The organism is Flavobacterium sp. 21.1 (assembly GCF_057801535.1).
On the sequence record NZ_JBYNXA010000002.1, the window covers coordinates 1 to 57,671 of the forward strand.

Genomic DNA, 57,671 nt, shown 5'->3' on the forward strand with positions numbered 1-57,671 from the left:
GAACCAAAAGTACAGTGCGATCAGTGTACTGATGAAGAACATGCTAAAAACAGACGTTCTGAATTCATGATCGTGAAGAAGTAAGCACTGCTTCTTAAAATACGTTATAACTAAAAAGCACTCCGAAATAGAGTGCTTTTTTATTGTTCTTTATGATTAGTTGTCCGAATGATACCATTCAGCAAAAGACGATTCGGTTTCCTGGAGCTTCAGTGAATGCAGACGAATGTCATCCGGAAGCCGTCTTTTTATTTTATCGGCAAAATCAATTACCATATTTTCGCTGGTTGGCTGATAGTCCACTAAAATAACATGATGACCTCGATTTTTAAGTTCGTTAGCCAATTCGATATGTGGGGTGTTTCTGTTGAAAACGGTAGCATGATCGAATAAGTCGACAATTTCCTCCTTTACAATTTTTTTCAGATCACCAAAATCAATTACCATTCCGTATTTCACGTTTGATTTGTCGGTTATGGGCTTTCCGATTACAGTAACCGAAAGTTTGTAACTGTGACCGTGAACGTTTTTACATTTCCCATCATACCCATATAAAGCGTGACCGGTTTCGAAAGAAAATTGTTTTGTGATTCTGATGTTGCTCATCGTATTTTGTTTAGAGCACAAATTTAATAAATAAATTCGACTGGGCATTTTGAGTTTTTCATCTTATCTTTGAAAGTATAAATAGCAACCTATGTCCGATTTTGAAATCAATCCGAAGTATGAGCAGATTATTGATGATCTGATGCATCAGAAATTCAGTATCTCTGATAATTTTTTTACACCTGAGGAGGTAGCTTTTCTTCGGAAGAACCTTTTGAGAAAATTTGAGGAAAACAACTTCAAAAAATCGGCTATCGGTAATCTGACCAAAGAACAGATCGTGGATGCAGTACGCGGCGATTTTATTCTTTGGCTTGATGAAGAAAATGCGGATGAAGCTGAAACATTATATTTTAACCGAATCCATGACTTTGTAAATTATCTCAACCGAACCTGTTTTTTGGGAATTCAGGATATGGAATTCCACTATGCCTTGTATCCGGAAGGGACTTTTTACAGACGCCATTTGGATACTTTTCAGAATGACAGCCGCAGGAAACTTTCCATGGTGTGTTATTTAAATGAAGAGCACTGGCAGATGGATTTTGGCGGTGAACTGACCATATACCAGGGAGCAGTAGATAATGAAACGGAATTGAATATTGTACCGGTTCAGGGAAGAATGGTGATCTTTGAAAGTCAGGTGCTGGAACACGAAGTCAAACCGGTGAGACAACCACGATTAAGTATCACGGGCTGGTTAAAAACCAGATAATTTTTTTAAAAGCATTTTTTGATATTAAAAAAAATAAAGGGACAGTTTTAAAGCTGTCCCTTATAAGTTTATCGTCATCGGACGGACTTTTATCTTTTTAAGGCAAAATGACTTCTGAATTCGTTTTGCGCGTTGTTTTGGGTGTATTCTATTTTGAACCAATAATCGTCAGCAGGGAGTGCGATTCCGTTGAAAGTGCCGTCCCAGCCTGCGCCATTCGGATTTATCTCTTTTAAAAGTTTTCCAAATCGGTCGAAAATCTGAATTTTAGCATCGAAAGCTGCAGGCAGATTTTCAATTCTCCATGTATCGTTATATCCGTCGGAATTTGGCGTGAAGAAATTAGGATAGGTAAGGGTGTGAACGGTGTTGGTCGCCATTTCCGGTCCGCATAAGGCACTGTCCCGTACTAAAATAGTGTAACTTCCGTTGGCGAGGCCTGAAAAAGTAGTATTGGTTTGCCAATGAATGCCGTCAATGCTGTATTCGTAAGTGCCATAACCTCCTTGTGCAGTAGCCTGAATAACAGCCAGTCCACCGGAAAATAATGGGGTAATAAGTACAGCGGAAACACTAAGCGGATGTGATGACTGATCAACTGTAATGGAATCGGTATTTATACAGCCGGTAATGTTGTCGGTTACTATTACAGTATAAGTTCCGGATTGGGTTACATTGAAAACGGCACTTTGATTTCCGCTGCCGTCAACCGCCGGATTTCTCGGAGTCCACGTGTAATGGAAGTTTCCTGGGTTGGCTGGTGTGGCATCAATATTCTGAGAGCCTAAACCGGTGGAAGGATCCAAACAAAGGGTGAAATCAGTACCTAATTCTGTTTTCGGAATCGGATTTACAATCAGATTTAAATAGGGGCCTAATCCAACGCAAGAATTGTTCAGGGAACTGTCTACTCTAATATAGATCGTTTGGTTGTTCGCAACTGTGTTTCTGTACGGATTCGCTGCGGTGCCGGTAATCGCGTTGACTTCAGCAAGAGCATCAGCCAAATTTTCATAATAGGTGACTGTAAGATTCTGGTTGTTGGTGAAGGAATTTAAAATGTTGGTACTTGCTGTGGCAAAGTCGAAATAAGCATAACCGTCATTAGCCAAATCAGTAGCGTTGATATAAATATCGCACTCTTCCATCGTCTGTGTCATGGATGCATTTATTTGCGTAGCCGATACAACCAACGTTGTTTCTGCTATTTTAAAACATCCGTTCGGACTGCTTACTCTCGTCCAGATAATTTCTCCGGCAGATGTATAACTGGTAAAATTGGTGATTGGATTTAAATTCGCTTGGGCATTTGCATTTGTAGTAAAGTAAGTGAATTGGAAATTCGGATCTGTACTGATCATTGAATTTACTTCCGTTAAATTAAAATTCGTAACCGCATCCTGATCGTCATCACATTGTTTAAGGACAACATTGCTATTTATTGACGGAATGGGCTGTACTATTAAGTTAAACGACGAAGTAACGAAACAGTTTGTCAACGGCTGTGTTAGACGTACATAAATGATACGATTGTTAGTGTACAATGTGCTTTGCGGATTTGTTCCACTGTCAGCGTCATTCTGATTTAAATGATAAGTAACTTGTATGCCGGTCTGCCCGTTTAAGATTTCGTTTGTTTTTAAACCAAAGTTAAAAATGGCATATCCGTTTGCATCATTCCCATCAAGATTGTCATCACATATTTTATAATCTGTAATTGCGGCAATCACCGGTGCAGGGTTGACAGTAACCGTTATTGTAGCAGAAACTTCTGTGCAGGCATTGTCAGGCGCAAGCGTATAAGTGTAAACGCCTGAGCGGTCGACTGCAGGATTGAAAATGGAAGTGGCGCTTGCTAATGCAGGTGACCAGGTTCCGCCTAAACTTGCTCCGGGACCTAATAATGGGAACAAATCAAAAGTGGGTTCATTATTGCAGACTGTTTTTTGGGTATTGGTTCCCGGATTCAGTGCTTGTTGAATGGTAACAGTTACCTGAACGTTCACGATTTCACAAAGCCCTGTAAAGTTATAATTGTATACTCCTGCCGGATCAACCGCCGGGTTAAAAACGCCCGTGCCACTTGCTAAGGCAGGTGTCCATGTTCCTCCCGGGTCCGGATTTCCTTCAATTTTTGTAAATAAATCAGTGGTTGCGCTTGAGCAGACTGTAACGTCAGTATCTCGAGGCTCCGATCCAAATCCGGAATAATATGCTGCGAAACCAACCGCTCCGCTTGAACCGAATAACCCTACTGCCAGCGGGCCGGTAGATTCGATCTTTACATTTCCGGAATAACCCGGAAGTCGGTAAGTGACCCATTGACTGTTTCCTAAAACAGGTTGCGGCAGTGCGGAAACTGTATTCCCGTTTATTCTAAGGGTTGAACCAGCGTAGGTTATCGCTATGATTTCACTGGTGTAGGTTACCGGTCCGATCGAATTGATGCTCGGAATCAAATCCACTGTTTTTTGGAAAAAACAACTGAGCGGCGGGATGAAATTTAAGCCGGAAGTAGCATCGGACGGTGAGCCCCCTAAAATCTGATACATATAAATCGGCTTGGATGTCGTAACATACATGTTCTGATTGTTTGCCCCCTGATACAAGGAAGTCGGAATCAACATGTAATCGCCTGCATTAATAGTAGCGAAAGGCGTTGCGGAACCGTTTACGAAGATATCGGTGTTGTCTTGGGTTGCAATTATTAAAGGATGTTCTACATTGTCACTTCCGTTTCCTTTTACGACTATGTATTCGGTGCCAACTTCCTCTAAAGGTACGATTTGATCAAAAGTAAAATCCTGTCCTTCTTCGGGACCGGACATTCCTGCCAGCGCATTTCCTGTATTTACTGCGATAGGTTTGTCCGACGTAACCAATGCGCCGATAAAGCCTGTCAGGTTCGCAAGGGTATTGGCATAGCCTGAAACGGTAACGGTTTCGCCACTATTGATGGAGAAGGTTTGCGTATCCGGTGAAATGGTGAGACCATTCATTGCAAATTCAACAGAAGTGTCGTAATCTGAGATGGTTATGGTAGTATTGTCTTCGGTGGCCATAAAGCTGGCGAAAAAATTTCTCAGGTCTCCGTATTCGTTTTGGGGCAAACTGCCAAGGCGGAATTGCGTTCCGATTCCCTGATATCCTTTGGCAACTAAAATTTCAGCATGATTTGCGGCCCGAACCTTAAATGTGGCATAAAATTCCTTGCTGCCTTCCAGTATAAGTCCTTTGTTTTGTCTTACAATGTTCAGATCGTTATTGGCCAGAAACATTACGGATGGCTGTCCGTTTCCTATAGAAACCTGAGCGGGATTTCCGCTTGAAATGGTAAAAGGCGAACCAGCGATTGGTGTTCCGTTTCCTGTCGTTATGGTAACCTGAAATGGAACCGGTTCCGGAGTAGAGAGGTAAATATAGTGTCCTGAAACGAAGTTTTCGCCGCCGCGCGCATGAATTGGCGGTATCCAGTGTTTTTTGCTTAACTGCGCATTAACCAGGTTAAAACCAAGTAGTAACGCAAGTAATAATAGTCTCATTTTGTGGTGGGCTTATTTTTAAAAGGCCAAAAGTATATCAATATTGTTATATTTTTTTGAGTTTGATTGAAATTAACATAAAATAACTATGTTTGTTGAAAATAACTAGTACAATATTTATGAAAAGAATTACAGTTTTAGCATTCTTGTTCGCCTCTACATTTATGATGGCACAAGATATGGAAGTGACAAAAGGCGATTTCAGCTTCCTTAAGGATCAGAAAGAAGTTAATGTAGAATTCACTTACCAGGATTTGAAATTAATGAAAGAAAACCTGACAGATGAGCAATATGTGAAAGAAAGAGTTGCTGATTTGGAGCAAAAAGGTAAAGGTGTTGGAGAGTCTTGGAAGAAAAAATGGTATTCAAGCCGTGATTTGTTATTCGAGCCAAAATTTATCGAATTGATCAACATTGTAAATGGTAAAGAGAAAAAAGATATTTCTTTCCAGGAAGATTTAAAACAGGCAAAATATACTTTAGTTGTTGATGCTGTTTGGATTTACCCGGGTTACAATGTGGTAATGGCGAAAAAAGGAGCAAAAGTAAGTCTTAACCTTAAATTCGTTGAAACGGCTAACAGAAACAATGTTGTGCTTGAAATCAAAAGTGACGAAGCTCCTGGAGATGTATTCGGAGGTTCATTCAGCAACGAAGACAGAATCGGTGAAGGTTATGCTAAAACTGGTAAATCCCTTGCTAAATTCTTAATGAAGAAAAAAGCATACTAATATTAGATCATGCTATATATGAAAAAGCCCCGATATTTCGGGGCTTTTTTTATGCTTGTTTCAATCCAATTTCATTGATTTCTTCCGTTTGTGCATAAATGTATTTTGCATCTCCGAAAGCCAGCATCGGATAGAAAATAAAAGGCAGGAAGATTAACCCTACCGTAAATCCTGAGCTTTTACCGAATGCTTTTGATAATCCGTTAAGCGCCGTGATCGCAAAGTAAATGTTTACTAGTGGGATGAAGAAAAGAAAAATCCACCAAGTTGGTTTTCTTACGATTTCAAGCATAACGATTCCGCTGTAGATCGGAATTAAACAAGCCCATCCCGGTTTCCCTGCTTTTGTGAAGATTTTCCACTGACAGGCAATTAAGAATAGCATTAAGGCCGAAAAAATCAACAAGAATGTAAGTAATAGTCCTAACATAATTTAAAAGGTTTTTGGTTTTTGTTTATAATTGGTTAGATATTCTCTCCTTTTTCTGCAAGCTTTCGTTCCAGTTCCGCCTGAAATTCTTCAATAACTGGTTTCATGGTGCTTTCCGGGATGTCGGCTATTCGAATGTACATTAATCCGTCAACTGCATTGTTGAACAGAGGGTCGACATTAAACGCAACTACACGGGCATTTTGCTTGATGTATTTCTTAATCAGCACCGGCAAACGCAAACTTCCCGGTTCCAGTTCGTCAATTATTTTATCGAACTTGTTCAGGTCGTGCTCCGCTTCATCAAAAATAAAATCTTTGTCGGCATCTTTTAATTTTACCTTGTATTCTTTTTTCGGATGTACGTATTGCGCAATGTAAGGATCATAATAATTGGACTTCATGAACTCAATCATCAGCGATTTCGAGAATTCCGAGAACTGGTTACTGATACTTACGCCGCCGATAAGGAATTTATGCTCCGGATAGTGTAAAGTCGTGTGTACGATACCTTTCCAAAGTAGAAATAACGGCATTGGTTTTTGTTGGTATTCTTTGATGATGAAAGCACGTCCCATTTCAATGGATTTACTCATCATGTCAAACAATTCGGGTTCAAAACGGAATAATTCCTGAAGGTAAAAACCGTTGATGCCATATTTGGCAAAAATTTGCGCCCCTAGTCCCATACGATAAGCGCCGGCGATTTGCTGGGTATCGTCGTCCCATAAGAACATATGGTGGTAGTAGTTGTCGTACTGGTCTAAATCGATGGCTTCATTGGTGCCTTCTCCCACTTCACGGAAGGTGATTTCGCGCAAACGGCCTATCTCATGAAGGATATTCGGGATTTTGTCTGCTGTGACAAAGAAAACTTCATAATTTTTACTTTGCAGAAAACGATAGTCGCCTTTTCTAAGTTCGGTTATTTCCTGAATGATCTGGTCCTGGTTGGCAGGTGTAACGATCTGCTTCGGGCTTTTTGGTAATTTTAAACTTGGTGCCGAAAGTAATTTGCTTTCTGTCTCAAACGGATTGGCCAGCATATACGTCTTTTTTCGTAAAAAATCGGCATAGGCGTCAAGGTTTTCATATTCGTTCTGCTCTGCAACTGAAATCGGTTTCCCGATTCGAACCTTGATCACACGATCCTTTTGCGTTAGTAACTCCGATGGAAGTTTGGCTGTGCGCAAAGTGTCATTTATTTTGGAAAGCATGTAAAACAATCGGCTGTTTTTGGCATGGAAATAAATCGGTACTACCGGAACCTGCGCTTTTCGGATTACTTTGATAGCGCCTTCTTCCCAAGGTTTGTCAACAACCAATTGTCCGTCTTTGTAGGTGGAAACCTCTCCGGCAGGAAACATTCCCAAGGGCTTACCATCGCTCAAGTGGCGTAGGGTTTCTTTGATTCCGATAACGCTTGATTTGGCATCCTTGTGATTCTCGAACGGATTCACCGGCATGATATAAGGCTTCATCGGTTCGATGCGGTGCAACAGGAAGTTTGCTATGATTTTGAAGTTGGGCTCTCTTTCCAGCATTAATTTCAAAAGCAAAATGCCGTCAATTCCACCCAGCGGATGGTTTGAGACTGTAATATAAGCACCATCCTTAGGTAATCGTTTTAAATCTTCCTCGGGGATTTCAAATTTGATCTGAAATTCATCCAATATGGCATTCAGGAACTCAACATCTTTCAAGTGTTTGTTCCTGTTGTATATTTTGTTAAGTGTGGAAATCTTAAGAGCCTTCATCAGTAACCAGCCTGAAAAGGTTCCCAGAAAGCCGTATTTATCAGCATTTATAGCTTTTGCTACTTCTTTAGCGTTAACTAAACCCATTTAGTTTTGGTTTTTGAGCGAAAAACAAAGGTAGCAATAATAGTCTAATCGTTAAAATGTTTAAGGGTTATAAATGTAAAATCTGACGACTTTCTTGTTATTTCTTTCAACAGCTTGATGGCTATCTTGTTGTTATTTAGTTGTTTATAAGTAATTGAAAATAGTGTTTCAAATATGATTGTTTTTTCTATACATTTGGGAAAAAGATTATCCGAAAATGAAGATTATATCCTATAATGTCAATGGAATCAGGGCTGCAATTACCAAAGGCTTTATTGAATGGCTGAAAAGTGCTGATCCTGACGTGATTTGTCTGCAGGAAATTAAAGCTATGCCCGAACAGATTCCGACGCTGGATTTTGAACTTTCAGGCTATCCGTACCATTATTGGTTTCCGGCCGAAAAAAAAGGGTATAGTGGTGTGGCGATTCTTTCGAAAGTGAAGCCTAAGAATGTGGTTTTTGGAACCGGGATCGATTACATGGACAAAGAAGGTCGTAACCTTAGAATTGATTTTGAGGATTTTTCGGTAATGAGTCTGTATCTTCCTTCGGGAACCAATATCGACCGTCTGGATCATAAATTCCAGTACATGGACGATTTTCAGGCTTACATCAACAATCTGAAGAAAGAAATTCCGAACCTGATCATCGGCGGTGATTATAATATCTGTCACGAAGCGATCGATATTCATGATCCGATCCGAAATGCCCGAGTGTCTGGATTTTTACCCGAAGAACGCGCCTGGCTGGACAATTTCATGAAAAGTGGTTTTGTTGACAGCTTCCGTCATTTTAATAAAGAACCTAACAATTACAGTTGGTGGAGTTATCGTGCCAATGCCCGAAACAATAACAAAGGCTGGAGGATCGATTACAATCTGGTCAGCGAACCGATGAAAAACAGATTAAAACGAGCGGTGATTTTACCGGAAGCGAAACATTCCGATCATTGCCCGGTAGTAGTAGAAATTGAGTAATAATAATAAATACCACGAGACTATGATAAAACAAGTATCTGCAGGAATTTTGGCGTTAGCATTAACAACTTCTTGCGTTTCTAAAAAGATGTATACCGATTTAGAAACCAAATTCGCCGATTTAAAAAAAGAAAACCGTCAGCTTGCTGATGACAATACGGCCTTGTCAACGGCAAAAAGCCAATTGGAAAACGAAAAATCAACGTTGCAGTCGGAATTGGACAAATTGAAAGCCGAAAGAGACAAACTGGCTTCGGATTATGCTGCGGCAAGCAATAATTTGAAAACGCTGCAATCTTCTTACAATGCTTTGGAAAAAAACAGTGACGAAGCACTTAAGTCCAACATGGATAAAAACCGCGATCTGTTAGCACAACTGGAAGCAAAAGAAAAAGCACTGGCTGCCGAGAGAACGCGTTTGGATAAATTAAACAAAGACCTGAAAGATCGTTCCGACCGTGTAAACGAATTGGAAAGCATGATCGCTGCTAAAGAAGCGGCTATGAACAAGCTGAAAGAAACGTTGTCAAAATCGCTACGCGCATTTGAAGGAAAAGGATTGACTGTACAGCAAAAAGACGGAAAAGTATATGTTTCCATGGAAAATAAATTGCTTTTCGAATCCGGAAGCTGGGTAGTGAACCCTGAAGGTAAAAAAGCGGTAGACTTAGTTGGAAAAGTTCTTGGCGACAATCCGGACATTTCTGTATTGATCGAAGGACATACTGATAACGATAAAATTACCGGGACCATCGGTGGCGGTGTGGAAAACAACTGGGATCTTTCCACAAAACGTGCTACGGCGATCGTGAATATCCTTACATCAAACGCTTTGGTAAGAAAGGAAAATTTAACTGCTGCCGGACGTGGGGAGTATTCGCCTTTGATGAGCAACGAAACTGCTGAAGGTAAAGCAAAAAACCGTCGTATCGAGATCATTTTGACTCCGAAATTGGATGAAATCACTAAGATGTTGAACGATATTTAAGATAAGTTTCAAAGTGACAAAGTAGCAAAGGTTCAGAGTTTATTTCTGAGCCTTTTTTATTTAGATAGATTCAGCAACTTTGTATCTTTGCAACTTTGCAACTCAAAAATATGAACTACATCACTTTACCGAATACCGATTTAAAAGTCAGTGAAATATGTCTTGGAACGATGACCTTCGGGAATCAAAACACCGAAGCCGAAGCGCATTCGCAATTGGATTATGCTATTGGGCGTGGAATTAATTTCATCGATACAGCTGAAATGTATCCGATCGGCGGAAACGAACATATTTTTGGAAGCACCGAACGTTTTATCGGAACCTGGGTTAACAAAATAGGAAAATCGGAAAGGGAAAAACTGGTTGTAGCCACCAAAATAGCAGGTCCGAACCGCGGTATGGCCTATATCCGTAAACCACTTGATTTTTCGAAGAAAAGTCTGCATGAAGCGGTTGAGTTGAGTCTGAAAAACCTGCAGACGGATTACATCGATTTATATCAAATGCACTGGCCGGAACGTGTGATGAACATGTTCGGGAAAAGAGGTGTTGCCAAGATTGATAACCAGTGGGAAGACAATATGTTAGAAGTGCTGACGGTGTTTGACGGTCTGATCAAAGAAGGAAAGTTAAAACACATTGGCGTTTCTAATGAAAATCCGTGGGGTGTGATGAAGTTTTTAAACGAAAGTGAGAAACACGGCCTTCCGAGAATTGCCACAATCCAGAATCCGTATTCACTATTGAACCGTTTGTTTGAAGTAGGTTTATCTGAAATCTGCATGAGAGAAAATGTTGGGTTGTTAGCATATTCTCCTTTAGGATTTGGGTTTTTGACTGGAAAACACTTAAACGGTATTGTGCCGAATTCGCGTTTGGGCTTATTCCCGCAGTTTACGCGTTATACCAATGAAAACTGCTACAAAGCGACTAAATTGTACCAGGATTTGGCGCATGACAATGACCTGACTTTAACCGAAATGGCTATGGCTTTCGTGCACCAGCAGGATTTTGTGACATCAACCATAATCGGAGCGACAACTTTAAGCCAATTGGAAGAAAATATCAATGCTTTTGATGTGATTTTAAGCGATGCGGTTTTAAACGAAATTGATAAAATCCAGGAAAAAGTTCCTAATCCAGCACCTTAAATTTTTAATACAATTGATCTAATTTACCGATTTCTTTTTTAAGACGCTCGAAGGTCACCGGTTCAAAAGCGACAGCAGTGAAATCCTGCACTGATGTGTAAGTTTCTTTGACCGCCAGATAAGGTTTGTTGTCAAAGTATTTGATGGCGATGATGGTCACTTTTTCTCCGGAAGGGACTTTGTTAAATCGGAAGTTGCCATCTTCGGAAGATTGCGTTAAAATGGATTTGTAACGATGGAAAACGACGTTCACGGAAGTTTCGTCGGTAGTGTTCAGATTCAGGGCAAAGTCGATTTTAGGTGACTTAGTGTTCAAAAACCGGTCGCAATTGATCATTCCTAATTTTGTGCTGTTCAGCAGATAATAGTTGATTCGATTTACTCCGGCCTGCTCCAGATTGTTCTCGTCGTATTTTTTTTCAAACTCCCGCGCTGCCGTTTTTTTGGAATACTTTTGACTGTTTGAATCCGTGTTGTCAATCTCGTCATTTAGGGTAATGGTAAGAGGTAAGGTAAATGAGGTAGCCACAGCGGTCCCGTTTATTTTACCAGGCTCGAATTTTTCTGCTTTTTTCAAAGCCTGCAGTACCGCCTTATCCGCTTCGGGACTGATTCCTCGAATTACTTTTTCTTTCGTAATATTTCCTTCTCTATCCACAACAAAATGAACGAGGATTTTGCCCGATTTTTCAACAGATTCAGGAACGATGATATTGCGGTTTAAAAATTGGAACAGCCGTGCATTTCCACCCGGATACCGCGCCATGACCTCCGCTTTGGTGAAAATTTGATTTAAATCGACGGAGTTTTTGTCCAAGATCCAATTGATTTGGTTTTGGGCATTCCATTGCCCCATGAAAAGCTGCATTCCTTCTTTTTCGGTTTTTCTGGGGAATCCGATCTCGATGGATTTGCCTTTTTTTAGTTCGCATTCTTCATCACCGGAGCGTGCAGCGATTTGGAGCATTCCCCCGGTTTCAAGCATCTGGCCGTTAGCGGTGGTGGAGAGTTTTGCCAGAAGAATGTCGGACATCGAGTAATATTCTTTGACCGATAATTGAATCCTGCCAGTTATTTCCTTGTCGGTCTTTACGGAAACAAAACTGTTCGCTTTTATTCTGATGGTCGTTTTTTCAGCGCAGATAATCAGGGTGTCTTTGCTGGTGTTAATCAAGAAGTACTGTGGCTTTTTGCTCATCCGCTCGTAAAACGCCATGAGATTTCCTTTCGTTGCGATGCCTGTCGAAATGGAAGCAGCGTTTTGGTCCGGATTGTTATTCAGGCTGTCTTGTGAAACCGTTTTGCTGTAGGAATCTTTATTTTGATTTTCAGATGAAGTGCTGCTGCCATTTTTTTTGTTTTCGTTACAGGAAAAAAGGAAGGGAACCAGCAGTAAAGAAAGTATAAGCCTGATTTTTGCCATGATGGTAAGATTGTTCTTTTAGGAACGTCTTACAAAGTTATTTATTGTCTGAATTAATACAATGATAAAAGAACTGCAAATTAATTTTTTGAATGTCTTAATAGCTTTCTATTTTATCATCGTCAAATTAAAAGCACCACTGCCCAAAGCGCCATATATACGTAGCCATAACAGTAAATAGCCTTCGGTTCCTCTGGCGGCAGAAATGTCACCAAGATCGAGGATGTTGTCTTTTTTCCAGCCCATTTCGGTAAGTAGGCTAATTACTTTTGATTTTGCTTCGGCATCGTTGCCGGAGATGTAATTGATATGATCACCGGTCCCGATCAGATTAGGATTCACCATCAGGCCGTTCCACATCGTATTGAGTGTTTTGACCACTTTCGATTCCGGAAAAGCTTTTTGGATTTCCTCCCCCAAAGAAGTGGAATTGCTCAAAGAAGGAATCAATCTTGGCGGCATTCCCTGACTGAAATCCAAAGGGTTTGACAGATCGATAATGATTTTTCCGTTGAGACTGTTGACGGCTGATTGCAATGCCTCCAATGAATGTTCGCCTTTGGTGCAGTTGAAAATAATTTCAGCAAAAGCGGCTGCTTCCGCAAAGGTGCCTTCAGTAACATTACCGGAAGTTTTGTTTACAAACTCAATAGCTTTTTCGTTGCCTTTTGTCCGGCTGCCCATCATGATGCTGTGTCCAAGTTCAGCTAGTTTTGAAGCAATGGTGTTGCCAACCACGCCGGTTCCCAATACTGCTATATTCATAATTTAAAATTTATTGATGACCATAATTTTCTGCGTATAGATCTGCCCGAGATTGCTTTTTATTTCCAAAACGTACCATCCCGAAGCAAAGTTTCCCGTGTTTACGGAATTTATAGGCTCGTTATCCGTTTTTTCCGAAAGTATTTTTTTACCCGTACTGTCAAATAGAGTAATGGCAGTCGCGAAAACGCCTTCATCGTCGGTTTGAATAAAAAATTCTGATTTTACCGGGTTTGGATAAACTTTAATTTTTTTTTTACTTGATTTCACAACGCCCAGGGAACTGTCTACCAATTTGTAAATGATTCCGTTACCGATGGATCCGACGTACATTTCGCCATTCTTGTCTTCCCCAAAAGTCACAAAACTATTGCCAGAAAAGGTTTGTGAAAAAGTAACATTCCCAGCGGTGTCCACCATTCCGATTTTAGCCAGACAATAATCGGAAAAGAAATACTTACCCTTGAAATTAGGAAAAGCAGATCCGCGGTAAACATAGCCACCGGTTATCGAACAGGCTCCTGAGGTATGGTTCGTAACTACCAACGGCATTTTCATGGAGCTCTGCGCAGGACAACCGGAAATGTTGTAAGTCGTATTGCCTTCGTAGCAACGCCACCCATAGTTCAGACCGGCCTGCGTAGCACCTGCGCGGTTGATTTCTTCGTATTTGTTCTGTCCCACATCGGCGATCCAAAGATCTCCGTTTTGTCGGTCGAAACTGAACTTCCACGGATTTCGCAAACCTATCGCCCAGATTTCATCCCTTCCGGCCACACCCACATAAGGATTGCCTGCGGGAATTCCATAAGGGGAACCCGAGTTGACATCGATGCGGAGCATTTTTCCCAGCAGTTCGTTGATGTTTTGCGCCCGATTTTCCGGATCACCGGCGCTACCGCCATCTCCCATGCCGATGTATAAGTAACCGTCAGGGCCAAATTTTAAAGTACCACCGTTGTGATTAGCATAGGGTTGCGCTATAGTTAAAAGAATGGTTCCGGAGGGATTAGCAACATTGGGATTTCCCGAACTGACTGAAAAGCGGGCAATAACCGTATTCCCGTTAAGATTGGTATAGTTGATGTAAAAATAACCGTTCGAAGCATAATTGGGATGAAAGGCCAATCCGAGCAAGCCTTGTTCGCCACTGGCATTTGTCAGCGATGTTACATTTAGAAAAGGAGTGGCATTCACCGTGCCATTAGCATTCAGGATCTTGATCAGACCATCCTGTTCAACTACAAAAAGCCTATCGTCCCCGCAATGTGTAATTTCCAAGGGAAGCGAAAATCCGGTAGCGAAACTTTGCAGACCGATTGTGGCCGGCGGAGTTTGGGAATGCTGAGTACATTGAACTAAAATCAAAGTAATGAAAAGGAATAACTTTTTCATAACGTAATTATTTGATAACCATAAATTTATAAAAAAATCCCGACACTTGGCCGGGATTTTGTTTTTATAAGTTCTCTATTGTTTTGTCTTTCGGATATTTCACCACGTAGCTCAATCGTATTTTTTTGGTTTCGTTGGGTTTCAAATTGAGGTCCCAAGTCAGCAGACCGGTTTCGGAATTGATCTTGGCCCCGTCTTTGTCTTTTACTTCGATTTCGATTTCTTTATCGGTACTCAGCGGAATCTGATCTTCCATTTTCATCGAAACGCTTTCTTTTTTATTGTTTCGGATGATAATGTCATAGGTGAAAGTCTGTTCTTTTTTAGACGATAAGAATTTCGTTCCCGATTTATCCACCACTTTTTCACGTTTGATGGAAACTTTCTTGTCGCGTCCCATGCTTAAATTCAAAGTATCGGAGGTTTGCCCCGGATTTACCAAGGTTTTGCCCACGTACATCCCTTCAAAAATAATATTCGCTTCACCTTTCAATAGGTTGTATTTTCCGTAATCGGTAATTTCAGCCAAAAGAAACGCTTCCTTGTCAAGTTTTGGTGCTGCATAATATTTGTAAGAAGCCGGTAATTTGATTTCTTTCAACGCCACACTATGTTTTTTTCCGTTGGACAAGATGTCGTAAGGTATATCGATATCAAACGAAATGTTTAACTGGTTTTCATTAATGGTGGTGTATGCTGATACGGAACTGGACTGCGCGGATCCGTCTTGTCTTTTTTTGATGCCCATGCTAGTTACTGCCACTTCTTGTGAAGCCGGAGCATCTTTGTCGGCCTGACTGTAATAACCATATGCGTTTAAATTCTGGTACCTCAGAAACCATGGATTCATTGTTGGGGCCTGGTTGTGCTGATTGGGTACGCCGCTTGATAAAGTCAGTTTTACTTTTTTCCAGTCCACTCCTGTATTTTGCACGACCTGTGCCTTGTACATCATATTGATTGGAGTAGTAACATTATCAGCTCTTAAATCGTAGAACGGTGTCCAGCCTGCATTATTGGTCAGATAAGTTATTTCCAACGGAATATTTCCGGCCACGGTATTCATTACCTGTAAAACCAGTTTTCCGCTGGATGTTTTCTCTTCTTTTTCCGTATTGAGTTCCAGTTTACTTTTCAGTCTCGCCAGGGTTTCGTTCAGTTTCTTTTCTTTCTCGGTCAGGTTATTAATGGTATTACTGATTTCCGTGCGTTTGGTTTTATAATATTCGACCATCTTCATCAGTTCGGCTACGTTTAAACCTGAATTTTCACCAAAAACCTGCTGGTTGTTATCCAGTAATTCCACGGTTTTGATTTCCGAATTCTTGGTATTGATGAGTTTATTCAACTCTTTTTGAACCAATGTGATGCTGTCTTTTACTTTTTTAATCGCCGGGGAATTCTCATCCACATCATACTCGGAAATATAATCGTTGGTAAATTGTACGGAAAGGACTGTTATGGTAGCTGGAGCACCAATCTGTACCGAACTTTCGTTTAGATAATTGGCCACGTTCTTAATTACAACTTCGCTGGTTCCCGCCGGAAGGTTTGCATTTGCCGTTTGCGAAATTTCAGCAGCGTTGAAATAAACCGTTGCCGACTTTACCTTGGCGTTCGTAAAAATTGGTTTTTGAGCTAAAAGCATGCCGGAAACCAAAAGCAACATTGCCGAAAAATAGTGTTTCATAGAAATGGATTTTGTGTGGCTAAAAGTAAGAATTTGCAATTATTTTACGACTGTATAACCTTTCATTTTCGCAAAATCAAGTACAGAAATGTTAATGGCATTTCCCAGATCGTCCTGTGATTTCGATTTTTTAGCTTCGGTGTCGATGTAAGCCTGACGTTTTTTTGCCAATTCACCAATTTCCTTCTGAATGGCTTCTCTTTCTCTGGCTTTTTTATCCACGTAAACTTTAATTTCTGCCGCTGATTTATTTTGGAGTTCCTTCGGCAATTCTTCTTTTTTGAGTTTGTCGATTGCCTTTTCATCGTCTTTTACTTTATCCACCAAATCCCAACTGTCGTTTTTGTAAGCGGCTTTCGATTTACTCACAGCTCGTTCGGTATAGTTTGCTGCGGAAACTCCTTGTGCATTGCTGTCCTGCATTTCCTGATTTCTCTTTTTTTCAGCGCCTTTATGACCATAACTGATATAGGTTTCGTTGATCCTTGTGTTGCATTCGGAAATTCGAACATCATAGGGCGTCGCGATATACATAACAGCGCGGTTGGAATCGATGTTGAAGTATTTGCCTTTTCCGGCATCGGCGCCGTCTTTCCAGAAGGTGCGGATTCCTTCTTCCTGATTGCCACAAAAAATCGTATTTACATAAATGTCACTGTGCAACGCATCGCTGATGGCTTCCCTGTAATTGACACCGCCTTGGTTGAAGGGCTCGTTTCCGGCGATGTAGATCAGTTTCATGTCGGATCGGTCCTTGCCCCAATTCAGTTGTTTGGTCGCATCGGAAATCACGGCACCACAATATTCGGAGCCTCCGTTGGTACGAAGCGAAAACAGTTTTTCTGAAATCAAATCTAAATCAGTGGTCAAAGGTGCGACCTGACGGATGTAATTCGATTGAGGAGATAATCCGTCGTTGCCGTATTCGTATAATCCGATTTCGATATCCGGAGTTTTGCCGTGGTATTTCAAGGTCGTTAAGGTGTTGACGATATTCCACAAACGTGATTTTGCCTGTTCAATCAAACCGTCCATGCTGTTGGAAGTGTCCAGTAAAATGGCTACCTGAATTTTAGTATTCTCCTTTTTGACCGGTTTCGCAACTTCGTATGATGCTGAAATATTGCCATTTTTAGAGTAGCTGTTGGCATTGGTGCAATTTGCAAAAGTTAAGGCGGTTGCAAAAAGGGCGGAAGTTATAAGTGTAGTTTTCATGGTATTTGTGTTTTTTCGGTTATTGTTGTAATGCTTTGATATCGTTTTCGATGGTAAGGATCAAAAGGCAGGTTGCGGTACAGAATACCGGACTGGTGATACAGTGATGTCCGTTCCAGCTGCCGTTCTCGTTTTGGATTTTGATTATTTTTCCACTTACGTTGTCATACCAGTGTTTCCAGTCGTTGTCTTTTTTAACTACTAGGGATTCCCCGGTTTGCAGAAAGCTCATGAATTCCTCACCGCCATTGTTTCCGAAGCCGTTCATCACATTGTTGTCCATGGCCTGAACTTTTGCGGCTTTGTAGACTTTAGTAGCCACATCATAAGAAGCTGCTTTTTCCTTAGTTACACCGATTTTTTCCAAATTTTCGCGGTTCATTTCAGCTCTTTGACTGATTTTTCCATCGGCTTTAGCTTTTTCGAAAAGTTCTTCAGCTTCTTTTGCTTCACCGGCACTACCGCGTACTGAACTACTCACGGCATAGAGCATGACGCCAGCGCCGTCTTCCGTTTTGGCCGTTTTGGTATCCGCATCGTAATTTCCTTTTTGGTAGTTTCGTGCAGCTGCGATTTTGGCTTTGTCTACTTTAATGTTCTTGTTTTTGGAAGCCTGCTCCAGTCCGGCATTGGCAAAAGAGGATTGCAACACACCTGCCCAACCGGCTCCGGAAACTTTTCCGCTGGCGTCATACGATTTCTCCACTTTGTCCACACAAATCTGAATTGCGCTTTCGACTCTTTTTTTCAGATTTCCGTTCGATAAAGTCGGGACGACTTGATTTAGGAATTGTAAAGTCAGCGCCGCATCAATATTTTGTCCGAGTTTGGTCTGGATTTGGGTGCCGCGGACCTGAGTGATGAAGTCGTTATTTTTATTTTTTTCCACTTCGGATAATAAAAACTCCAAAGCGTCTTTAAGCTGTTGTCTGTATTTTCCTTTTTCGATCGAATAGCCCATACGGTACAATGCCATGGAAGCCATTGCCGTAGTGGCAGGATCCGAACTTACCGCGTGAGGATTCATCTCGCCCTGATTGCTGTGCGAACCGGCACCCCAACCGCCATCTTTGTTTTGGGCGTCTGCCAACCATTTCTCTCCTTTGTCGATGGTGGAACTGGTTTTGGAATCATTTTTGTACTTCGCATAATCGGTTACAGATTGTTCACCCATCACCGACATGAAGACGCATGGTTTTTCCTCGACAACTGGTTTTTTAATTTCGATAGGCTTTTCGTATCGTGCCACAGGTTGGTCTTCGGTAGCTAATTTGGAACTGAGAGCAGCTCCGGTAATCAATACTGAAGCACTCAAGACTGCGATTAAATTTTCCGTTTTCATGATTTTTGGTTTATGATTCTATGCCAAAATTATCCTGAGAAAGTGCACGTTTTTTGCAGAATGGGTGAAACCGGGTTTTGACTTGGTGAAACACCTTGCGGAACCGTTTTTAAAATATTTACTTTACATTTACATAGAAACCAATAGAAATGTCACGGAAAACGGCCTTTTTTACTTTACTTTTTTTACTGCTGAACTTCACTTTTGAGGCTTCTGCACAGGATACTATTCAGCCTCCGGCTACGAAAAGTAAAAAAGCGGCTTCTTATAAAATCAGCAAAGCGGCGGATGATCTGAAAGAATCGCTGGATGCCAACGATGAGGTGAAAATTGCCAAAAATTATGAAAAACTGGCCGACGGATTCATGGAAAAAGGCGACAATGCCAAAGCGGAGGAATACCTTAAAAAAGCGTTGTCCACTTATACCAAGCTTAATCGTACAAGTGATAAGACACGTGTAACGCGAAACCTGGCTAAAGTACAGGAATCCCAAAACAAGATCAGTTCGGCGATTCAAAGTTATGAAGCGGCAGGGGCGGCAGCACCGGATAAAAGCTACGAACAGGTTAATATGAATGATGCGAACCGACTTCGTAACGCAAATAATCCGGCGGCTCAGATGAACTATTCCAGATCGAATGTTCAATTGTTGGAAAAAAAAGCTGATAAACAAGAAGAAGTAGCTGATGCTTATGTGCAACAGGCGGAAGCGAGTCTGCAGCAAAAAAATAAGGAAGTTGCAATCGAAAGCTATGAAAAAGCGATTTCGTATTCTAAGGACAAACCGGAAGAAGTCGTAAAACTGAAAACTGAAATTGCGAAAGTCTATGCCTCCGACAATCAATTTGACAAAGCCATTGCCATCAATGAGAAATTGTTGACCGAAGCGCAAAACCAATCCGATTTTGATACGCAGATCAGGCAATTACAGGAATTGGCGACGATCTATTTCAAGAAAAATGAACCGGAAAAAGCCATTGCTTCATTACAAAAAGCCTATCAATTAGCCTTGCAACAAGGGAAGACGGATGAGGTAAAAACGAGTTTACTTCAGTTGCTCCAATATTATAAAAAGAACGGAAAAGACAAAGAAAGCATTGCTTTATATGATGATTTCTTTCAGAATTTTGATAAACTGATTAGAAACGACAGCTCTTTGATCGATGAGAAAACGTTTCAGGTGACTGAAGAAAAAATCCGTCAGCTGGAAAAAGAAAAAGCCCTGAAAGACGAGTTGCTATCCAAGAAAAATACGTTCAATTATGTATTGATGGGTTCGGTTTTGTTGTTGCTTTTACTGGTGGGACTAATTGTAAAGACGTTGTATTCCATCAAAACGAAGAATAAGAAAATTGCCCTGCAGTCGTTGCGTCGGGAGATGAATCCACATTTTATTTTCAACAGTCTGAACAGTGTGAACCAGTTTATTTCACAGAACAAAGAACTGGAAGCCAATAAATACCTGACTTCCTATTCGCATCTGATGCGGAACATGATGGAGAATTCCAACAAGGATTTTATCAGTTTGGGCAACGAAATTGAGCAGTTGAAAAAGTATCTTGATTTGGAACACTTGCGTTTTCAGGATAAATTCGACTATCAGATTGTGGTTGATGATGCACTCGATACTGAAACAACATTGGTGCCGAACATGATTATTCAGCCTCATCTGGAAAATGCGATTTGGCATGGCTTGCGTTACCGGGAAACCAAAGGTTTGTTGTTGCTGAAATTCGAACTCAACCGAGGTAAAGTTTCGGTAATCGTGGATGACAACGGTATTGGCCTGACCGAAAGCGCCGCACTCAAAACCCGTAATCAGAAAGTGCATCAGTCGCGGGGAGTTACAAATACCAAAGAGCGCATCAGTCTGTTGAACGAATTGTATAAAACAAGTATCGATTTTTCCATCACCGAAAAAAACAGCGGCACTACCGGAACTATGGTGACGCTGACTTTCCCTTTGCTAGATAAAATATGATGACGATTTCTAAAATAAAAGCCGTAATTGTAGAAGACGAATCCGCCGCGCGTGAAGTGCTCAAAAATTATCTGAGCAAATATTGCCCGCAAATAGAAGTCATAGGTGAAGCGCAAAACATTAAAGAAGCCGTGCCGCTGTTGCATGAAGTAACTCCGCAGTTAGTGTTTCTGGATGTGGAAATGCCTTTTGGAAACGCCTTTGATGTTTTGGAAGCCTGCAAGGATCTGCAGTTCGAAACGATTTTCGTAACCGCTTTTTCGGAATATTCGCTGAAAGCTTTAAATCAAAGTGCGGCGTATTATCTGCTGAAACCCATCAGTATTGAAGAATTAATTGTGGCAGTGAACAAAGTACAACAGCATATACTGAACAATGAGCTTTTCAATCGGAACAAAATCATCGTAGAGAATTTCCGTGAAACGCAACCGGAGAAAAAACAGGTTATTTTACCAACGTTGGAAGGTTTCGAAGTGGTGAAAATGGAAGACATCGTCCGATTGCGCGGTAATGGTAATTTTACCGATTTGCATCTGGCGGATGGCAGTAAAAAAATGGTATGTCGTTTCCTGAAACACTTTTCGGAGATTTTGCCTTTTCCTTTTTTACGGGTACACAAGTCGCATATCATCAATATTAACTTTGTGAAATCCTATAACAAAGGAGGTTACATCATGCTTAATGATGGCGCGGAAATCGAAATATCACCGACATACAAAGATGAGTTTCTGCGAAATTTTAAATAAAAAAATACCCGTTGGCCATTTCAACGGGTATTTATATTTTTAATTGCGAATAATCGTCATTGTTTTTATTTCGGAAGCTGAAATTATTTTTACGATATAAGTCCCTTTTTCAAGTTGGGACATGTTAATTCGATTTTCGCTCGATTTTACATTTCCGCTGCTCACTTGTTGTCCGATAAGATTATAAATTTCAAAACTGAAAGCAGAATCAATACCGTTTATGTTCAATACATCTTTTACAGGATTAGGGTAGTAGGAGAAGGAACGGATTGTAGCTTCACTGTTTCCAAGGGAGGCAGGGGTGTAAGTGCTTCGATATGATCTATCACCGGCGCTGAAACTTATTGTATATTCAACCACGATAACCCCTGTGGTCGGATTGTACGTACTTGCGGAAAATTGTGCAGGTGTTTGGTATATGTTATTACCGTAGTATTCAAATAACATCTGATTTTCAACTGCAATATTTTGTCCTACCCTTTTAAAACTATAGCCTGATCGACCAGCCCCAGTCGGGAGAGGGAGGGCAGCTGTGCCTGTACTTCCTGGAGTACCGCCTTGAGGGTAAAAATGTGCTGTATTTATAGTTCTATATTCGTTTAAGGAAACATGCGAAACGGACTCATTTGTAAAATAATAAGGTCCTCCGGCAGAGTCCAGTTTTTCTACCATAGTATTGTAAACACCTTGCAACGGTATTTCAGATACTGCCAATACCCCACTTTTATAGTTTACTCCGTCCCAGTAATTTCCTTGTCCTGAACTGTTGATCCCGCCATAAGCAAAAGTGCCGTCATTTAATAAAAATCGTGTGGCATAATAATAGTTGGTTGCTCCAATATTGCAGGTGATTTGCCCGATATATTCTTCATTATTCCCTATATAACTTCCATTGTGCGTGGCAGGAACCCAATTCGACCAATACATGGGATGTATGTTTTGTCCTGGAGGACTAATTCCCACCCAAGCCTGAATTCCCGGTGACTGACCAGAAATGTTAGGCTCAACATCCGTTAACCCGGAAACCATTACTTGTCCCTTTATTGTATACTGGGAATCGGCTGCTATTGATCCTGTGGAAGGGCCTAGCAAGCTTGCAAATTGAGGTGTTGGTGGTATTGCATTTCCGCCCGGGCCTAACTTAACTACCCAGCCATCTACACTGCCATGAAATCCAGCTATATCTCCATCATTGGAATTAGTATGTCCTGCAACAATGTATCCGCCGTCCGAGGTCTGTAAAATTCCGGCGGGAATATCACTTAAACTACCTCCGTATGATTTTTGCCACTGAATCGTTCCGGTACTGGTTATTTTCAATATCCAATAATCATCTGATCCATGGTTATTTGTAATATCTCCGTCAATAGAATTTCGGCCATAACTAATCAGTACGTATCCGTTATCACTTGTTTCAGTGATTTTCGCAGCAACTTCAGATCCTGAACTGCCATAGGCTTTTTGCCACACAATATTTCCAGACGGATCAAGTTTTACCACCCAAATTTCACCACGTCGTTGCGAGCCCATAACATCTCCATCGTTGGAAGATGTATCACCCACAATGATGTAGCCTCCATCACTGGATTGAACAGCATCCACTCCAAAATCCCCGTCCCCTCCGCCTAGATTTTTTTGCCAAGCTATGTTGCCTGAACCGTCTAGTTTTAATACCCAATAGTCTTGGTTGTTCGAAAAATTGCTTGTATGATGCCCAATGACATTTCCATCACTTGATTGGGAGTATCCGTTTACTAGATAACCATTGTCGGAAGTTGGAGTTATGGATAGGCCATAGTCTGCATCGGATCCTCCGTATGATTTTTGCCATTGGATATTTCCTGATGCATCCAGTTTTAGAATCCAGTAATCATAATAACCATGATTTAAATTTAACGTACCGTTATTGGATTCGGAATAACCAATAGCGACATATCCACCATCATTGGTTTTTTTTATTTGGTTTATGTAGTCCATCCCTGAGCCACCCAATATTTTTTGCCATTCAATGTTGCCAGAGCCGTCCAATTTAACAATCCAACCATCATCTAAACCGTGATTGGCTGAAAAAATGCCATTAGTTGAGTTTGATCCACCGCTAAAGATATAGCCGCCATCATTGGTAACAGCTATGCTAGATACACCGTCAGAACCAAATCCTCCAAAAGTTTTTTCCCATAATATTGTTCCCGAACTGCTTGAATTAACGATCCAAGCGTTGCCATTTCCAGAAGCATTATTGGAGATGTCACCATCGTTTGAATTCGTATAACCGGCCATAATGTATCCGCCGGTACTTGTTAATTGGATATCATCCATAGAATCCCAATTAGTTCCCCCATAAGCTCTTTGCCATTGAATAGACGGAGCTTGTGCGTAAGATGATACGAAAAATGCAATAAGCAATATTTGTAAGTAAAGTTTTCTCATATGATATTTTTTTGCAAAACTATTACTAATATTATTTATAAAAAAAAATGATTTGTGATAGAAATAGTACTTATGCAAAAAAAGAAACTTCAGAGTAAGTGGCTAAAAATCAAACTCATCAGCCAAAGTTGAATCCACCGCGATGGTGTCCTGAACCATTTTAAGTTTCAGGAATGATCGTGCACGACCGGAAACGTAGATCGGATCGGATTGGCCTACCGTATCTTCCGGGAAAATTAAGGCACGGCGCAACATCAGGTTTTTGATGTATTTCTGGTTTTTCTGAGCGTAAGATTTCTGATTGCCTTGATCGTCAAACTGCCACATGAATTTTTTTGGTTTCGGTACGATGGAAGCCAAATAGAGACATTCGTTCAACGTTAAATCACTAGGTCTTTTCTGGAAGTAGAACTGTGCGGCTTCGGCAATACCATATACGTTCGGTCCCCATTCAATGATGTTGAAATAGACTTCCAGCATACGCGATTTAGAAGCGATGCGGTTGTTTTCCAAGATATACACTAACAGAATTTCTTCCAATTTCCTCGAAAGCGTTTTCTCTCGTGTTAAGAATACATTTTTCACCAATTGCATGCTGATTGTACTGGCGCCGCGGGAAAATTTCTTCGTGCGGATGTTTTTTACGATCGATTGTTTGAATGCCTCATTGATAAATCCGTGGTGACGGTAAAAAGACGGGTCTTCATTGGTTAAGACCGCTTTTTCCAGATACGGTGAAATCTCATCCAATCGTGTATAACCCGGATTGGCAGAACCCACTAAAATTGGGCGTTGCGGCACTCCGTTTTCGATGGCGCGGTAGGTGAATTGTTCGTTAAGCATCGCCAGATTGGCCTCGCCGTACTTCAGAATTCGCAAATTTTCTTTATTGAGTTTGACGTCGAAAATTAATTTGTCCGGTTTGTTTTTATTGTATTCGAAGTTGAGTTTGTAATCGAAATTTCCGTCGGCCTCCATGCCTTCAAAATGGGTAAAGAGTCCTTTCGGTAGCGAAGTGATGAAATCCTGCGCTTTCATTTTCGGGATGTCGAGTTTCAGTTTGTAAATCGTGTCTTCTTCAGTGTTGTACTCAACAAACGGACGTACTTTGATGTTATTCAATTGTGCCGTTGAGGTACTGTCTATCGAAATAAAATCCCTTCCTAACAGGAATTTATAGTCGAAGCGCGCGTTTTGAATCACCACATCTTTTTTTGCAATTTTAGGATGATTGATAGTGAAATTCTCAATCGATGTAAATCCGTCAATATGCAATTCACCGCTTTCCATTTCGAGTTTGTCCAGCTTAACGTGAATGTTGTCGAAACTTGATTTTAATCCGAAGCGCTCATCGATATAAGGAAGTTGGATTTTGGAAGTATCACTGCTGAAGAATTTTAGATCGGCCTTTTTTTCACGGGGATTGGCAAAACCTTTAATGTTCCAGTCCTGTGAAAAGGTATTGGTTTTTACATGGATTGCCGTTTGTAACTGATGGTCTTCCAGTTGCAGTTTGTTCATGTGCAAAGTCACTTTCCGGCCCATGTCGTCCATTCGTAGGGAAAGATCTTCCAGTTTCATTTCGGTCGGAACCAAATTCAGTACTTTTGACAGCAAACGGTAAGCTAATTTGGCGTAATTGCGTCTTTCATTCGACTCTTCGGTTTTGTCCCGCTTCAGAAAGGCATCGAAATTACGTCCGTTTTCGTTCTTCACCAATTGGATGAAACCATCCTTCATTTCGAGATTTTTCAGCTGAATGTCGCCGGTGAGCAGTTCTAAAATATTGTAACTGGTTTTTATTTTTTTTACGGATAAAAGTGTATCGGCAGCCTTCGGAATTAAGACGATGTCGTTAAGTTCAACACCGGAAATTCCATTGAAGTTAGCGCTTTTGACCTTAAAAAGGCAATTGTATTCGGTATCGAATTTGGATTCTGCCTTGGCAATGACTTTTTGCAGTAAGGTATCGCGGAAGAAATAGATTCCGACCAAAGCCAACAGTAACAGTACTGCGAAGATTTTCAGAAAGAGAAAAAACTTTTGCTTTTTTGATCGTATGGCCATTGAAAAGATGTTATTGTGACAGCGAAACTACTAAAATTTCCATTTCTAATTTCTTAGCGGACGTATTTTTCTTGCAATTCCGAAATTTATTTTGCGTATGATGTTTCTGCGATTTGACGTATTTCGGATAAAGGTTCCCAAGGGGCGCAAAATGGATAGGCTAATTTACGACTTTTTTTCCTCCGGAATATACTCCATAATGTCTCCCGGCTGACATTCGAGAATATCGCAAATAGCCTCCAAAGTTGAAAACCGGATAGCTTTCGCTTTTCCGGTTTTGAGAATCGATAAATTAGCTGTGGTTATGCCTATTTGCTCCGCGAGTTCGTTGGACCGCATTTTTCGTTTGGCCAGCATTACATCTAAATTTACAATGATTGGCATGGTTATACGGTCAATTCGTTTTCTTCTTTAATTCGTTTTCCAATTTTAAATACTTCTGATAAAACAACAAAGAAAAGTCCTAATGCGAGAAGATACAAAAAAGGTCCAAAACCAAATTCTATTGCCACTGTGCCTGTGGAAAATCGGGAAATAGTTTCCGAAATAATATAGATAACGGAGGAGAAAATAATCAATTGGCCTATTTTGTTTAAAAGCAGGTGGCTTTCTGTTTCGAAGATCAACTTTTGTTTGAAATTAAATAATAATTTTTTGAAATGAAACAGGGCAAATAAGACAATTCCAAAGTTGGCAACGCTTATCAATAAGGAAATTCTGCTCCAAATGGAGTTTAAAGTTATTTCATTTCCTGAAATTTTCAAAGGAATGTCAATACTGTCTTCATCAATAATCAGCATAATGGCGACAATTATGATTAATGGATAGCATATAACCGACATTATCCATACATAATCAACGATGGCTTTTAGGAAGTTTAGTTTTTTCATAAAATTTTAAGTTTAATTGGTTGCAGCAAATGTATAAAAATTATCGAAAAACAATAATAAAAAATTGAAAAACAATTATTTTTCTGTAAAATGAAACTCAAAAAGATTTTTATCTTTGAATCATGAAACACTTTCCGAAATCATTAGCCGGTAAATTGAACCAAAGGATTCAGAGCAATTCCCTCCGAAAATTAGCAGAACAAAACGCGTTAATCGATTTTTCTTCCAATGATTATCTCGGTTTTTCGAAAAGCGAATCTATTTTTGAAGGTACCCATCAGTTTTTATGTGATAGAAATATTAAAAACAATGGAGCCACCGGTTCTCGTCTGCTTTCGGGAAATCATATTTTGTATTCGGAAACGGAAGATTTCATTGCGCAGTTCCAGAGGTCGGAGAGCGCTTTGATCTTTAATTCGGGTTATGATGCCAATGTGGGTTTTTTTAGTTCGGTGCCGCAGCGCAGCGATGTGATTTTGTATGATGAATTGAGTCATGCCTCCATTCGGGATGGAATTCAATTGTCGAATGCCAAATCCTATAAGTTTGGGCACAATGATTTTGCAGCGCTCGAGCAATTGATTCTCCGTTTTAAAAATGACAATTCCGAAATCTACATCGTGACTGAAAGTGTTTTTTCCATGGACGGTGATTGCCCGAATATGGAAGAGCTTACTTCATTGTGTGAAAAATATGGTTGTCTTTTAGTACTTGATGAAGCCCATGCACTCGGAGTTTTTGGTGAAAATGGGGAAGGATTGGCGCAAAGCATGGGACTGCAGGATAAGGTTTTTGCCCGTATCATGACCTTTGGTAAAGGTTTGGGTTGTCATGGAGCAGCTGTTTTGGGTAGTGCGGAATTAAAGAACTACCTGGTCAATTTTGCCCGGAGTTTCATTTATACCACGGGATTATCTCCACATTCCGTAGCGACAATTCTGATGGCCTACCAGCAACTGAAAGCTGAGGAAATCCATAAACTTCGTAATAATATCGTGCATTTTAATCAGGAGAAAAACCTGTTAGGGTTGAAACCGTTGTTTGTTCGCAGTAAATCGGCAATCCAATCAGCGATCATTCCCGGAAATGAAAAGGTGAAAACCATTGCAGAGCAGTTGCAAGAAAGAGGTTTTGATGTAAAAGCTATCTTATCGCCTACGGTACCCCATGGGCAGGAACGTCTGCGTTTTTGCCTGCACAGTTATAATTCGAAGGAAGAAATCACTGAAGTTTTACAATTGTTGAGTAAGTTTGTTTTTTAATATAGTATGAAAATCTTCATTACCGGTATAGGAACCGACGTAGGCAAAACCATTGCCTCTGCAATCATAACAGAAGCTTTGGAAGCAGATTATTGGAAACCTGTTCAGGCAGGTGATTTGGAAAATTCCGATAGTCATAAAGTCCAAAAATACATAGCAAATAAGAAATCGGAATTCTTTCCTAATTCGTATGCGCTTAAGACTCCTGCCAGTCCACATTTGGCTGCGGAATTGGACGGTATTACTATCGACATAAAAAACATAAAAGAACCAGAAACGAAAAGGCACCTCGTAATCGAGGGAGCGGGTGGTGTTTTTGTGCCTTTAAATGAAACCGACTGCATAATTGATCTGATCAAGCCTGATCATAAAGTGATCATCGTGTCCCGACATTATCTGGGAAGTATCAACCATACTTTGTTAACGGTTGAGGCATTAAAAAGCCGTAAGCTGGATTTGGCCGGAATTATTTTTAATGGTGAAGAAAACAGCGCTTCGGAAGAAATTATTCTGAAGAAAACCGGTTTAAAAATGATAGGACGCATTGAAAACGAGCCCTATTTCGATCAGAATGTTGTGCGTTATTACGCCGATTTATTTAGAGAACCCCTTCAGAATTTATAAAAAGAAAAAGAACCAAGAGGTAAGATTGGCGAACGCGTGTATTGTTTGAATTCAATGTCTTGCTTCTTGACTCTTTCTTCCACAATACCTAAAAACATGAACTTATCCGAAAGAGACATACAATACAACTGGCATCCGTATACCCAGCACAAAACCGCACAGCCTCATATCGCTATAGCTAAAGGAGAAGGTGCTTTGTTGTGGGATGAAAACGGTAAGGAATACATAGACGCGATCGCCTCCTGGTGGGTGAATCCTTACGGACATTCCAATAAGTTTATAGCCGATGCGATTTATAAGCAATTAACGACTTTAGAGCATGTTCTGTTTGGAGGATTCACACATGAACCAGCTGTTCAGATAGCTGAAAAACTAATGCAGTTGTTGCCGGACAATCAAAAAAAGATTTTTTATTCCGATAACGGATCGACTGCGGTTGAAATTGCCATTAAAGTCGCACTTCAGTTTTTTTACAATAGAGGCGAAAAACGCACAAAAATCATAGCCTTCGAAAACGCGTTTCACGGTGATACGTTTGCAGCGATGGCGGCTAGTGGGATTTCCTTTTTCACGGAAGCGTTCAAAGGTTCGCTGATTGAGGTGATTCGGATTCCGGTGCCAACAAAAGGCAATGAACAAGCGAGTTATGAAGCGCTGTACCAGCTTGTCAAAACCCAGGAGTTTGCAGGTTTTATCTTTGAACCTCTGGTGCAGGGCGCTGCCGGAATGGTGATGTATGAAGCTGCAGAATTGGATAAACTCATTGCCATCTGTAAAGAATATCAGGTATTCACGATTGCTGACGAGGTGATGACAGGTTTCGGGAAAACCGGAAAAAATTTCGCCTGTGATTATCTGACGGAACAACCCGACATGATGTGCCTGTCCAAAGCCTTAACCGGAGGAACTATTCCCTTGGCGATAACGACTTTTACACAAGAACTTTTCGATGGTTTTTATGATGATGATGTAAACAAGGCTTTGTTTCACGGACACACCTTTACCGCTAATCCCACAGGTTGTGCAGCGGCTTTGGCAAGTATGCGATTGTTGGAATCCGAAGCGATGCAAAAAAATATTCAACGAATCAACCTTCGTCATCTTGCTTTTCGACAAAAGATTAAGAATCATCCGAGAGTTACGACGACCCGTGTTTTGGGCGTAATTTTCGCGTTGGAGATAAAAACCGACGAAGCAGAAAGCTATTACAGCGATTTCAGGAACAAATTGTACAGCTTTTTTATTGATAAAGGTGTAATTCTGCGTCCGGTTGGAAATATCGTTTATGTTTTACCTCCTTATGTTATTTCGGACGATCAACTGGAAAAAATTTACCAAACTGTAGAAGAAGCATTGGAGGAATGTTAACTTTGCAAAAAAATAATTCGTTTTGAAACCGATTGCCATTACTGCACTAGCTTCTTTTTCACCTTTAGGAAATCAACCTGAACAAATTTGGGCAGAGTATCTTAAAGATAGTTCTTTAATTGCAGAAAAGGAAATAGGCAATCAGAGAACGCTGGTGGCTTCGTTACCGGACGCATTGCAGGAACTAGTTGCGGATTTAAAAGCATCGGATTACAAATACAAACCGTTGGACAACTCGGTGTTGTATGCTATGTTGGCGTCGCGAATGGCGATTCAGCAAGCGGGCTGGACGGAAGAAGATACCTTTGGAATCAATATCGGTTCCTCTCGTGGGGCAACAGAACTGTTTGAAAATTACCTTAAAGAATTCATAGCTACCGGGAAAACGGCTACACTGGCTTCTCCTACTACTACAATGGGGAATATATCTTCCTGGGTGGCCCACGATCTAAAGGCTACAGGGCCGGAAATTTCACATTCTATTACCTGTTCAACGGCGTTGCATGCGGTTTTGAATGGAGTGGCTTGGCTTCGTTCAGGTATGGCCAACAAGTTTTTGGTGGGTGGAAGTGAAGCTTCTTTGACGCCTTTTACGATCGCTCAGATGCAGGCTTTGAAAATCTACTCGAAGGACGGTACTGAATTCCCTTGCAAGGCTTTTGATCTTGAAAAGGACAAAAACACCATGGTTTTAGGCGAAGGTGCGGCGGTAGTTTGTCTTGAAATTGGGGAAAATGAAGAAGCTTTAGCTTATATTGAAGGTGTTGGATATGCCACGGATATTTTGGAACATGGAATTTCAATTTCCACGGAAGCGGAGTGTTTTAAAAAATCCATGCGTATGGCCATCGGATCGGTTCCTTTAAACGAAATTGACGCGATAGTGATGCATGCACCGGGAACGATAAAAGGTGATTTGTCTGAGTATAAAGCGATCCAAAGTATTTTTGGTACTGATTTACCAATGCTTACCACCAATAAATGGAAAATCGGTCACACCTTCGGTTCTTCAGGTATTTTAAGCATGGAGATGGCGCTTTTGATGATGGAACACCAGCAATTCATTGATGTGCCTTTTGTGAAGCCCCAGACAAAAAGAAAAGCAATCCGTAAAGTTCTTGTAAATGCTGTTGGGTTTGGCGGGAATGCGGTAAGTGTGCTGATTTCAAAATCAGTTTAATCTCCTGCTAAATCATTTAGTTTTTCAAAAATCAGGTTGTTTTCGTAGCCTTTTCGAGCCAGAAAGTCACAAAATTTCTTTTTCTTTTTCGGGATGCTTCTTTCGTTTATGGACTCCCATTGTTTTTCGGCTACATCGTGGAAGTTCTCCAGATATTCTTGCGCAGAAATTTCTTTTAGTGCTTTTTCGATATTGTATTTGGATATCTGACGAAATTTAAGTTCGTTCACGATCCGCACTTTTCCCCATTTTTTAATATTGTGCTTTCCGCGGGCAAAGCTTGTGGCAAAACGCTCTTCGTTCAGAAAATTATGTTCGATCAGATGCACCACGATCAGATCAATCGCCTGTGGGATCATGTTCAGCGATTTCAGTTTTTCCGTGACTTCGTAATGACAACGGTCCTGATAGCTGCAATAATATTCCAGTTTTCGCTTGGCTTCTTCTACAGTGCTGGTTTTTGGAGAATTATAGTTCATAACTTGCTCATAAGTTAACATTAATTTAATCACAAAGCATTGAAAATCTGTTATTTTTAATTAATTTTGATGCCCGCTTTTTTACAATGATTTATAAAAGCGGACTAAATTTAAGGAATTGTATAAAATTTTACATCATATTGTATGAAATTTAAATTACTATTACTGTGTTTTTTGCTGTCTATGACGTATGGTTGGGGGCAGGTTACTATGACTACTACAGGTAGTTATTCCCAGTCTTTTGATGGATTAGTGAGTACGGGAAATGCTTCGTGGACTGATGCTTCTACTATTCCGAATTGGTATTCTCAAAGAACGGGGACAGTAGCCAATTACATTGCCGATACAGGTTCTTCAAATGTTGGGGCTTTATATAGTTATGGTTCAACTTCTGCTTTAGATAGGGCATTGGGTTCAATCGGTTCAGGAACGGCAGGTAGCTTTGCTCATGGCTTGTTGTTGAGAAATACATCTGGGAATGTAATAACTGACATTAAGGTTTCGTACAAATTAGAACAATGGAGAAATTCCGCAGCTGCTGCACAAACTATTTCCTTTTATTACAAAACGAGTTCGTCTATCATTACAGCTTTAACTCCAAATGCAAACGGCACATGGACTTCGGTGGTTGGACTTAATGCTACAGGCCCAATAACAGGAGGCATGGCTGGAGCATTAAACGGGAATTTGGTTGCTAATCAAGTGTCATTAAGTTCTATTGGTGTGTCTTCACTTAGTTTAGCAGATGGTGATTATATTATGCTAAAATGGGATGATCCAGATCATTCTGGATCTGACCATGGATTGTCAATTGATGACGTGGTGGTGAGTTGGACAGTAGCTCCATGTTCTACACCAAGTGATCCAACAACAGTAAGCCCGTCGGCAGTTTGTCAAGGTAATTCTGTGATTTTAACAGGAGTTGGTAGTGGTGTTGGAGCGACATACACTTTTTGGGACAGCGCTACAGGTGGGACTAAATATGTTACAGGAAGTGGTTATACAGTTACTTCGACTACATTAACTACTCCTGCAGCTTTGGGTGCTGGAAGTTATGTATATTATGTTCAAGGTGAAAACGGATCGTGTGTAAGTGCGGGGCGTACGGCAGTAACAGTAATAATTAGCCCCTTACCTTCGAGTCCAACAGGTGCGATTTTGGGAACGACACCGGCCTGCGGAAGTACGAGCCTGAATTTTTCCGGAACGGCGACTCTTCCGGAAATTTATTATTGGCAGACATCCGCTACCGGAACTTCAACAGCAAATGACGCAGCAGCTAATTTAACGGTTAGTTCATCAGGAAATTATTACGTGAGAACATATAATGGAACGTGTTGGTCTGCAAGTGCAATAGGTCCATACGCAGTAACCATCAACCCGATACCGGGAACCCCGACTACAGGAAATCCTGCGGCGGTTTGTCAGGGAACTTCGGTTACCTTTACAGGGACAGGAAGTTCTAATGCCACATCATATACGTTTTGGGATTCGGCAGCCGGAGGAACACAATATGCCACTGGTGGTGGCTATACCGTTACGGGAACTACATTAACAACACCAACTGCTTTAGCGGCAGGAACCTATACATATTACGTTCAGGGAGAATCGGCTACTTGTTCAGGCACGACCAGAAAAGCGGTGACGGTTACGATAAATGCAATACCTGCAAATCCTGCAGGAACAATTTCAGCTTCGGCCAATCCTTCATGTGGGCCGGCTACATTGAATTATTCTGCGCCAAGCGGAACACTTTATTGGCAAACTACCGCTGCCGGAACATCAACGTCAAATCCGACAACATCGCCTTATACCGCTGCCACTTCTGGCACTTATTATGTTAGAGCTAACAATGAGACTTGTTGGTCAGCAGGAACAGTTTCTTTGGCAGTTACTGTGAATACGACAACTGCAATTACATCACAACCAACAAATAAATTTGTTGTTGTAGGGAACACCGGGACTTTTACGGTTACCGCTACCGGATCGTCATTGTCTTACCAGTGGCAGGTTTCAACCGATGGAGGGACAACCTGGAGCAATATAGGTACAAATTCAAACAGTTATACCACACCGACTACAACTTTTGCCATGAATGGGTATCTTTATCAAGTAATAATTTCGGGTGGTGCTCCTTGTGCTCCTATTACTTCAGATGCTGCAGAATTATTCGTTACGAATCCGCCATGTGTGGGGTCAAATTTTGATTCGGCAACCACCGTTCCATCCGGATGGTCTGGTTCAAGTTCAAATGATACAGGGGCTACCCATTATTCAAGTGCGCCTAATTGCAGGGCGTTGACTTCCGGGGCCGACTTGATCACCAGTGCTACAAACAATCCCATTGGAATCAATTTTAATGTGGATGCCAGCGGAAGCGGAGGACAGTTGGGGACCTTGTATTATAGAGTTGGGGCTACAGCTTGGGTTAGTATTGGGACTTTTACCGCCACTACGGCAGGATCCATAGTTAGTTTTGATTTGTCAAGTTCACCCAATTTATCAGGATTATCAAACGTTAGTTTCAGGATAGTATCCGGCGCGAATACAATTTATATCGATGATCTTAATGTGTATTGTGGAACACCGTGTACACCACCGTCCATTTCTTCTGTTACGCCGGCTTCCGGGCCTGTAGGAACTGAAGTAACCATTACGGCAAGTTCAGGTTCCTTGGCAGGGGCTACGGCAACTTTTAATGGGGTTGTTGCGACTGTAGTTTCAAGTTCCGCGACGCAACTGGTTGTGACGGTTCCTTCCGGTGCTACTACAGGAAGTCTTGTTGTTGCGGATTCGCAACCATGTGAAGCTAGTACCTCGTTTACCGTTATTACTAGTGACAATACTTCTTGTCAGGGATCAGCCGTTGCCTTTACGGATCTGATAATTTCAGAGGTGTATGATTCACAAAGTAATAATGTTTGGCATATGGAATTGTATAATCCTACGGCACTTCCTATCGATTTGGCTGCTTCGGTTTATAAATTTGAAAGATACGGGACAATTGGCGATGCTTCGCCAACAAGAACGATTGCTTTATCAGGTATTGTTCCCGCTGGAGGTGTTTTCCTTGCAGATTTAGGCGACACCGGTGTTCCTTGTGTGAAAACTTGGGATTTTAATTCGGCTGCTCAGGGAATCAATGCGCAGGATGAAATCCGATTAACAAAAAATAATGTCCCTGTGGATGTGGTTTATTGTCCGAATGAAATCGGGTATACAATAAAAAGAAAAGCTACTGCAGCAGGCCCAACGGTTACGTATAATGCTGCGGACTGGGATTTATTGAGTGCTGAAGATTGTACAGATTTGGGATCTTTCCCTGCCAGTGTTAAAAACACGGCAAGTATTAGCGCTCAGCCTTCAGTAAATATTACGTGTTCTACAACAGCAATCGTTGTTAATGTTACAGCTACGGAAGGTTTTCCAGGCGGGAATGCATTAGCCTACCAATGGTATGTTGCAGCTCCCGGTTCAGCGACTTGGTCAGCATTAACTAATACGGGAGTTTATTCGGGAGTTACAACGGCTGCACTGAACATCGCTTCTATTGTTGGATTGGACAATTACCAATATTATTGTCAGGTTAGAGAAAATACAGCTACCTGCTTTGTTGCTTCAAACGCGGTAATAATTAAGGGTGCTCCATCTACAACATGGAACGGAACAGCCTGGTCAAACGGAATTCCAACTTTGTCGACTTTGGCCATCATCAACGGAAATTATGATACTGCCGTTAACGGTGATTTTGAATGTTGCAGTCTATTGATCAACAGTACTTATACTTTGGATATCAAGAATACGGATTATGTGCTGATTCAAAACAATTTAACGGTAAATGGAATTCTTGAAGTTCAGAATCAGGGTTCTTTAGTAATGATTAGTGATGCAGGTGTGGTAACCAACAACGGAACCACAAATGTTCGTAAAATGAGCACACCATTTGATCTTTATGATTATACCTATTGGTCATCACCAATTGCAAATGCCCCGATAAGTGTATTCAGTCAATGGCAGACCAATTACATTTTTAAATTCAATACCGCTACCTACAGAGATGATAACAATGATATGCATGACGATGATCAGGATGCATGGGTGTTTACACCGCAATCCGAAATTATGTCACCGGGAAGAGGTTACGCGGCAATGGGTAAGATCATTCAGTCATACCCGGCACAACAAGGTGCCGTTTACAGTGGTGCTGTAAATAACGGAGTAATTAATCAAGCGGTTTCATTAAGTTTAGACAACACAAAAGCTAATGATGATTTTAATCTGGTAGGGAATCCTTATCCGTCAGCCGTTAGTGCAGATGCTTTTATTACACAAAACACGAATATTTCGGGAACGTTGTATTTCTGGACTCATGAAGGTGATATTCAGGTGGCAGCTGTGAATCCGGGTCCGCAAGCTTATAATTTCAGTCCGGATGATTATGCTTATTATAATCTTGCCGGTGGAACAGGTACAAGAGCCGGTTTGCTGACAGGGAACGGCAACAGCAATGTGCCAAATGGTTTCATAGCTTCGGGACAAGGGTTTGAGGTGGAAGTGATTGCGGCTACCTCAGTGTTCTTTAATAACAGCATGAGAGGAAGTACGTATGACAATACCAATTTTTATAAAACCGCTGCGGGTCCGGTTGAAAAAGACAGACTGTGGTTAAATTTATCCAATAGTGAAGGGATCTTTAGTCAGCAATTGATTGGTTTCTTCCCGAACGCAACTATGGGAGAAGACAGAGGATATGATGGTTTTTACATAAAGGTTCCAACTTATGCAGCCTTCTATTCCATGATTGCTGATAAACCTTTTAAAATTCAGGGTAGAAGTTCTTTTGATGTAAACGACAGAATTCCGTTGGGATTCAGTTCGGCTTATGAAAAAACATATACGATTTCCATTGGCGATATTCAAGGTGCGCTTCGTAATCAGAATGTTTACATCGAGGATCGACAGCTGAATATTATCCATGATCTTAAAGCTTCAAATTATGTTTTCTCTACGCCAGCCGGTGAGTTTAACAACCGTTTTGTGCTGCGTTTCACTAACACTACGCTTGGAAATAGTAATTTTGATGCTGCGGTAAATTCAGTTCTTATTTTTGCTAATGACGGAATCAATGTTACGTCGTCAGTTGAAAAAATCAAAGAAATTACGGTGTATGATATGTTAGGGCGTGTAATCGGAGAAGTGAAAAATGTGAACAGTAATTCGACGAAAATAAGCAATGTGAAACCTGCTCAGGCAGCTCTGATAGTAAAAGTTGTTCTGGAAGATGGTTCAAACGTTAGCAAGAAAGTGATTTACTAAGAGGCATCTCAATACAAAGTTTAAAAAAAGCGTCAGTACTAAAATTCTGATGCTTTTTTTGATTTAAATACAAATTGTTATTTTTTATTATATTTTTTGGTGATTTGTTATAAAAGTCATAGTATTGCGGCATCCTAACCCAAAAAACTAACATTTCCCAAAAATGAGAAAAAAACTGCTGTTTGCATTGTTGCAATTCACAGCGCTTTCCCTGTTTGCACAGAAGGGATCGCTATGGAAGGCTGTTCAGTCCCCTTCTTTTCAGAAAAGTGAATTATCCGCCAAGGCCGATTTGCCAAGCGTATATAAAGTTTTTAGTTTAAACCTTCCGGAATTTCAAGCTGCGTTAAATAAATTAACCGATAATAAACGATCTGTTAAAGAAGTATTGGTTCTGATACCAAATGAGGAAGGTGTAATGGAATCTTTCCGTGTTCGTGAAGCATCCGTAATGATGCCGGAACTCCAGGCGCAGTTTCCGACAACCCGTTCTTTTGCTGGTGTTAGCGTTGCAGATCCCGGAACAATTATCCGTTTTAGTGTCTCCAACGAAAAAGGATTCAGCGGAATGATCAGAACCGCTGAAAATGGGACTATTATTATCGATCCCTTAGAAAGAAATCCGCAGAATTATATTGTTTTCAATAGAAAAAACAGCCCAAAAAGCAAAAATCCTTTTAACTGTTCCACCGATGAAGCACTACTGTTTGAAAGCAGTAATAAAAGTGTCTTAAATAATGCCGACGATTCACAGTTGCGAAGTTTCCGACTTGCCATGTCGTGCACCGGAGAATATACAGCTTTTCATGGAGGAACGGTAGCCGGAGCAATGGCAGCAATCAACGCTACAGTAACTCGTGTTAATGGTGTTTTCGAAAATGATTTCAATGTTCGCATGATGTTAATAGGGACAAACGCAAATGTGGTGTATACCAATGCTGCCACAGATCCGTATTCCAATGCTGCCACTGGAACCGGGGGAGCCTGGAATGGTGAATTGCAATCGACTCTGACATCCGTCATAGGAGAGGCCAATTACGATGTCGGACATCTCTTCGGAGCTACCGGAGGTGGTGGAAATGCCGGATGCATCGGTTGTGTTTGTGTCAACGGTCAGAAGGGAAGCGGTTATACTTCGCCGGCAGACGGAATTCCGCAGGGCGATAATTTCGATATCGATTACGTAGCCCACGAATTAGGACATCAGTTTGGCGCCAATCATACCTTTACCCATTCCACTCAGGTTGCAGTAGCACAATTGGAGCCGGGAAGCGGAAGTACGATCATGGGGTATGCGGGAATTACGGGCGCTACAGATGTTCAGGCGCACAGCGATGCTTATTTTCATGCCATCAGTATTCAGCAAGTTACCAATAATGTAAAAGCAAAGGCCTGTCCGACCGTCACGGCCACTGGAAATGCCTTACCAACAGCGAATGCAGGAGCCGACAAAATATTACCAATAGGAACAGCTTTCAAATTAACGGGAAGCGGTACAGATGCTGACGGTTTAGCTTCACTGACGTATTGTTGGGAGCAAATGGACATCGGTGATGCGACGACAACCTATCCGAATACGACAAAAGTGACCGGCCCTAATTTCCGTTCTTTTTCACCAACCGCGAGTACGATGCGAAGATTTCCAAGATTGGCCGATCATGTGGCTAACGGAGTAGGAGGTAATATGTGGGAAATCGTGCCGGATGTGGACCGAACGTTGAATTTTCGCTTTACAGTAAGAGACAACCGGGTAGGAGGCGCATGTAATGAAAGTGATAACATGACCACCTTTTTTGATAATGCTTATGGACCGTTTTCGGTTACGTCCCAAAATACGGCCGGAATCAGTTGGGCTATCGGTAGTACGCAAACAATCAATTGGTCGGTAAACAATACTACGGCTTTAACAGGCTCTGCGAATGTAAATATTTTACTTTCCATAGATGGTGGTGTGACTTTCCCGATTACCTTGGTAGCCAATACGCCCAACGACGGAACGCAAACAATTACTGTTCCTGATGTACTTTCCACGAATTGCCGATTGTATATTGAACCAACGGGGAATGACTACTATGCGATAAATACCATGCCGTTTGCGATTGGGTATTCCATTACAACAACATGTACTGATTATACTTATAATACAGCCTTTAGTGTTCCCGACAACAATACAGCTTATACGGTAAAATCAATTAATGTGCCGACTAATCTGGCGGTTTCGGATGTGAATCTGAGAGTCGTCCTTAATCATGCCTATGTGTCGGATTTGCAAATCGCTCTGGTAGATCCAAGCGGTGCAAATCAGATCAATGTTTTTAACAGAAGCTGCACGAATAACGATAATATGAATGTGCTTTTTGATGATCAGGGAAGTGCCATGGTATGTGCTTCACCGATTAATGGGACTTACCTTCCGGCTCAGGCGTTATCTGTGTATAACGGAACAAATCCTCAGGGGAACTGGTTGGTCGGAATCCGTGATTTAGGTGCGGCAGATGTCGGAACCGTGACTTCGTATACGTTGACGATCTGTTCAAAGACTTATACTGAACTTCCTGTAGTGTGCGGAGCGCTGACTTCAGCCTGGAATGGTACTTCATGGTCCAACGGAGTGCCAAGTAAAAATACTACAGCTACAATAAATGGTAATTATGATGCGGTGGTTAACGGCAGTTTCACTTGTTGCAGTTTAACGGTTAATAATGGCGCAGTACTGAAAATAGGAAACAATTCATATATCAACATTGTCAACGATTTGGTTGTTAATGCTGGAGGAACTTTAGATGTGGATAATACTGGTTCGCTTGTTATGGTTAATAATTCGGGTGTGGTCACTAATAACGGTACGACTAACATCCGTAAAACAAGTACGCCGTTCGATCAGTATGATTATACTTTCTGGTCCTCACCGGTTGCAAGTGCTCCGATTAGCGTATTCAGTCAGTGGCAGACCAATTACATTTTTAAATTCAATACGGCGGCTTTCAGAGATGATAATAATGATTCAAGTGATGACAATATGGATGCCTGGGTGTTTACGCCGCAGTCGGAAATCATGTCACCCGGACGAGGTTATGCCGTAATGGGGAAAATCAATCAGTCCTTCCCGGCGCAGCAGGGTGTTGTATACACTGGAGCGGTCAACAATGGAGTGATTAATCAGTCTATCGCAATGAGTCTTGATAATACAAAAGCTAATGATGATTTTAACCTGGTTGGAAATCCATACCCGTCGGCTATTAGTGCTGATGCGTTTATTGCGGCCAATACAAATATTTCAGGAACCTTGTATTTCTGGACGCATGAAGGAAATATTCAGGTAGCGGCAGTGAATCCGGGGCCGCAGGCTTATAATTTCAGCCCGGATGACTATGCTTACTATAATTTAGCGGGCGGAACAGGTACTAGAGCCGGACTGCTTTCAGGAAACGGGAGTAATAATATACCCGATGGTTTCATTGCTTCCGGGCAGGGATTTCAGGTGGAAGCAAACAGCGGTACGTCAGTGGTGTTCAATAACAGTATGCGTAATAAGGTGTATTCCAATACGAATTTCTATAGAACAGATGCGGCTTCATCAGAAAAGAACAGGATTTGGCTGAACTTAAGCAACTCGGAAGGTGTCTTCAGTCAGCAGTTGATAGGTTTCTTCCCGAACGCAACTATGGGAGAAGACAGAGGATATGATGGTTTTTATATGAAATCCCCGACTTATGCGGCGTTCTATTCCATGATTGCTGATCAGCCATACAAAATACAAGGAAGAAGTGCTTTTGATGTGAATGACAGGATTCCGCTTGGGTTCAATTCGGCTTATGAAAAAACATATTCGATTTCAATTGGCGGTATTGAAGGAATACTTCGCGACCAGCAGGTTTATATTGAAGATTTACAGTTGCATATAATTCATGATCTGAAAGCGGCAGATTATGTTTTTTCAACAACTGCTGGAGAATTTAATAATCGGTTCGTGTTGCGTTTTACGAACGCTACTCTGGGTAACGGCGATTTTGGGACCAACACGAATTCGGTTATCGTTTATGCAGATAAAGGCATAAAGATAACCTCTTCATCAGAGAGGATTAAGGACGTTTTTGTATATGACGTTTTAGGAAGGTTAGTAGTGGAAAAAAACGGGGTTGACCACACCTCGGTTTTGTTGTCAGATGTATTGGAAACAAAGGAAGTTCTTTTTGTTAAGGTAGTACTGGACAACGGACAAACCACAACTAAGAAGGTTTTGTATTAGTAGTTCTTTTTATTAATAAATTTGGTTAAGAGAAAAATCCCGATGGTCAGCCGTCGGGATTTTTATTTAATGGTATTTACTTTTTTGTGGGTGTCGGAAATGGCTTTTTCGTTTTTGTGGTCAATCCATTGCTGACCTTTGTAACGGCGCATAAGGTTATCGAAATGGCGCATCACTAAAATATTGTAAAACGCTTTGGAAAGATTGCCTAAATTTCTTGGTAATCCTCGCAGACTCATCGAAAAACCGGGAGTAAGGTATTTCATGTAATGCCAATAACCTTCCGGCATGTAAAGCATTTCGCCATGGTTCAGGTTGCATATTAGTCCCTGTGCTTGTTGCAGGGCCGGCCATTTTTCGAAATCGGGATTGTCAAAATCAATGTCTTCCCTGGAAATCAAGGCATGCGGAACTTTGTATAGGTATTTCGTTTGGTCGGGTGGAAAGAGCATGCACTGTTTCTGTCCGTGGAAGTGAAAATGCAGAATGTTAGGATAATCGATGTCATAATGCATGAATACTTTGGAATTTTCTCCACCGAAGAAAAGCATCGGCAGCTGTTTGATCAGTTTTAGCCCGACAGTAGGCCACTTAAAATCCTTTTGCAGCTGTGGTACCTCTTTCATTAGGTTATAAGCGAAAATGCGATAATTGGTAGGTTTTGATTGCAACAAGTCGATGTAATCACCCATCTTCATTTCGGCATGCGCCTGATTGAATTCGTCTTTGTGGGAAACCGGCCGGTCATCATACAGGGGAACTGTTTTTTCGCCAGCAACGGATTTGATATAGTTAAGGTTCCATTTTTCGTAAGCGGGCCAATCAGCAGTCAGTTGTTCAACAACAAGTGGTTTTTGTTTTTTCACGTAATTGTTGTAAAAATCTTCTTTGGAGATGGACTTTACACGTTCAATTTCAGTTAATTGTAACTTCATGCCGGACAATTAAATAGTTTTGAGATAAAAAAAATACTCCCAGCTAAGGGCTGAGAGTAAATTTATGAAAAAACCTTTATGTTAAGATAAAATATATCTTAAGTTAAACTTAGGTTTTACTTCTGTATTTCTTTTCCTTTTGCCTGCGCTTCAAGGTTTCTTTCGATTTTGTGTTCCGGACGGGACCATTTCGGTTTTTCGCCTAATGCCTGGAATTTAGAATCCTCAGCTTCCACAGTTTCCGGCTGCATTAGTTTGATAAATGGTTTCTGCGGCTGTAATCCCAGCATTTCAAACATTTTCATGTCTTCGTTTACATCCGGGTTTGGAGTCGTTAATAATTTGTCTCCTGCGAAAATCGAATTCGCACCGGCGAAGAAACACATCGCCTGTCCTTCTCTCGACATTTGTGTTCTTCCTGCGGAAAGGCGTACCTGAGTTTCCGGCATAACGATACGTGTAGTGGCAACCATACGGATCATTTCCCAGATTTCAACCGGTTTTTCGTCTTCCATCGGTGTTCCTTCAACGGCTACCAATGCGTTAATCGGCACTGATTCCGGCTGAGGGTTCAGTGTTGATAAAGCTACCAACATCCCTGCACGGTCTTCAATGCTTTCACCCATTCCGATGATTCCGCCGCTACATACCGTTACATTCGTTTTACGAACGTTTTCAATAGTTTGCAAACGGTCTTCAAATCCGCGGGTTGAAATAACTTCTTTATAATATTCTTCCGAAGTGTCTAAGTTGTGATTGTATGCGTACAAACCGGCTTCTGCTAAACGCTGTGCCTGATTTTCCGTCAACATTCCCAAAGTACAGCATACTTCCATGTCCAGTTTGTTGATGGTGCGTACCATTTCCAAAACCTGGTCAAATTCCGGTCCGTCTTTCACGTTTCTCCAGGCAGCTCCCATACAAACGCGGGAAGAACCTCCTGATTTTGCGCGTAAAGCCTGAGCTTTTACCTGTGAAACCGACATTAGGTCATTACCTTCAACATCGGTATGATAACGGGCAGCCTGTGGGCAATAACCGCAATCTTCCGGGCATCCACCGGTTTTAATCGATAATAAAGTGGAAACCTGCACTACGTTCGGGTCGTGATTTACCCTGTGGATCGAAGCTGCTTCGTAAAGCAAATCCATTAAAGGGCGGTTGTATATGGCAATGATTTCTTCTTTGGTCCAGTTGTGTCTTGTTGTACTCATACTACATTTTTTGATGGGTCAAAAATAGGTAATTCGAAACGAAGTAAAAAATTTTGTTTTTGCCTGATTTACATTGGTGTAAAATCATGTCTTAAATAGCTGTGACTGTCTTATTTTGAAGCAGTAGTTTAAAAAGGTTGTGTTTTGCTTCTTTAATCATATGAAAGTGGAGAAAAGAAAGCGGTAGTGGAAAAGACAGCTTAATTTAAGATAGGGATTAAATAAAAAAAACCTCCCATTACTGAGAGGTTTAGTACCCGGAGTGGGAATCGAACCCACACACCTAAGTACACGAGTTTGAGTCGTGCGCGTCTACCAATTCCGCCATCCGGGCTTCGGACTGAGAAGCTTTTTAAAGCGTCTCGGATATTGATTGTTTCAATCTGGGTGCAAATGTAAATAAAAAATATTCAAACATTCAAATATTAACTTGAAAAATATCTGAAAAAATTGCTTTCAGAGTTGAATTTAATTTCTAAATTTGCACCTCGTTAAAGCAATACAACACTAACTAACTACAACCGAGACGTTTATATATGGGTTTGGGGTAATAACAAACCTACAGATATTAGTGAATCGGATAAAACAACGAAGTAAAATGTCGCACATTGAACCGGAAGCAAAAATATTTGCATGTTCACAAAGTACTTACCTTGCTGAAAAAATCGCAAAGCACTATGGTGCCGAGCTGGGTAAGGTAACGTTCTCAACCTATAGTGATGGTGAATTTCAGCCGTCATTTGAAGAGTCAATCCGTGGATTGCGCGTGTTTTTAGTGTGCTCAACATTTCCAAGCGCCGACAATTTAATGGAGCTTTTGTTAATGATCGATGCGGCTAAAAGAGCTTCGGCAAGACACATCACGGCGGTTATCCCTTATTTTGGATGGGCGCGTCAGGACAGAAAAGACAAGCCAAGAGTTCCGATAGGAGCAAAATTGGTTGCAAAATTATTAGAAAGTGCAGGAGCTACCCGAATCATGACCATGGATTTACACGCGGATCAGATTCAGGGATTCTTCGAAAAACCGGTGGATCACCTGTTTGCATCAACTATATTCCTTCCCTACGTGGAAAGTTTAAATTTAGAGAACCTTACCATTGCTTCACCGGACATGGGTGGTTCTAAAAGAGCTTACGCTTATTCTAAGTTTTTGGAATCAGACGTAGTTATCTGTTACAAACAGAGAAAAGCGGCCAACGTTATCGACACGATGGAACTGATCGGAGACGTTCGGGGAAGAAATGTGATCCTTGTGGATGATATGGTAGACACCGGAGGAACATTGGCAAAAGCGGCCGACATGATGATGGAAAGAGGCGCGTTGAGCGTAAGAGCGATTTGTACACACGCAATCTTATCAGGAGATGCGTATGAGAAAATCGAAAAATCTCAAATCTTGGAATTGATCGTAACTGATTCAATTCCGTTGAAGAAAGAAAGTGCTAAGATAAGAGTGGTGAGCTGTGCTCCGTTGTTTGCAGAAGTAATGCACATGGTACAGAACAACAACTCGATCAGCAGCAAATTTTTAATGTAGTATTTTATTAATTTTTTAAATAGTTCAAATGAAATCAATTACGATTAAAGGATCAGAAAGAGAAAGCGTAGGAAAGGCTTCAACGAAAGCGGTACGTAATGCTGGAATGGTTCCTTGCGTGTTATACGGAGGAGATCAGCCAGTACATTTTTCAGCAGAAGAAAAAGCATTCAAATCTTTGGTTTACACTCCAAACGTACACACTGTTGTAGTTGAATTGGAAGGTGGAAAATCTTTCAAAGCTATTCTTCAGGACATTCAGGTGCACCCGGTATCAGACAAAATTTTACACATCGATTTCTATCAGTTACAAGATGACAAAGAAATCACTATGGAAGTACCTGTTAAAGTTACAGGAACATCTCCAGGTGTATTATTAGGAGGTGTTTTACGTTTAAACCAACGTAAACTTAAAGTTAGAGCTTTACCTGCTAACTTACCTGACTTCGTTGAGGCAGACATTACTCCTCTTGAAATGGGTAACAAATTGTATGTGACTAAAATCCCTACAAACAACTTCAGATTATTACACCCGGACAACACTGTAGTTGCTCAGGTGAGAATCTCACGTGCTGCGATGAAAGCTGCTCAGGAAGCTGCAAAAGCAGAAAAAGGTGGAGGAAAAAAGAAAAAATAATTTCAATTTTTCGAAATATCAGAAAGTCCCGGTTTTTATCGGGACTTTTTTTTTGGTTTTTTTGGAGCGGGCCGCCAGGACTTTATCGGTAAAGGTTGTTCCCGCTTTCCGTTCTACTTCGTGCCACTCCAATCGGGGCTATGGGAGTAACGGTTTTGTATTTTTGTAAACATTTCCAAATTTCCAAATCCACAAATTTCCAAATTATCTTACTTTTGCCCCATGAAATGGCTGACGCAATTATTTAAGAAAGAAAAAGCAGTTACAGATACAATTGATCCCATGAAATCGGAGATTCTGGAAACTCCACAAAACAATATAAAAGAAGTGAGTAAAAAGTTTTTAATCGTAGGTTTAGGAAATATTGGCGCCGAATACGTGAACACCCGACACAATATCGGATTCAAAGTGGTGGATCACCTGGCAAAAGAGGAAAGTGTTTCTTTTGAAACCGTAAAATTGGGTACACTCGCCGAATGTAAAATCAAAGGCCGAACGCTTTTGCTTTTAAAACCCAATACCTATATGAACCTAAGCGGAAAAGCGCTTCAGTACTGGATGGAAAAGGAAAAAATCGCCAAAGAAAACATATTGGTCATCACCGACGATTTGAACCTGCCGTTCGGAACTATTCGAATTAAACCCAAAGGCAGCGATGGCGGTCACAATGGTCTGAAAAGTATCCAGCAAACCTTAAATTCGGCGGATTATCCGCGCTTCCGTTTCGGGATCAGCGACGAATTCAAAAAAGGAAAACAGGTTGATTATGTGCTTGGCGATTGGGATGATGAGGAAAAAAATCAATTGCCGGAACGTCTGGATATGGCGGTGCAAGCAGTGAAATCATTTGCTTTAGCGGGGTTAGGAAATACTATGAGTGATTTTAACGGAAAATAAGATGCAAAGACTACTGGTCATTTTGACCTTTCTCGTATCGGGCATGGCATCGGCACAATTCGATCTCCTGGAAGGCAATTTAAAAAACCTAAAAGGGATATCGGAATACAATATCACCTTTGATTACACTAACATGCAGGTGCATGGCTTTGAAAGCGAAGAAGCCTTTTTGATGGATAAAATGGATAAGAGGAAAAATGTCGAAGGAAAGGCGGAAAAATTCAGGGAAGAATGGTTCTCCGACCGGAAAAATCGGTATGAACCTAAATTCATAGATTATTTCCATAAGCGTTTCCCTAAAAACGAAATCAGGCTGGTAGAAGATAGTGCCGCGAAATATACCATGAAGGTGAAAACAGTCTGGATCTATCCCGGTTATGTGGTCGAGCCGGCGAAAATAACGGCGATAGTCACCATTTCCGAAACGGCAAACCCTCAAAACGTATTAGCTTCGCTTCAATTTGAGCGCTTGATAGGTATTGAAGACAACCAATTCAACGGCCATCGCGGCGAAAGGATGGCCGGGGCCTATGAGAAACTGGCGAAGAGTCTGGTAATTCAGCTAAAAAGATTCTTGTAAAACAATGGTAAATACTACTATTGATACCAATTTGTAAATTTTAAATATTAGATCATAACTATGAAAAAAATTGCAGTGATTGCATTGATTTTGCTGTCGGGAGTAATGATGGCCCAAAATAAAAGAATTCTTTCGGGAGATTTTAAAAATTTAAAGGGAATAACCGAGTTTAATTTAGTCTTTGATTACACCAATCTGAAAGTCGACAAGTTTGAAACGGAGGAAGAGTTTTTGGCTGATAAGATGAAGAAGAGGGAAGAAAAAGGGACCGCTGAAGAATTTAAAAATACATGGTTTTCAGACAGGGAAGAAAAATATGAACCTAAATTCATTGAATCATTCAATAAAAGATTTGATGGAGAGCGAAAAGTGGGTAAAAATTTATCTTCGGCAAAGTACACGATCAAAATACAGACCGTTTGGATTTATCCCGGCTATAACGTGGGGATATCAAGGTCAGGGGCAAAGTTGACGGCAATTATTAAAATTGTCGAAGTAGAAAATCCAAATAATATACTACTGTCGGTTGGCTATGAAAAAGTATTGGGTGAGGGAGCGGCTGGTTTTGATTATAATACCGGTTACAGAATTTCAGAAGCGTATGCCAGATTAGCGAAAGAGTTCGCAGCCGAATTAAAGAAGGCAAATAAACAAAAATAAGTTTACTATAAAAAAACCCTGGTTGCGGCCAGGGTTTTTTATTATTGGTTTTCTTCTTTTTCTTTTTCAAGTTTTAACAGGTATGCCATGTTTTTGATCACACTGTCGTGTTTCTTCACGAACGGGTTGTCCTGATCCCAAACATAACCGGCCAAAACAGCGCATATTTTTCTTTTCACATCCTGATTTTCAGGCTGATGGAAGAATAAAGTCTGCAGATTTCCGGTATACCATTCTTTTACATAAGTAGTGAAAACACCGATGCCGCTTTTCATATATTGCGTGAATTCTACTTCCCAGTCGATTTTTTCGCCTTTCAACTGACGGTGAACCAATTTTGCAGAAAGCATTCCGGATTCCGTTGCGAAAGCTACTCCTGAAGAGAACACAGGATCCAAAAACTCGGAACTGTTTCCGGTCAATGCAAATCCGTCGCCGTACATTTTCTTCACCGAGCGCGAATAATTCTCCAGTTTTACTGGTTCGAACGAAAATTCCACATCGCCAAAACGTTTGATGTAATATTCAGATAATTGGATGGCATTTCTCAGGGCCTCCGCATTGTCTTTGTTTTCAGAAAGCGAATTGATGAACGAAGTTGGTCCTACAACCCCTAAACTGGTGTTTCCGTTAGAGAATGGAATTACCCATAACCAAACTTCGGTTTCCAGAATGTCAAAAGAAATTTGAGTTCCTTCTACGCCTTCCGGACGGTTAAGGTCTTTAACATGTGTGAAAATGGAAGAATGCGGGTCTAATTTCGAAGGCGTGTCCAGATCCAGCAATCTTGGCAATACACGTCCGTATCCGCTAGAGTCAATGATGAATTTCGCATGAATTTCTTTGATGTTACCGTCTTTATCTTTAACTGTGGTGATTGAATCACTTCCGTTGAATTTAACGTCCAAAACTTCGCTTTCAAATTCCAGATCAATTCCTTTTCGGATAACTTCCTGTGCTAATGTGTTATCAAAATCCGCTCTCGGTACCTGCCAGGTCCAATCCCAGCCTTCAGAGAATTTATCGCTGAAGTCAAAAACACATATTTCTTCTCCGCGGATGAAACGGGCTCCTAATTTTTTTTCGAAATTCATAGCGTCAAGCGCCGGGAACAATCCTGCTTCGTCAAAATGATCCATCACTCTCGGAATAAGGCTTTCGCCGACCACTAATCTTGGGAATTTTGTTTTTTCGACTACTTTAACTTTTGTTCCGTTATTGTGTAAGTAAGATGCTGAAACACAGCCAGAAGGGCCAGCTCCGATAACTAGTACATCTACGAATTCTTGTGTCATATTTTTTCTTTTTTCTTTTTGAGAATATGTTACCTTTGCAAGCATTCAAATGTAAAGACATAAATTCAAATATTAAATAAAATTGCTTATTATATTTAAGCAAAATGATAACCGTAAATGAGCACTATAAACGAATATTTAAGCCTGGAAGAATTCACTGCAATCGTATTTAAAAATCAAAAAGTCGATGTGAGTGATGCCGTGGTAAGCAGGGTGGAAGCCAGTTTTAATTTTTTAAAGGAATTTTCCGGAAATAAAGTTATTTATGGTGTAAATACAGGGTTCGGTCCGATGGCCCAATACCGTATCAAGGATGAAGACCGTTTACAATTGCAATACAACCTGATACGAAGTCATTCTTCAGGGACAGGAAAACCATTAAGCCCGGTTTGTGTGAAATCGGCTATTTTGGCTAGATTAAATACGCTTTCGTTAGGGAATTCCGGCGTGCATCCGTCGGTGATCCATCTGATGAAAGAATTCATTAACAGAGATATAACGCCGCTTATTTTCGAGCACGGAGGAGTAGGGGCCAGCGGTGATTTAGTTCAGTTGGCGCACTTGGCTCTAACGCTGATCGGAGAAGGTGAGGTTTTTTATAAAGGAGAACGCAGAGCGACCAAAGAGGTTTTTGAAATAGAAAAACTTCAGCCTATCAATGTGGAAATCCGTGAAGGATTGGCCTTGATGAACGGAACCTCGGTAATGACCGGAATCGGAATCGTGAATGTTCACAATGCCGACAAAGTTTTGGACTGGGCAATTAAATGTTCATGCGCCATCAATGAGATCGTTCAGGCCTACGACGACCATTTGTCAGCCGAATTAAACAATACAAAACGTCATTTCGGACAGCAGGAAATCGCGAAAAGAATGCGTGACAATCTTGCCGACAGTACCTTGGTAAGAAAAAGAGAAGACCACTTATATACCGGAGAAAACACGGAAGAAGTTTTCAAGGAAAAAGTACAGGAATATTATTCATTGCGTTGCGTGCCGCAGATTTTAGGTCCGGTTCTGGATACTATAAATGCAGTGGCTGGCGTGATGGAAAACGAAATCAATTCTGCTAACGACAATCCGATTGTTGATGTGAAAAACCAACACGTTTATCACGGCGGAAATTTCCACGGCGATTATATTTCTTTGGAAATGGATAAACTGAAACTGGTTGTTGCGAAACTGACCATGTTGGCAGAGCGTCAATTGAATTATTTGCTGAATTCCAAATTAAATGAAATCCTTCCTCCGTTCGTGAATTTAGGAACGTTAGGGTTTAACTTCGGAATGCAGGGCGTTCAGTTTACGGCAACTTCAACCACAGCGGAAAGTCAGATGTTGTCTAACTCCATGTATGTGCACAGTATTCCAAACAACAATGACAATCAGGATATTGTAAGTATGGGAACTAACGCGGCGGTAATCACCGGAAAAGTGATTGAAAACGCTTTTGAGGTTTTAGCTATCGAATTGATAACTATCATTCAGGCGATTGATGCTTTGGGTTATAAAGACCAGGTATCTTCGGTTACAAGAAAAATGTACGATGAAGTGCGAAATATCGTTCCGGAGTTTAAGGAAGATATGGTGATGTATCCTTTCGTACAGCAGGTGAAAGATTATTTAATGAAGGAATAAGCCGGGTTTTAAATCGAAATCACCTATGAAAAAGTTGCTTTTTTTACTGTTACTTTCATTTCAGTTCGTTGCCGCTCAGGAATTGGCGTTGGTAAGACAAGGCGGAAAATTTGGATATATCTCAAAAACCGGCGAATTCGTTATTCAGCCTAAATTCAAAACGGCCAAGAATTTTTCGGAAGGCTTAGCGGCTGCCGAAGACAACGGGAAATGGGGTTTTATCAATTCGAAAGGGGAATGGGTGATCCAACCTTCTTTTTCGGATGCGAAATACTTTAACAGCGGCATATGTGTAGTTCAGAAAGACAAACAATGGTTTTACATTAATAAAAAAGGGGAAACCCTGAAAATGCCGGCTTCAGAGAAAGTTTTCGACTTTGAGGATGGTGTGGCTTTTATCAAACAAAATGATAAAATCGGATTGATCAATACAAAAGGGGATATCATCCTTCAGCCTACCTACCAAATTATAAAATCATTTGAAGATGGTTTTGCCCGCGCAAAGAATAATAACCTATGGGGAATTATTGACAAAACAGGTAAAGTTGTTGTGAATGTGGAATATGACGAAGTGGGGAATTTCTATAAAAACACGACCTGGGCGAGAAAAGGTGAAGCGTTTGGTTTGGTTACGGCTAATAAGTTCACGACGATCGAGGGAGCGGATAAAATTTGGGACTTCGATTTTCAGGATCTTACTTATGCCCGGAAAGAAGGTAAAATCGGTTTCGTTGATTTAAAAGGAAACTGGATTGTAGCACCTAAATTTGACCGAGCAAAGGCTTTTGTTAAGAATATGGCACCTGTTTGCGAAGGTAAAAAATGGGGCTATATCAATAACAAGGGTGAATACGTGATAAAACCAATGTATGATGATGCTGAAGTTTTCAGTATGGACGGCCTGGCTCCCGTAAAAGAAAAAGAATGGGGTTTCATCGACGTGAAAGGAAAACAGGTAATCGAAGCAAAATATCAGATAACAGCCGGAGGACTTGCGAGTCTTTTCAGAAAAGACGACAAAGGTTTCGTAAACGGTATAGCTAGAGTTAAATCGGGAAAACAATGGGGTTTTATCAAACCGGACGGAAGCGTTTTAGGCGGACAATGGTTTGAGAATGCCGAATTGTTTCAAAATTAATAAAATATGAAATGTGCTCTAATCACAGGTGGTTCCCGTGGAATCGGAAGTGCCATCTGCCAAAAATTAGCCGAGAATAAAAAGTATCATATATTGATCAATTATCAGTTCAATCAGGAAGCTGCCGAAAAAACTTTGGAAGAAGTGGTAAAAAAAGGGGCGACCGGAGAGATAATTAAATTCAATGTTTCTGATGCTGAAGAAGTAAAGAACGTGTTGACAGCCTGGCAGGAAGCTAATCCGGATGCTGTGGTGGAAGTTATCGTAAATAATGCCGGAATCACACGTGACGGTTTGTTCATGTGGATGTCGCATGAGGACTGGAGCAATGTGATTAACACCAGTCTGAACGGCTTTTTTAATGTTACCAACTTCTTTATTCAAAGAATGTTACGCAACAAATACGGTCGTATCGTAAACATGGTTTCGGTGTCGGGCGTAAAAGGAACTGCGGGGCAGACCAATTATTCCGCGGCGAAAGGAGCAGTTGTGGCTGCTACTAAAGCATTGGCTCAAGAGGTAGCAAAGCGCAATATTACGGTTAATGCCGTAGCACCAGGGTTTATCCGAACCGATATGACCAGTCAGCTTGATGAAAAAGAGCTGATTAAGATGGTTCCTGCCAATCGTTTCGGAGAGGCGGAGGAAGTGGCCGAATTGGTTGGGTTTTTGGCATCGGACAAAGCGGGCTACATAACCGGAGAAGTTATCAATATTAACGGGGGAATTTATTCCTAAAATATAAAGAAAGCTTTATAACTGTCTGTTTTATAGATTTTTATATAAATTTGACCCCATAGAAGAAATAAAATGAGCAGAAGAGTAGTAATTACCGGGATGGGAATTTATTCCTGTATAGGAACTTCATTAGAAGAGGTGAAACAATCCCTTTATGAAGGGAAGTCAGGAATTATGTATGATGAGGAAAGAAAGGAATTTGGTTTTCAATCGGCCATAACAGGCATGGTCCCGAAACCGAATTTAAAAGAGCTGTTGAACCGTCGTCAGCGAATAAGCGTAGGCGAAGAAACGGAATATGCTTATCTGGCTACGATTGAGGCGTTGGAAAATGCTAAAATCGAAGATAGTTATTTTGATGAAAATGAAGTGGGGATTCTATATGGTAACGACAGTGTTTCCAAAGCAATTATCGAGGCTACCGATATCATACGTGAAAAGAAAGATACGGCATTGATTGGTTCCGGAGCGATTTTCAAATCGATGAACTCTACCGTAACCATGAATTTGTCGACGATTTTCAGATTACGTGGTGTTAATATGACCATCAGTGCTGCCTGCGCGAGTGGATCGCATTCCATAGGTTTAGGGTTTTTACTGATCGAAAGCGGAATGCAGGACATGATCATCTGCGGTGGTGCACAGGAAATCAATAAATATGCAATGGCGAGTTTCGACGGATTGGGCGTTTTCTCTCCTAACGAAAACGAGCCTGCTAAAGCATCGCGTCCTTTTGATGCAGCACGAGGAGGACTTGTGCCAAGTGGTGGCGGAGCGACTTTGGTGTTGGAAAGTTATGAATCGGCCGTTAAAAGAGGCGCGCCAATAATTGCGGAAATTATCGGATACGGTTTTTCGTCCAACGGAGGTCATATCTCAACTCCAAATGTAGAAGGTCCGGCTACGGCGATGAGACGTGCTTTGGAGAAAGCGGGTATTGAACCGCATGAAGTAGGTTACATCAATGCGCATGCAACTTCAACGCCACTTGGGGACGCCAATGAAGCGAAAGCAATCTATGAAGTGTTCGGCGAAAGCAAACCCTATGTGAGTTCGACCAAATCTATGACCGGTCACGAATGTTGGATGGCAGGGGCAAGCGAGATAATTTATTCGACCATTATGATGCAAAACGATTTCATTGCTCCTAATATCAATTTTGAAAATCCGGACGAGGATTCTAAGAAGTTAAATATCGCTGCTGAGACCGTAAATAAAAAATTTGATATATATTTGTCGAATTCTTTTGGATTTGGAGGAACAAATTCAGCAGTAGTAGTTAAAAAATTTAAAGAATAGTTATGGAAACAGATTTGATTTTAGAGAAGATTAATGAGATTTTAGTGGATGAATTTGAAGTAGATGCTGATATTATCTCCCCGGAATCAAACCTTAAAGATACATTAGGTTTAGACAGCCTTGATTATGTGGATTTGGTTGTGGCGATTGAAGCTAATTTCGGTGTAAAACTGGGTGAAGCAGATTTTGTTGGAGTCGTTACGTTTGAGGATTTTTACAACCTGATCGAAACCAAAATTCAGAACAAGAACTAATATACGATGAGTCAATGGGATGGTAAGTCCAAAGGGACTCTTTTAGGGTATAAAATATTTGTTTTTTGTATAAAAAAGCTCGGAGTCAAAGCGGCCTATTCCGTTTTGGTTTTTGTAGCTTTTTATTATTTTATATTCGATAGGAATTCCAATAAAGCAATGTTTTATTACTTCCGGAACCGACTTGGATATTCTTATTTCAAATCGAAAGTGATGGTCTATAAGAACTATTTTACTTTCGGTCAGACGCTAATCGATAAAACGGCAATTGCAGCCGGTTTAAGGAATAAATTTACTTATGAATTTGACGGTGTTGAATTGCTTCAGCAGCTTTTGGCTGAGAAGAAGGGCGGTATTTTAATAAGCGCTCATGTTGGTAATTTTGAAATCGCGGATTACTTTTTTGCGGAAATCGATTTCGATTGTCAGATCAATTTGGTAACAACTGACATGGAACGTTCGCAAATAAAGGAATATATGGAACGTGTTACCAAAAAATCCTCCCTGAAATTTATCCTTGTCAAGGACGATATGTCTCATATCTTCGAAATTAATAATGCTTTGTCAAATAACGAATTGATTTGTTTTACCGGAGATCGTTATTTTGAGGGAACAAAAGTTATGACAGAATCCTTTTTGGGGGAAGAAACCAATTTCCCCGCAGGACCTTTTTTAATAGCATCACGTTTAAAAGTGCCGGTGGTTTTTGTGTACGTAATGAAAGAAGCTAAGCTGCACTATCATCTTTATACAAGAAAAGCGGAAGTAAAACAACGCGATGAAAAAGGGCTTTTGAAAGCTTATACCGAAAGTGTTGAAACTATGTTGCAAAAATACCCTTTGCAATGGTTCAATTACTTTATGTTTTGGAACAGAACTGAAAAATAGCATAACTCAGGCGAAAATTGAACAAAAAATTCATTCCAATTTTAGCTTATTTAAAAAGATGGAATGGAAAAATTTGACGCAATAATTATCGGATCTGGGGCGGGCGGACTTGCAACCGCGCTTTGTTTGTCGAGAGCAGGACACAAAGTTTTGGTTCTGGAACAACATAATGTACCTGGCGGATGGTGTCACAGTTTTACACTAAAAGGTCAGCGTTTCAGTCCCGGCGTGCATTACATAGGTCTTTTGGATGAAGGACAATCCACCAATGAATTATACAAAGGTCTTGGAGTAGCCAATGATCTTGTTTTTTTTCGCATGAATAAAATCGCCTACGATCATTGCATAATAAATGATGTAAGGTTTGATTTTCCGGCAGGTGTAGAGAACCTTAAGAAAAGTTTAATCCAAAGTTTTCCTAAAGAAGTGAAAAATATAAAAGAATATCTTTCCTTAATCGGGAAGGTTAATGAAGAATTGCAGTTAATCCCAAAATTAAAAGGGTTCTGGCAGAATATTACGGTTCCTTTCCGGACCAAACATTTTGGGAAGTTTGCGCTGTTCAGTCTGAAAAGAGTAATAGATTGGCATATTAAAGATGATGTTCTCAAAGCGGTACTTAATGCCCAATGCGGCGACCATGGATTGCAGCCCAAAAGAGCAAGTTTTCCTGTGCACTGTTCGGTTATGTACCATTATTTTGATGGAGGTTTTTATCCGATGGGAGGCGGAAGTGCCATTGTAAAGGCTATGACAACGAAGATAAAAAGCCACGGTGGAATTGTCAGGACCCAGGAAAATGTCGCCAGGATTTTAATTCGGGATAAAAAAGCTTATGGTGTAGAATTAGTCAGCGGCGAGCAAATCCTTGCTGAAAATATCATTTCAAATGCCGATCCTTCTACTACTTATTTGAAGTTGGTGGGGAAAGAAAACATCAGTAAGAAATTAACGAAGAAACTCAGTAAGACGAAGTATTCTGTTACGTCACTTATTTTATTTTTGACCTTGGATATGGATGTGACCAAATATGGTATCGATTCCGGAAATATCTGGAAATTTAAAGATGAAAATATTGACAGCCATTTTGAAACGTTGACCAACGGAGGTGTTTTGGAAGGTGATGAATTTCCGGCGTTTTTTATGAGTTGTACGACCCTGAAAGATCCCGCTAGTTTTAACGGAAGATACCATAATTTTGAAGTGGTGACCTACGTGAGTTACGACAGTTTCAGAGAGTTTGATGAATTGGATGATTATCATTGTCCGAAGTATGAGGCTTTTAAGAAAAGAGTAATTGAAAAATTCCTGAACAGTGTTGAAAAGATAGTACCCGATGCGCGTCAAAATATCATTCAGGTTGAATTAGGTACTCCAAAAACGAATCAGTATTATATCAGTTCGACAGATGGAAATGTTTACGGAACGGAAAAAACATTAAGTCAGGTAGGTCCTTTCGCTTTTAAGAATAAGACCGAAATTGCGAACCTGTTCCTTTGTGGCTCCAGTACATTGTCGCACGGAGTCACTGGTGCGACCTACTCGGGATTGGCAGCCGCAGCCACAATATTAAATTGTAAACCGGATGATTTGTTGTTTGAGGATGCCAGTCAGAAAATTACCATTTGTGATGCCGAAGATCCTTCCACCTGGAACGAATTCATTCATAAGAAGCGAGAAGATAAAATACGTAATTTTAAAGCCGTGAAAGTTAATTAGAGAAGTTTTAAAATTAACTTGCTTTATCTTTGCTTCGGAACATAAAAAATAGCAATGAAAAACGTACTTGTAGTTTATTATTCCCAATCCGGTCAATTGGAAGAAATTTCCAGAAATATTGCCAAACCTTTGTTGGAGGATGCCGATGTTTCCGTTACTTTTTATCCTGTTGTTATGGAAAAAGCATTTCCTTTTCCCTGGAAAAAAGCAGCCTTTTTTGATGCTTTCCCGGAATCATTTCTGCAACTTCCGTCTAACATAATTAAGCCGTCGGATGAAGTTCTTGGTAAAAAATATGATCTGGTGATCCTGGCCTATCAGGTTTGGTACCTGTCGCCTTCAATTCCTGTAAATTCCTTTCTGAAAAGTGATTTTGCACAACGACTGCTGGCAAATACACCGGTAATTACGGTTATTGGCTGCAGAAATATGTGGGCTTTGGCACAGGAAAAAATGAAAAGCCTGTTGAAAAATGTCGATGCTAAACTGGTCGGAAATGTGGCGCTTGTCGACAGACATATCAATCACATCAGCGTTATCACGATCGTAAAATGGATGTTCTCCGGAGAAAAAAAGAAGTATTTGGGTATTTTTCCGAAGCCCGGAGTCTCGGAAAAGGACATTGCTGAATCGTCTAAATTCGGAAAAATCATTTTAAAATCAGTGAAAAATAATTCCTATTCCGGTTTGCAGGAAGAATTGGTTGCGAATGATGCGGTGGAAATACGTCCTTTTTTAATTGAAATGGACAAAAAAGCCAATAAAATGTTCAAAATATGGGCTAATTTAATCATTGGGAAGACCGATTCAAGACCGCGTTGGCTCAAAGG

The 57,671-nt window shown here is 40.8% G+C and carries 44 protein-coding genes and 1 tRNA gene (1 of these 45 running past the window's edge); 26 read left to right on the forward strand and 19 right to left on the reverse strand.

The features are described from left to right. Window positions 1-156: 156 nt before the first annotated feature. Window positions 157-606: a 6-pyruvoyl trahydropterin synthase family protein gene (locus AC3E9U_RS03340; protein ID WP_488745502.1), complete on the reverse strand. Its 450-nt coding sequence runs from the start codon at window positions 604-606 to the stop codon at window positions 157-159. Between the two features lie 91 nt (window positions 607-697). Between AC3E9U_RS03340 and AC3E9U_RS03345 the strand changes: the two genes are divergently transcribed. Continuing rightward, complete coding sequence (locus AC3E9U_RS03345) at window positions 698-1,321, forward strand: 2OG-Fe(II) oxygenase (protein ID WP_488745503.1); 624 nt, start codon at window positions 698-700, stop codon at window positions 1,319-1,321. Between the two features lie 89 nt (window positions 1,322-1,410). Here AC3E9U_RS03345 and AC3E9U_RS03350 read toward each other — a convergent pair whose 3' ends face one another. Continuing rightward, window positions 1,411-4,863 carry a T9SS type B sorting domain-containing protein gene (locus tag AC3E9U_RS03350; protein WP_488745504.1) on the reverse strand — a complete coding sequence of 1,151 codons (3,453 nt, stop codon included), beginning with the start codon at window positions 4,861-4,863 and terminating at the stop codon, window positions 1,411-1,413. A gap of 119 nt (window positions 4,864-4,982) precedes the next feature. Here AC3E9U_RS03350 and AC3E9U_RS03355 point away from each other — a divergent pair, with 119 nt between their 5' ends. Next, complete coding sequence (locus AC3E9U_RS03355; RefSeq protein WP_488745505.1) at window positions 4,983-5,594, forward strand: hypothetical protein; 612 nt, start codon at window positions 4,983-4,985, stop codon at window positions 5,592-5,594. Window positions 5,595-5,643: 49 nt separating this feature from the next. On the opposite strand, the gene AC3E9U_RS03360 is transcribed toward AC3E9U_RS03355, so the two are convergent. Further along, window positions 5,644-6,024 (reverse strand): DUF5684 domain-containing protein, encoded by a 381-nt coding sequence (locus AC3E9U_RS03360; protein WP_488745506.1) that lies wholly within the window; start codon window positions 6,022-6,024, stop codon window positions 5,644-5,646. A gap of 35 nt (window positions 6,025-6,059) precedes the next feature. Continuing rightward, the gene (locus AC3E9U_RS03365) at window positions 6,060-7,868 is read right to left on the reverse strand and encodes a GNAT family N-acyltransferase (RefSeq protein WP_488745507.1); all 1,809 of its coding nucleotides are present in this window, start codon (window positions 7,866-7,868) and stop codon (window positions 6,060-6,062) included. 217 nt (window positions 7,869-8,085) lie between these two features. On the opposite strand from AC3E9U_RS03365, the gene AC3E9U_RS03370 reads away from it, so the two are divergent. The 3 genes from AC3E9U_RS03370 (at window position 8,086) to AC3E9U_RS03380 (ending at window position 10,986) form a co-directional block, all read left to right on the forward strand. Next, the gene (locus tag AC3E9U_RS03370; protein ID WP_488745508.1) at window positions 8,086-8,847 is read left to right on the forward strand and encodes an exodeoxyribonuclease III; all 762 of its coding nucleotides are present in this window, start codon (window positions 8,086-8,088) and stop codon (window positions 8,845-8,847) included. Between the two features lie 22 nt (window positions 8,848-8,869). Next, on the forward strand, window positions 8,870-9,835 hold the full coding sequence (locus AC3E9U_RS03375; RefSeq protein WP_488745509.1) for an OmpA family protein: 966 nt from the start codon (window positions 8,870-8,872) through the stop codon (window positions 9,833-9,835). Between the two features lie 110 nt (window positions 9,836-9,945). Beyond that, window positions 9,946-10,986 carry an aldo/keto reductase gene (locus tag AC3E9U_RS03380; protein ID WP_488745510.1) on the forward strand — a complete coding sequence of 347 codons (1,041 nt, stop codon included), beginning with the start codon at window positions 9,946-9,948 and terminating at the stop codon, window positions 10,984-10,986. A gap of 4 nt (window positions 10,987-10,990) precedes the next feature. Here AC3E9U_RS03380 and AC3E9U_RS03385 read toward each other — a convergent pair whose 3' ends face one another. From AC3E9U_RS03385 to AC3E9U_RS03410, 6 genes are all read right to left on the reverse strand, one after another. Next, window positions 10,991-12,409, reverse strand: a complete 1,419-nt coding sequence (locus tag AC3E9U_RS03385) for an energy transducer TonB (protein WP_488745511.1) — start codon at window positions 12,407-12,409, stop codon at window positions 10,991-10,993. 108 nt (window positions 12,410-12,517) lie between these two features. After that, window positions 12,518-13,174 carry an NADPH-dependent F420 reductase gene (locus AC3E9U_RS03390; protein WP_488745512.1) on the reverse strand — a complete coding sequence of 219 codons (657 nt, stop codon included), beginning with the start codon at window positions 13,172-13,174 and terminating at the stop codon, window positions 12,518-12,520. Between the two features lie 3 nt (window positions 13,175-13,177). Continuing rightward, complete coding sequence (locus tag AC3E9U_RS03395) at window positions 13,178-14,569, reverse strand: PQQ-dependent sugar dehydrogenase (protein WP_488745513.1); 1,392 nt, start codon at window positions 14,567-14,569, stop codon at window positions 13,178-13,180. 64 nt (window positions 14,570-14,633) lie between these two features. Beyond that, window positions 14,634-16,259, reverse strand: coding sequence for a mucoidy inhibitor MuiA family protein (locus AC3E9U_RS03400; protein WP_488745514.1), 1,626 nt, complete (start codon window positions 16,257-16,259; stop codon window positions 14,634-14,636). Between the two features lie 39 nt (window positions 16,260-16,298). Continuing rightward, window positions 16,299-17,474, reverse strand: coding sequence for a vWA domain-containing protein (locus tag AC3E9U_RS03405; protein WP_488745515.1), 1,176 nt, complete (start codon window positions 17,472-17,474; stop codon window positions 16,299-16,301). A 19-nt stretch (window positions 17,475-17,493) separates the two neighbouring features. Next, window positions 17,494-18,816 carry a prenyltransferase/squalene oxidase repeat-containing protein gene (locus tag AC3E9U_RS03410; protein ID WP_488745516.1) on the reverse strand — a complete coding sequence of 441 codons (1,323 nt, stop codon included), beginning with the start codon at window positions 18,814-18,816 and terminating at the stop codon, window positions 17,494-17,496. A 149-nt stretch (window positions 18,817-18,965) separates the two neighbouring features. On the opposite strand from AC3E9U_RS03410, the gene AC3E9U_RS03415 reads away from it, so the two are divergent. Both AC3E9U_RS03415 and AC3E9U_RS03420 read left to right on the forward strand, forming a co-directional pair. Continuing rightward, complete coding sequence (locus tag AC3E9U_RS03415; RefSeq protein ID WP_488745517.1) at window positions 18,966-20,798, forward strand: tetratricopeptide repeat-containing sensor histidine kinase; 1,833 nt, start codon at window positions 18,966-18,968, stop codon at window positions 20,796-20,798. After that, a complete protein-coding gene (locus tag AC3E9U_RS03420) occupies window positions 20,795-21,544 on the forward strand; it encodes a LytR/AlgR family response regulator transcription factor (protein WP_488745518.1) in 750 nt (249 codons plus the stop codon). The genes AC3E9U_RS03415 and AC3E9U_RS03420 overlap by 4 nt, the downstream gene beginning before the upstream one ends. 39 nt (window positions 21,545-21,583) lie before the next feature. Here the strand turns inward: AC3E9U_RS03420 and AC3E9U_RS03425 are convergent, their stop codons facing one another. The 4 genes from AC3E9U_RS03425 to AC3E9U_RS03440 form a co-directional block, all read right to left on the reverse strand. Next, window positions 21,584-23,974, reverse strand: a complete 2,391-nt coding sequence (locus tag AC3E9U_RS03425) for a T9SS type A sorting domain-containing protein (protein ID WP_488745519.1) — start codon at window positions 23,972-23,974, stop codon at window positions 21,584-21,586. A 102-nt stretch (window positions 23,975-24,076) separates the two neighbouring features. Beyond that, window positions 24,077-26,035, reverse strand: coding sequence for a biosynthetic peptidoglycan transglycosylase (locus tag AC3E9U_RS03430; RefSeq protein ID WP_488746128.1), 1,959 nt, complete (start codon window positions 26,033-26,035; stop codon window positions 24,077-24,079). A gap of 171 nt (window positions 26,036-26,206) precedes the next feature. Beyond that, window positions 26,207-26,425, reverse strand: coding sequence for a helix-turn-helix domain-containing protein (locus AC3E9U_RS03435; protein ID WP_488745520.1), 219 nt, complete (start codon window positions 26,423-26,425; stop codon window positions 26,207-26,209). Between the two features lie 2 nt (window positions 26,426-26,427). Then, complete coding sequence (locus tag AC3E9U_RS03440; protein WP_488745521.1) at window positions 26,428-26,931, reverse strand: DUF2975 domain-containing protein; 504 nt, start codon at window positions 26,929-26,931, stop codon at window positions 26,428-26,430. Window positions 26,932-27,053: 122 nt separating this feature from the next. On the opposite strand from AC3E9U_RS03440, the gene AC3E9U_RS03445 reads away from it, so the two are divergent. The 4 genes from AC3E9U_RS03445 to AC3E9U_RS03460 all read left to right on the forward strand — a co-directional run bounded on the left by AC3E9U_RS03445 (window position 27,054) and on the right by AC3E9U_RS03460 (window position 31,365). After that, window positions 27,054-28,193 (forward strand): aminotransferase class I/II-fold pyridoxal phosphate-dependent enzyme, encoded by a 1,140-nt coding sequence (locus AC3E9U_RS03445; protein ID WP_488745522.1) that lies wholly within the window; start codon window positions 27,054-27,056, stop codon window positions 28,191-28,193. A gap of 6 nt (window positions 28,194-28,199) precedes the next feature. Then, window positions 28,200-28,817, forward strand: coding sequence for a dethiobiotin synthase (gene bioD, locus AC3E9U_RS03450; protein ID WP_488745523.1), 618 nt, complete (start codon window positions 28,200-28,202; stop codon window positions 28,815-28,817). Window positions 28,818-28,913: 96 nt separating this feature from the next. Continuing rightward, window positions 28,914-30,185 carry an adenosylmethionine--8-amino-7-oxononanoate transaminase gene (bioA, locus tag AC3E9U_RS03455; RefSeq protein ID WP_488745524.1) on the forward strand — a complete coding sequence of 424 codons (1,272 nt, stop codon included), beginning with the start codon at window positions 28,914-28,916 and terminating at the stop codon, window positions 30,183-30,185. A gap of 22 nt (window positions 30,186-30,207) precedes the next feature. After that, a complete protein-coding gene (locus AC3E9U_RS03460) occupies window positions 30,208-31,365 on the forward strand; it encodes a beta-ketoacyl synthase N-terminal-like domain-containing protein (RefSeq protein ID WP_488745525.1) in 1,158 nt (385 codons plus the stop codon). Here the strand turns inward: AC3E9U_RS03460 and AC3E9U_RS03465 are convergent. Beyond that, window positions 31,362-31,844 carry a regulatory protein RecX gene (locus AC3E9U_RS03465; RefSeq protein ID WP_488745526.1) on the reverse strand — a complete coding sequence of 161 codons (483 nt, stop codon included), beginning with the start codon at window positions 31,842-31,844 and terminating at the stop codon, window positions 31,362-31,364. The genes AC3E9U_RS03460 and AC3E9U_RS03465 overlap by 4 nt on opposite strands. 144 nt (window positions 31,845-31,988) lie before the next feature. On the opposite strand from AC3E9U_RS03465, the gene AC3E9U_RS03470 reads away from it, so the two are divergent. Beyond that, on the forward strand, window positions 31,989-37,160 hold the full coding sequence (locus AC3E9U_RS03470; RefSeq protein ID WP_488745527.1) for a DUF8693 domain-containing protein: 5,172 nt from the start codon (window positions 31,989-31,991) through the stop codon (window positions 37,158-37,160). Between the two features lie 163 nt (window positions 37,161-37,323). Further along, window positions 37,324-41,409: a DUF8693 domain-containing protein gene (locus AC3E9U_RS03475; RefSeq protein ID WP_488745528.1), complete on the forward strand. Its 4,086-nt coding sequence runs from the start codon at window positions 37,324-37,326 to the stop codon at window positions 41,407-41,409. Window positions 41,410-41,471: 62 nt separating this feature from the next. On the opposite strand, the gene AC3E9U_RS03480 is transcribed toward AC3E9U_RS03475, so the two are convergent. From AC3E9U_RS03480 to AC3E9U_RS03490, 3 genes are all read right to left on the reverse strand, one after another. After that, the gene (locus tag AC3E9U_RS03480) at window positions 41,472-42,344 is read right to left on the reverse strand and encodes a cupin-like domain-containing protein (RefSeq protein WP_488745529.1); all 873 of its coding nucleotides are present in this window, start codon (window positions 42,342-42,344) and stop codon (window positions 41,472-41,474) included. Window positions 42,345-42,460: 116 nt separating this feature from the next. Next, on the reverse strand, window positions 42,461-43,558 hold the full coding sequence (bioB, locus tag AC3E9U_RS03485; RefSeq protein ID WP_488745530.1) for a biotin synthase BioB: 1,098 nt from the start codon (window positions 43,556-43,558) through the stop codon (window positions 42,461-42,463). Between the two features lie 254 nt (window positions 43,559-43,812). Continuing rightward, a tRNA-Leu gene (locus AC3E9U_RS03490) sits at window positions 43,813-43,892 on the reverse strand. A gap of 264 nt (window positions 43,893-44,156) precedes the next feature. On the opposite strand from AC3E9U_RS03490, the gene AC3E9U_RS03495 reads away from it, so the two are divergent. The 5 genes from AC3E9U_RS03495 (at window position 44,157) to AC3E9U_RS03515 (ending at window position 47,872) form a co-directional block, all read left to right on the forward strand. Beyond that, window positions 44,157-45,098 (forward strand): ribose-phosphate pyrophosphokinase, encoded by a 942-nt coding sequence (locus AC3E9U_RS03495; RefSeq protein ID WP_488745531.1) that lies wholly within the window; start codon window positions 44,157-44,159, stop codon window positions 45,096-45,098. A gap of 28 nt (window positions 45,099-45,126) precedes the next feature. Beyond that, a complete protein-coding gene (locus tag AC3E9U_RS03500) occupies window positions 45,127-45,735 on the forward strand; it encodes a 50S ribosomal protein L25/general stress protein Ctc (protein WP_488745532.1) in 609 nt (202 codons plus the stop codon). Window positions 45,736-46,017: 282 nt separating this feature from the next. Then, complete coding sequence (gene pth, locus AC3E9U_RS03505; protein WP_488746129.1) at window positions 46,018-46,632, forward strand: aminoacyl-tRNA hydrolase; 615 nt, start codon at window positions 46,018-46,020, stop codon at window positions 46,630-46,632. A 1-nt stretch (window position 46,633) separates the two neighbouring features. Further along, window positions 46,634-47,212: a hypothetical protein gene (locus AC3E9U_RS03510; RefSeq protein ID WP_488745533.1), complete on the forward strand. Its 579-nt coding sequence runs from the start codon at window positions 46,634-46,636 to the stop codon at window positions 47,210-47,212. Window positions 47,213-47,272: 60 nt separating this feature from the next. Continuing rightward, on the forward strand, window positions 47,273-47,872 hold the full coding sequence (locus tag AC3E9U_RS03515) for a hypothetical protein (protein WP_488745534.1): 600 nt from the start codon (window positions 47,273-47,275) through the stop codon (window positions 47,870-47,872). Window positions 47,873-47,913: 41 nt separating this feature from the next. Here the strand turns inward: AC3E9U_RS03515 and AC3E9U_RS03520 are convergent, their stop codons facing one another. Beyond that, window positions 47,914-49,167, reverse strand: coding sequence for an NAD(P)/FAD-dependent oxidoreductase (locus AC3E9U_RS03520; RefSeq protein WP_488745535.1), 1,254 nt, complete (start codon window positions 49,165-49,167; stop codon window positions 47,914-47,916). A gap of 117 nt (window positions 49,168-49,284) precedes the next feature. Between AC3E9U_RS03520 and flxA the strand changes: the two genes are divergently transcribed. The 8 genes from flxA to AC3E9U_RS03560 form a co-directional block, all read left to right on the forward strand. Next, window positions 49,285-50,805, forward strand: coding sequence for a flexirubin biosynthesis tyrosine ammonia-lyase FlxA (flxA, locus tag AC3E9U_RS03525; protein WP_488745536.1), 1,521 nt, complete (start codon window positions 49,285-49,287; stop codon window positions 50,803-50,805). A gap of 25 nt (window positions 50,806-50,830) precedes the next feature. After that, a complete protein-coding gene (locus AC3E9U_RS03530) occupies window positions 50,831-51,943 on the forward strand; it encodes a WG repeat-containing protein (RefSeq protein ID WP_488745537.1) in 1,113 nt (370 codons plus the stop codon). A 6-nt stretch (window positions 51,944-51,949) separates the two neighbouring features. Then, on the forward strand, window positions 51,950-52,681 hold the full coding sequence (flxB, locus tag AC3E9U_RS03535; RefSeq protein WP_488745538.1) for a flexirubin biosynthesis SDR family reductase FlxB: 732 nt from the start codon (window positions 51,950-51,952) through the stop codon (window positions 52,679-52,681). 72 nt (window positions 52,682-52,753) lie between these two features. Continuing rightward, window positions 52,754-53,980 (forward strand): beta-ketoacyl-[acyl-carrier-protein] synthase family protein, encoded by a 1,227-nt coding sequence (locus tag AC3E9U_RS03540; protein WP_488745539.1) that lies wholly within the window; start codon window positions 52,754-52,756, stop codon window positions 53,978-53,980. A 2-nt stretch (window positions 53,981-53,982) separates the two neighbouring features. Further along, the gene (locus AC3E9U_RS03545) at window positions 53,983-54,234 is read left to right on the forward strand and encodes an acyl carrier protein (protein WP_488745540.1); all 252 of its coding nucleotides are present in this window, start codon (window positions 53,983-53,985) and stop codon (window positions 54,232-54,234) included. Between the two features lie 6 nt (window positions 54,235-54,240). Continuing rightward, window positions 54,241-55,122 (forward strand): lysophospholipid acyltransferase family protein, encoded by an 882-nt coding sequence (locus tag AC3E9U_RS03550; protein WP_488745541.1) that lies wholly within the window; start codon window positions 54,241-54,243, stop codon window positions 55,120-55,122. 63 nt (window positions 55,123-55,185) lie between these two features. After that, window positions 55,186-56,841: a phytoene desaturase family protein gene (locus AC3E9U_RS03555; RefSeq protein WP_488745542.1), complete on the forward strand. Its 1,656-nt coding sequence runs from the start codon at window positions 55,186-55,188 to the stop codon at window positions 56,839-56,841. A gap of 54 nt (window positions 56,842-56,895) precedes the next feature. Continuing rightward, window positions 56,896-57,671, forward strand: the 5' portion of a protein-coding gene (locus AC3E9U_RS03560; RefSeq protein ID WP_488745543.1) for a dialkylresorcinol condensing enzyme DarA. 127 nt of this gene lie beyond the right edge of the window; the window shows 776 of its 903 coding nt (coding positions 1-776); the start codon lies at window positions 56,896-56,898; the stop codon falls past the right edge of the window.

Bases quoted from the DNA above. Each gene is read 5' to 3' on its own strand.
- AC3E9U_RS03340 (WP_488745502.1), bottom strand. From the start codon at position 606: ATGAGCAACATCAGAATCACAAAACAATTTTCTTTCGAAACCGGTCAC.
- AC3E9U_RS03345 (WP_488745503.1), top strand. From the start codon at position 698: ATGTCCGATTTTGAAATCAATCCGAAGTATGAGCAGATTATTGATGAT.
- AC3E9U_RS03350 (WP_488745504.1), bottom strand. From the start codon at position 4,863: ATGAGACTATTATTACTTGCGTTACTACTTGGTTTTAACCTGGTTAAT.
- AC3E9U_RS03355 (WP_488745505.1), top strand. From the start codon at position 4,983: ATGAAAAGAATTACAGTTTTAGCATTCTTGTTCGCCTCTACATTTATG.
- AC3E9U_RS03360 (WP_488745506.1), bottom strand. From the start codon at position 6,024: ATGTTAGGACTATTACTTACATTCTTGTTGATTTTTTCGGCCTTAATG.
- AC3E9U_RS03365 (WP_488745507.1), bottom strand. From the start codon at position 7,868: ATGGGTTTAGTTAACGCTAAAGAAGTAGCAAAAGCTATAAATGCTGAT.
- AC3E9U_RS03370 (WP_488745508.1), top strand. From the start codon at position 8,086: ATGAAGATTATATCCTATAATGTCAATGGAATCAGGGCTGCAATTACC.
- AC3E9U_RS03375 (WP_488745509.1), top strand. From the start codon at position 8,870: ATGATAAAACAAGTATCTGCAGGAATTTTGGCGTTAGCATTAACAACT.
- AC3E9U_RS03380 (WP_488745510.1), top strand. From the start codon at position 9,946: ATGAACTACATCACTTTACCGAATACCGATTTAAAAGTCAGTGAAATA.
- AC3E9U_RS03385 (WP_488745511.1), bottom strand. From the start codon at position 12,409: ATGGCAAAAATCAGGCTTATACTTTCTTTACTGCTGGTTCCCTTCCTT.
- AC3E9U_RS03390 (WP_488745512.1), bottom strand. From the start codon at position 13,174: ATGAATATAGCAGTATTGGGAACCGGCGTGGTTGGCAACACCATTGCT.
- AC3E9U_RS03395 (WP_488745513.1), bottom strand. From the start codon at position 14,569: ATGAAAAAGTTATTCCTTTTCATTACTTTGATTTTAGTTCAATGTACT.
- AC3E9U_RS03400 (WP_488745514.1), bottom strand. From the start codon at position 16,259: ATGAAACACTATTTTTCGGCAATGTTGCTTTTGGTTTCCGGCATGCTT.
- AC3E9U_RS03405 (WP_488745515.1), bottom strand. From the start codon at position 17,474: ATGAAAACTACACTTATAACTTCCGCCCTTTTTGCAACCGCCTTAACT.
- AC3E9U_RS03410 (WP_488745516.1), bottom strand. From the start codon at position 18,816: ATGAAAACGGAAAATTTAATCGCAGTCTTGAGTGCTTCAGTATTGATT.
- AC3E9U_RS03415 (WP_488745517.1), top strand. From the start codon at position 18,966: ATGTCACGGAAAACGGCCTTTTTTACTTTACTTTTTTTACTGCTGAAC.
- AC3E9U_RS03420 (WP_488745518.1), top strand. From the start codon at position 20,795: ATGATGACGATTTCTAAAATAAAAGCCGTAATTGTAGAAGACGAATCC.
- AC3E9U_RS03425 (WP_488745519.1), bottom strand. From the start codon at position 23,974: ATGAGAAAACTTTACTTACAAATATTGCTTATTGCATTTTTCGTATCA.
- AC3E9U_RS03435 (WP_488745520.1), bottom strand. From the start codon at position 26,425: ATGCCAATCATTGTAAATTTAGATGTAATGCTGGCCAAACGAAAAATG.
- AC3E9U_RS03440 (WP_488745521.1), bottom strand. From the start codon at position 26,931: ATGAAAAAACTAAACTTCCTAAAAGCCATCGTTGATTATGTATGGATA.
- AC3E9U_RS03445 (WP_488745522.1), top strand. From the start codon at position 27,054: ATGAAACACTTTCCGAAATCATTAGCCGGTAAATTGAACCAAAGGATT.
- bioD (WP_488745523.1), top strand. From the start codon at position 28,200: ATGAAAATCTTCATTACCGGTATAGGAACCGACGTAGGCAAAACCATT.
- bioA (WP_488745524.1), top strand. From the start codon at position 28,914: ATGAACTTATCCGAAAGAGACATACAATACAACTGGCATCCGTATACC.
- AC3E9U_RS03465 (WP_488745526.1), bottom strand. From the start codon at position 31,844: ATGAACTATAATTCTCCAAAAACCAGCACTGTAGAAGAAGCCAAGCGA.
- AC3E9U_RS03470 (WP_488745527.1), top strand. From the start codon at position 31,989: ATGAAATTTAAATTACTATTACTGTGTTTTTTGCTGTCTATGACGTAT.
- AC3E9U_RS03475 (WP_488745528.1), top strand. From the start codon at position 37,324: ATGAGAAAAAAACTGCTGTTTGCATTGTTGCAATTCACAGCGCTTTCC.
- AC3E9U_RS03480 (WP_488745529.1), bottom strand. From the start codon at position 42,344: ATGAAGTTACAATTAACTGAAATTGAACGTGTAAAGTCCATCTCCAAA.
- bioB (WP_488745530.1), bottom strand. From the start codon at position 43,558: ATGAGTACAACAAGACACAACTGGACCAAAGAAGAAATCATTGCCATA.
- AC3E9U_RS03495 (WP_488745531.1), top strand. From the start codon at position 44,157: ATGTCGCACATTGAACCGGAAGCAAAAATATTTGCATGTTCACAAAGT.
- AC3E9U_RS03500 (WP_488745532.1), top strand. From the start codon at position 45,127: ATGAAATCAATTACGATTAAAGGATCAGAAAGAGAAAGCGTAGGAAAG.
- pth (WP_488746129.1), top strand. From the start codon at position 46,018: ATGAAATCGGAGATTCTGGAAACTCCACAAAACAATATAAAAGAAGTG.
- AC3E9U_RS03510 (WP_488745533.1), top strand. From the start codon at position 46,634: ATGCAAAGACTACTGGTCATTTTGACCTTTCTCGTATCGGGCATGGCA.
- AC3E9U_RS03515 (WP_488745534.1), top strand. From the start codon at position 47,273: ATGAAAAAAATTGCAGTGATTGCATTGATTTTGCTGTCGGGAGTAATG.
- AC3E9U_RS03520 (WP_488745535.1), bottom strand. From the start codon at position 49,167: ATGACACAAGAATTCGTAGATGTACTAGTTATCGGAGCTGGCCCTTCT.
- flxA (WP_488745536.1), top strand. From the start codon at position 49,285: ATGAGCACTATAAACGAATATTTAAGCCTGGAAGAATTCACTGCAATC.
- AC3E9U_RS03530 (WP_488745537.1), top strand. From the start codon at position 50,831: ATGAAAAAGTTGCTTTTTTTACTGTTACTTTCATTTCAGTTCGTTGCC.
- flxB (WP_488745538.1), top strand. From the start codon at position 51,950: ATGAAATGTGCTCTAATCACAGGTGGTTCCCGTGGAATCGGAAGTGCC.
- AC3E9U_RS03540 (WP_488745539.1), top strand. From the start codon at position 52,754: ATGAGCAGAAGAGTAGTAATTACCGGGATGGGAATTTATTCCTGTATA.
- AC3E9U_RS03545 (WP_488745540.1), top strand. From the start codon at position 53,983: ATGGAAACAGATTTGATTTTAGAGAAGATTAATGAGATTTTAGTGGAT.
- AC3E9U_RS03550 (WP_488745541.1), top strand. From the start codon at position 54,241: ATGAGTCAATGGGATGGTAAGTCCAAAGGGACTCTTTTAGGGTATAAA.
- AC3E9U_RS03555 (WP_488745542.1), top strand. From the start codon at position 55,186: ATGGAAAAATTTGACGCAATAATTATCGGATCTGGGGCGGGCGGACTT.